This is a genomic window from Ochrobactrum quorumnocens, assembly GCF_002278035.1.
In the GTDB taxonomy this organism is placed as follows: domain Bacteria; phylum Pseudomonadota; class Alphaproteobacteria; order Rhizobiales; family Rhizobiaceae; genus Brucella; species Brucella quorumnocens.
The window spans coordinates 688799-746469 of sequence record NZ_CP022603.1 but is presented as its reverse complement, the minus strand read 5'-3'; the positions used below and the strand labels follow the sequence as shown (position 1 = coordinate 746469).

The window sequence follows — 57671 nt, the reverse complement described above, 5'->3', positions numbered from 1 at the left end:
CCTTATGCCTATGATCTTGAGAACTGGGCGCAGATCGTTAAAGACCGTGTCGCCTCTTATATCGCAGATTATAAAGACTATTTTGAGCGCAACAACGCGCGTGTCGGCGGCGGAAAAACCATGCTCGATCCGATGCCTCGCGTTTTCTACATTGACGGTATCGGCTTGTTTGCTGCCGGACCGACCCAAAAAGCGGCCCGTATCGGTGCAGACGTTGCAGAGGCAACTATCGACGTCATCCGGGGATCCGAAGGCATTGATCAGTTTGAAGCATTGTCAGAAGAAGATCTTTTCGACATCGAATACTGGTCGCTTGAACAGGTTAAACTCGCCAAACAAACAGAAAAGCCACTTACCCGTCAGGTCGCTGTCGTCACTGGTGGGGCTGGCGGCCTTGGTCTTGTGATTGCCGAGCGTCTCAAAGAGCAGGGCGCCGAAATTGCTTTGATCGACATCGATGCGGAGCGTGTGACAGCGGAAGCAAAACGTCTGGGTGGTAAGGCTGTTGCTTGCGATCTCACCAATCCTCAATCCGTTGAACAGGCGATCACAGATATCGTCGCGGCCTATGGCGGCGTGGATATTCTGGTTTCAAATGCTGGTGCAGCCTTTCAGGGCGCACTCGCATCAGTCGATGACGCGTTGTTCAAGTCGGCATTCGATCTCAACTTCTGGAGCCACCATTACATTGCCCGCGCTTCCGTGAATGTCATGAAGCGTCAGGGAACAGGCGGCTCCATTGTGTTCAATGTGAGCAAACAGGCAGTCAATCCTGGCCCGGATTTTGGCCCCTATGGTACTTCAAAGGCCGCACTCATGGCCTTGATGCGGCAATATTCATTGGAACATGCTGCTGATGGAATTACGGTGAATGCCGTCAATCCAGATCGTATCCGTACTGGTTTGATGACTGATGAAATGGTCGAAGAACGGGCGCAAGCGCGTGGCGTGACGCCGGAAGTCTATATGCGCGGTAATCTGCTCAAGCGAGAAGTTCTGGCAAATGATGTTGCGGATGCGTTTTTGCACCTCATTTCAGCTCGGACCTCAACGGGTGCAGTTGTCACCGTTGACGGCGGCAATGTTGCCGCGATGATGCGCTAAATATCTAGTCTCGTGCATAAAAGGCAGCGCTTATTTATGGAGCGCTGCCTTTTCATTTTTACTCAGCGATACATGTCGTAAATATCATCGGGAGCAGGATTGTTGCGGCTTCGTGCGTAACTGTGCCCGGCATAAGTTGCGGCGGCGATGATACCCGGAGACAGACAATCGCCGATACGCTCGACGCTTTCCAGACCGTGATCAGCCCAATGATCTTTCATGGCGATGAGATCAAGCCATAGTTGATTGGTCGGGAGCCTCGAGGTGACCGGAACCAGTGTCGCACAGTCGATTGTGCGATGCGCACCTGAATAGGAACAGGCAATTTCGAGTGTGTCTTTCGTGCGTCCTGCAAGGTGATGCAGCGGGATGATTTCAATGCCTTTTTCTATCAGACGACGTTGCACGCGGCCCTGTTCGAGTGTGTGTTCGGTCCATGGAGCTACAATTGGAGCAGGGGTTACGAATGCCACCTTACGTCCTGACGAGGCAATCAGTTCTGCCAGAACGCTTGCCATATAGTAGCGGTCATCATCGAACACGACTACGGCCCCATCATTGGTGAGTGCGTCGACGCCGTTTTCAAGAAACGCATTGACGCCGATGGTTGCGCCTTCTGTGAGATAGTTGAGTGGATCGCGATGCGCACGCCCCATGCCATCGTTACGCCAGCGGGCACCAGTGGCGATCGCCACGTGCGGGATGCCATAGGATAGAATATCTTCTGCGGTGAGACAGCTATCGAGATAGAGCTGGGCATTTGGTGCCTGCCGCAATTGACCAAGACGCCAGTCACGAACACGACCCCACGCTGCGAGGCCCGGAAGCCTGCATTCCTGTGCAACCCGACCGCCCCATTCCTGTGCGGCATCGGCCAGCATGACATCGGCTCCGCGCTGCGCCATGGCACGTGCTGCCTCAAGTCCCGAGGGGCCACCACCGATGATGAGCACCGATTGCTGTTGTTCAAGGGTAGGGATGATTTCCGGATGCCAGCCTTTGCGCCATTCTTCACCGATGGTGGGGTTTTGCGTGCAACGCATTGGAGCCACAGTGTTGTCGCTTGCAGTGCAGATATTGCAGCCTATGCATTCGCGGATATCATCAATGCGACCATCGCGGATTTTGGCTGGCAGGAAAGGATCGGCAATCGATGGCCGCGCCGCACCGATCATATCGAAAATGCCTTTTTTGATAGCGCGGACCATGGCGTCGGGGGAGGTATAACGTCCTACACCCACAACTGGTTTTGAGGTGAGGGGCTTCACGAATGAAACGAAATCTTCCTGAAAGCCTTCCTGCGAAAAGCGTGATGTCTGGCTGTCATTCGACCAGTTGGAAAGATTGACATCCCACAGATCGGGCTCATCCGCGAGGGCCGCAATCACATCGCGCCCTTCACCGTCATGCGTCAGTCCATCAGCGCCCAGAAATTCCTCGACGGCAAAGCGAACCGCTATGGCGCATTTGTCACCTACGGCGTCGCGTGTGTCTGCAATCACTTCACGGAAGAGGCGCAGGCGATTTTCAAAGCTACCGCCATATTCATCGGTTCGCTTATTGTAACGATTAAGCAGGAAATGCTGCAGCAACGTCATGTCATGACCGGCATATACATAGATGATATCGAAGCCAGCACGTTTCGCCCGCAATGCGGCATCGCGATGCCATTTGCGAAATTGAGCAATGTCGCTTTTATCCATCGCGCGCGCCTGCACCGGATCTTCCACATCGACCATGATGTCGGATGGACCAATGGGTGAGAGACGCGTCAGGCGGTTAGCGATATGGATGCCGTTGTGCACGAGCTGGATTGCAGCCAGACTTCCATGTTCATGGACAGCATCGGTCAGCTGGATAAGGCGTGGAATGTCCTTGTCGTCCCATAGTCGACCCTGATTGGATGGAGTAATATCGGAAGTCGGATGGATTTCCGTTTCCTGTGTCGCAATCACGCCCCAGCCGCCTTCCGCCTTCATGCGTCGCATATGACGGTCGGCATCGGGATAGCGATGACCCATGCCGCTGCAATGTGGTACCTGATAAAAACGGTTGGGTGCGGTGACAGGGCCGATTTTAATGGGTTCAAACAATATATCGTAACGTGGGTCGCGCATGGGCATAGTTCCATTGTTCCGGAAAGTGCGAGCCTTTGCACCGCCTTTGCCGGTTAAATTTGAATTGTTCTGTTTGTCAGAGCGTGTTGAGATTAGTTCTTATCTTACACCCCTTTAACCGGTATGCGGCGCTCGATCCGGCCCATGGCAAGCACAAGGACGCATGTCAGTGCGAGATAGATCGCAGCCAGCAGGAAGAGCGGTTCATAGGTTAGGAGAGTGTCTTGTCGAACCTTGGTTATGACGCCGTAAATGTCGATGACAGTGATTGTCGCAACGAGCGGTGTTGCCTTGAGATGCAGCACAGTTTCGCCAACGAGCGTTGGCAGTGCACGATAAAAGGCGCGTGGAAACCAGATGCGGTGGAAGATTTTAAAACGCCCCATACCAAAGGCGCGGCCCGCCTGTAGTTCTCCTGAAGGAACGCCCGCAAAAGCACCGCGCATGACCTCGCCTTCATAGGCGGCAAAAGACATGGTGAGGGCAAAGAGCCCATAGGGCCATGCTTCACGCAGATAGGGCCAGAAGAATGACGAGCGTATGCCGGGGATCATCGGGAAGATAGAGCCGAGACCATAGTAAAGCAGCCAGAGCTGCAAGAGCAGAGGTGTGCCGCGAAATATTGTGCAGAATATGGTTGCTGGAGCTTTAAGCCACCAGGGACCTGTGACTTGTACAATGCCGAGCGGTACGGCCAGCAGGAAGCCGATGATGACACTGCCAAATAACATGAAAAGAGTGACACCGACGCCCGATATGATGCGCGGCAAATAACGTGGAAGCCAATCCCATTCGCCGATATAAACGGCAAGGCCAATCGCTATGGCAAGCAATGCCAGCAGCACGATACGATGAGGCTGGAGCCAGTCGCGAAGTGACGGAAAACGTGGTGCTGTTGCACTTATATCCATCTCATCGATCCTCCGGAAAACCGCGTTTGAAATGGCGCTCAAGGGTACGCAGGAACGCGGTCGAAAGCAGCGTTATACCGAGATAGATTGCGCCTGCGGTGAGGAAGAACAGCATATAAGCTTTGGTCGCACCTGCCGCCTGACGTGTTATGAGGGTCAGTTCAGTGAAGCCAACGACTGCGAGAAGGGCTGTATCCTTGGTAGCGATCAGCCAGAGATTAGAAAGGCCGGGAATGGCAAAAGGCAGCATGGCTGGCAAAGTGATGCGATGCATGACTTTGACGGGTGACATGCCAAAGGCACGACCGGCTTCGATCTGTCCAGGAGCGATTGAAAGGATGGCTCCGCGAATGACTTCCGTGGCATAAGCGCCCTGCACCAGACCGATCACGATGATGCCAGCGACAAGACCGCTGACATCGAGCGAGCCATAGCCAAGCTTGGTCATTATCGAATTGAGAAACTGTGTACCTGCGTAATAAAGGATCAAAAGTAAGACTAATTCAGGGATGCCACGCACGACAGTAGTATAAACCGCGAGAAGGTCCTTTATGACAGGACTGCCATAAAGTTTTCCTGCTGCCCCGCAAGCGCCAAGAAGTAGCCCGAGCACATAGCCGCCAACAGCTATTTGCAAGGTATTCAGCAGGCCAAAGACCAGTGCACGCCCCCAACCTGGCGGATCATACGCAAGCAGGCCCCAGTCGACGATTGCGGGGAAAACAGAGTTCATGCGAGCAGCCTTGAAACTGACTTACTGACCAAAAACGTCAAAAGTGAAATACTTCTTCGCCACGCGATCATATTCGCCATTCTCGCGAATAGTCTTGATCGCAACGTTCAGCTTTTCACGTAGATCGTCTTCTCCCTTACGAACGGCAACACCAACGCCCTGGCCCAAAATGCTTACATCGTCCGCCGGTGTGCCTTTGCTTACGCAGCAGTCTTTGCCAACATCCGTGTTGAGAAAATCAATCAAGGCGCTGCTATCGGCCATGACAGCATCCAGACGTCCGGCGGCGAGGTCGTTATTGGCTTCGTCCTGCGTCTGGTATTCTTTCAGCGTCGCACCCTTTGGTACAAAATACTTATCGACATAGGCCTGATGTGTGGTCGAAACCTGAACGCCGATCGCTTTGTCGGCCATTCCTTCGGGCGTGATATCGAACTCAGCGTCCTTGGCAGTAATGATCATGGGCGGAATTTTGTAATATTTATCAGAGAAATCGACGCGCTTCTTGCGTTCGTCAGTGATCGACATCGACCCCATGATCATATCGACCTTGCCGCTGGTGAGTGCTGGAATGATGCCGTCCCATGCAATCGGAACCGTTTCGCATTTCAGTCCAGCTGCTTCGCAAACCACGTCGGCGAGTTCGATTTCAAAACCCTGCCATTTGCCTGACGCGTCCGGGTAATACATTGGTGGATAAGGTTCCGCTCCAAATGCAACCTTCATCGTCTGTGCTTGAGCGGCTGGAGCCATTACAGTTGCAGCTAAAAACGCGACTGCACACGCCTTGATTATTGCCTTCATAGTTTCCTCCGTTTTGATGTTCCCGGTGCTCTTATTCTTGTGTGGAGCACAGTCTTGATGCTGCGGCTCCATCATCAGCTATGTGTGGAGCTGATGAACTTGCGCAGACGCTCCGATTTCGGATCGCCAAATATTTGTTCGGGTGGGCCTTGTTCCTCAATCAGCCCACCATGCAGAAAGACGACCTTGGTCGCGACATTGCGTGCGAATTTCATTTCATGTGTGACGAGGAGCATGGTGCGATGTTCTTTCGCGAGATCATTGATGACCGAAAGCACTTCGCCCACCAGTTCGGGGTCGAGCGCGGAAGTCGGCTCGTCGAACAACATCGCCAGCGGCTGAATTGCGACTGCACGCGCGATCGCGGCGCGCTGCTGCTGACCGCCAGACATGAAAGCCGGATAGACATCGCGTTTTTCATAAAGCCCAACGCGGCGCAAAATGACTTCTGCTTCGGCAATAGCCTGATCTTTGGGCACGCCTAACACATGAACCGGGGCTTCGATGACGTTCTGCAGAACGGTCATGTGCTGCCAGAGATTGAAGCTCTGGAAGACCATGCCAAGACTGGCGCGGATGCGCTGCACCTGCCGCGCGTCGGCAGGTTCTATGCCATGGCTACGCGTGCGCATTTTGATTTGTTCGCCATGAATGGAGATCGAGCCGGAGCTTGGGATCTCAAGCAGGTTGATGCAGCGCAAAAGGGTCGACTTTCCCGATCCACTGCCGCCAATGATAGCAACCACGTCACCAGAGTTGGCTTCCAGCGAAACGCCCTTCAGGACGTCGAGCGGACCAAAACGTTTATATAGATCCGTGACCGCGATTGCATTGTTCGTGTCCGTCATTGGCCATTCATTTTCGAAATTCCCTCAGAGGTGCCGATGCATCTCCGCCCACTGTAAGACAGACACGCGCCGCCGATTGCGCGCGGGATAATCCGCGGGCTTTGACGCGTGGTTTGGCGTTTCGAAAATGCTCCTCATCTTGATTGCATTTCCCCTGCTGCCTTGTCGGATGATCTCCTTAGGCAGTCGTTTATATCGGTAACTATACAGATGCATAGTTACTATGCAAGTGCATAATTTGACGCATCTCCACTTTGCCTTTGCTGCCATACGTGCAACATAAGGTGCATTTCCAGCAAAAGGGCACGAGCTTTTTGCGTTGGACAATGTTTTAAAACAACGAGCTAGGGCGGTTGTGGTATTGGAACCGCTTTACGTCTCAAGGAGATTGTGTGTTTCATGTCGAGCCTGTTCAAGCGTGCCCCGGAAATTGAACGTCGCCGCGAGTTGATTGAAGCGACTCTGGAATGCATATCCGAGCTTGGCATTCAGGCGACGACTGTACGTGCGGTTGCGGCGCGAGCAGGTGTGACAAATGGGTTGATTCGCCATCACTTTGAAAATAAAGCGAATCTCATCATCGAAGCATACCGCCGCACCATGGAGCTCATTACGGCGTCCAGTATGGAAATATTGGAATCAGGCGTGGGAACGCCGCATCAACGTCTGTTGAAATTCATCAAGGCGACGTTGGAAGATCAGGCCTCGGACTATCGGATGCTATCGCTGTGGGCGACCTTCATCAGCCAGAACCGTGTTGATCCGATGATCACTGCCGTGCGTAACGAAAGCTATGCCAATCTTCGCCAGGCAACGGAGCCGCTGCTCGCTGAAGTTTTTGCCGCAGAGGGCAGGCTGTTTACGCCGCTTGAGATTGAGCGTGCCGCCATTTGTGTGCACGCTATCCTCGATGGGCTATGGATAGAAGCTTGTCTTGATCAGCCCCGCGAAAACACAGATACTTTTGTAAAACTCGCGACAGAAATGATCGAAAAGATTCTCGATATTAAGCTCGCATGAGTTTTCACTTATCGGCGACAAAAGCCGCCGATAAGTGACCAGTTTTTTATTCTTCGATATCGACTTTCTCAAAACGATGCGAACCGAGTGGCTCCATCACATAGTTTTTGATCTTCGTGGACATTGGCAGCACAACAGTTGAATGGGCCAACGGAACCCAAGGTGCCTGATCGCTGATGATCGCCTGTGCTTCTTGATAAAGCTTGGTCCGTTCATCTTTGTTCGAGCTCACACGTGCTTTTTGCAGAATGTCTTCAAGCGGCTGGTAGCACCAATTGGCATTGTTGCTTCCTCCAACTCCCGAACAGCTGAAAAAATAGCTGAGCAGGTTATCGGGATCGCCATTATCACTGGTTCCTCCCAGAACAATGGCGCCATCGCGCTGCTTGTCGCGCGCTTTCTTGAGATACTCGCCCCATTCATAGGATATGATCTCTACTCCGATACCGACTTTGGCGAGGTCAGCCTGCATTAATTCCGCGGCACGTCGGGCATTTGGCATATAGGGACGGCTGACAGGCATCGCCCAAATCTTCATTTTCAGGTCTTTGACGCCAGCTTCATCCAAAAGCTTTTTTGCAGCAGTCGGATCATAGCTATATCCCTTGATGTCGCCATTATAGCCCCACATAGTCGATGGCAGCACGCTTTGAGCGACCTGACCCATGCCTTGATAAACAGCCTCGACAATGGCCTTGCGATCAACGGCCATATTTATAGCGCGGCGCACTTCCAGCTTATCGAATGGCGCTTCCAGTGTGTTCATCGCGAGATACGCGACGTTCAGTCCCGGCTGTTCCATCACGATCAAGTTTGGATCGGTCTTCAATCCAGCAACGTCGGCTGGAGCAGGATACGCCGCAACATGGCATTCACCAGCCTGCAATTTCTGCATACGAGTGGCCGCGTCTGTGGCTATCACAAAGATCAGAGTGTCAATTTTGGGTGCGCCATCCCAATAATCGGCATTTGCAGCAAAGCGAATTGCGGCGTTGATCTGATAATCGACGAAGCGGAAAGGCCCTGTGCCGACCGGCTTATGGTCAAGATCTTCGCGCTGACCAGCTTTCTCCAGCTGCTCGGCATATTCAGCTGACATGATCGAACCGAAATTCAGCGCGAGCTTTGCCAGCAGGGAAGCATCTGGCTGGTTCAGTATGAATTTGACGGTATGGTCGTCAACCTTGACCACTTCCTTGATGATTGCAGGCATGTCCATTGCATTGAACATTTCCCAGCCAGCACCAACGAAATAATTGTTCCACGGATGCTGCTTATCGAGCTGGCGCTTATAGGTGAAAAGCACATCGTCTGTGTTGAAGTCGCGCGTTGGGGTGAAACTATCCGTGGTGTGGAATTTCACGCCCTGACGCAGTTTCAGCGTATATTCGAGATTATCATCGGATATGACCCAGCTCTCAGCCAGACCTGGAACCACATTTGTAGTGCCGCTTTCGAACTCGGTCAGGCGATCATAAATCGTCTCGGCAGAAGCATCCCATGTGCTGTTGGTGGTGTAGAGTGCGGCGTCAAAACCTTCCGGTGAGCCCTCCGAACAATAGACAAGTGTTTTGGCCATTGCCGGAGCCAGTGTTACTCCTGAAAGCGCTACCGCTGCCGCTAATGAGAGTAAAGTCTTTCGCATTCTTTTTGATTTTATTTTCATTTTGTTCCCTCTGAGTTGTTTTGCTGCCTTCGCCGATTATTCTGCTCGGCCGTCAGTTGTTCCGAGGCCTCGCGCTGGTGCCCAAACCGGATCGGGTTTGGTCCACAGAACTTCATTGCGGATCAGCTTCACGAGCTCGCGCGCATGAAGATCGAGAAATTTTTCGCCTTTTTCTGCTGTTGCGCTGCGTGGATCGCCCCAGGTTCCGGTGACGGGTGCGCGTTCAGCAAAGGAATAGAAGCGTGAAACATCTGCCGGCACATCAACAGGATGCCGCTGATTGCCAAAGGCCTGACCGAACATGTCGGTTTTTACGGCATCGCCAGCAATCGCCAGCATGACCGAAGCTTCGCCTTCGCATGCGTGGTGCGGGCCGCTATCGACCTCGAAGATCTTTCCTGCTTCCTCGCTTGCCAGCATCCAAGGTGTGGTGACGACGATTGGCATTGCAAATTCGACGGCCAGTTCGCGTGCTGCAACCGCAAGCGGATCGATATTGCCGCCATGGCCATTGACGATGAAAAGGCGCGAGAAACCGATTGCCTTCAATGACCGCACGATGCAGCGGATGACGCGGCTGAGTGTTTCGTAATCAAGGGTAATCGTTCCGCCAAAAGGCAGGTGGTGTTCACTCATGCCAAGCCACTGTCCGGGAAGGACGGCGATTGGAATTTCATCGGCGACGAGGCTTGCCGCTCGTATCGAAGCAGCCGAAGCACTGGCGGTGTCTGTAATGACCGGCAGGTGCGGACCGTGTTGTTCCAGCGATCCGATAGGCAATACGGCAAGGGCACCGGGTTTGCCAGCGATCTCACGCAGAGCAGGCGCAGTCATGCGCGCCCATTCAACTTCCTTTGTCATATCAGTCCTCTCTCAGTTATTCCAAGTGGAGTGTGTTGGGTGTGCCTTGGCTTAGGCGTCATGTTTGCCGGCCTCGGGCGTTGGTCCATAATGTGCATGGTCGTCCATCGGATTGACGCAATGTGATCCGATCAAACTGAGCGACAACCGCGCAGGAATGATTTGGGAAAATGCGAACACGACTTCCGATAGCAGGCGGCGTATCTGAACACCGAACGAAGCCATGTTCTTCTGAAAGACGCTCAACTTCCCATGTTTGTGGAGCTGCGGTGTTCACACCGACGGCAATGCCGAACCCACTGCCACGGGAACCGTGTGCGCCAAGGTCGGATGAAAGAGATTTTGAGCCCGCATCGACGATGAAGTGGTAGTCATTATGGGCAACAACGGTTGCGATTACTGAAAGCGACATATCATCCGCAGACGTGATGCCCAGTCGAAGCGCCGTGCGGTCGAGAAAAGCGTAGTTACCCGGGCGGATTTCGGTAATACCGGCAGGGATCGGCGCGCCGAGACAAGTTGGTGTTGCTCCCACAGAAATTCCCGCCACCTCGACGCCTGATTTTTTGAGCTGTTCTGCAAGTTCCAACAATGCCTGCGCTTCTGCATTGGCGATATTCGCAAGCTCTCCGGCAGACTTGCTGCCATAAGAGTGCCCAGCGTGGGACAAAAGCCCTTCGAATGTGAGATGCGGGTGCTTTGCAATGCGGTGAGCCAATCGCTCGGCCGCAGGATCTTGCGGTTTAACGCCTACGCGTCCCAAACCAACATCGACTTTCAAAAAGACGCCGAGTTTGACGCCATGCGCTTGCGCCGCAGCGCCAATTGCCTCGACGCCTATGTCATGTGCTGCAATGAACAAAAGTTCGGTCTGGCGAACCTTCGCGCTCCGCACGAGTCGATCAATAGATTCTGGTCGGACGATTGGATAGGCAAGGGTGACTGAAGGCACCCCACCTTCAACGAAAACCAGCGCTTCTTCCGGTTTGGAAGCCGTGACGCCGATTGCGCCGAGTTCAAGCTGCCGTTGCGCGATTGTAAGATTTTTGTGCGTCTTGATGTGAGGGCGCAAAACAACACCGGCCTGGTCGGCACGCCGTTGCATTCCCTTAAGGTTTTGCATCAAGCGCTCGTCATCGATCTCGACATAAGGTGTCGGAAGGTCGACCGGTATTGGGCGATTGAAAGCTTCGATTGCCGTAAGATCAGACAATGTTGTCTCCAACAATGGGACTGGCTGCATGCATCGCTTCAGCCCGCTAATTCAGCTGTACCCGAAGGTAGTCATTGCAGGTTCGCACAGCTCTGAAAGGCAATCAATTAATTTTCTTATAGGAAACATAATTTTCGCAAACTATTCTGCAAATAGCGGGGTCGGCAAAGATTAGTCGCTCATTCAGCTCGAAACTTGATGGTCTGCTGATCGACGAGAGTGGAAACCAACTCGGTTTCAGGCGTGGAGCAAACACACAGGATTTGCGCAGGTTCTTCGCTCACGCTGAGATAGGCGTGGCCAGTCATCGCGTCAAAATAAGCGGAGTCGCCCTTCTTGAGACGCAGCGGTGCATAGATCTCCGAATGCAGCTCTAACTCCCCTTCAACTACATAGAAGAACTCTTCGCCTTTGTGACGGATAAGAGGGCCAAATTCTTCAAGGGTGCGGGCATGTGCGACCGCTAGAATAGGGACCATCGCCTTCTTGTAGATTTCCGTGCAGAGATAGAGATAGTCGTAATTCTGCGTGATGATCGACTTGCCTTCGCCAGATTTCGTGTACGTGCGGCGGCCCATAACATTGGACGTGTCGTCGGCACTTGCGATCGTCCCAAAAAGTTCGGCTATGTCGATATTCAACCCCTGTGCAAGCTCGATAAGTCTGTCATAAGTGAGCTGCATTTGATTGTTTTCGACCTTGGAGAGGGTCGATACGGCCAGCCCCGTCATCGCGCTCACTTCGGCAAGCGTCCAATGATTGCGATTGCGAATGTCTCGCAGAATGTCGCCAAGGCTGGACTTCGCATCATTCATTCTTGACGTCTCCAATTCGCCATTGGCTAAATGGTGTTGAGCGTGCGGTAAGCCGGGAGCTTATACGACGGAATAACCAATTCACTAACACGTTCGCGTAATCAATGTGCTCTTGAAATGCAATTCAATCCGCGAGGCAATTTATGACTAGCCCAGCGGATCGGCAACTCTTGGCCAATAAGGCTTTTTCAGTTTGGTAAATGGCAGATTTTCGAAGCGAGGTTGCAGCGCACCTGGCGCGCTGACATAGAGGATTTCGCTTGCGATGGGTTCAAAACCGGCCCGGAAATGATTGCTGGATTTGACAACGATAATCTTCTTCTGTGACGGATCGAGACCCAATCCTGTCATGCATTCTGGGTGGAATGTTTGGGTGCGAACCGTGTTCAGAACGATGTCGATGCTTCCTGAGCTGACCCATACTGCATCGCCAATGCTGAGCGGCGTTGGCCCGAAACGCTGTGTAATATCAGTTGCGATACGTCTGATTTTGACTGTAAGGTCCAGTGGATCGCCAGACACTTTTCCAATCTTGCCTCCGATTCTTAGTTCCAACGTCGCGCCTTCGCCTGCTTCGCGACACATGCGTACAGCAATCGGATCCCAGTAGAGACAGGAAGCAACATCTTCGATGCCGCGCTCAAGAATGCGGCGCAGGATGAAGGTTGAATCCCCCGGCGCTCCTCCGCCTGCATTATCAGAAACATCAGCTAACACGACGGGACCATTCTCGACCGCAATGGCGCGATCCAGCGCTTCATCGATTGTCAGGTAATCGCCGCGCATCTCCTCGCGTGCCACATATATTTCATGGCCAAAGCTTTCGGCAATGCGTGCAGCTTTGCTTGGATCATTGTCGGTGACAACGAGTGTTTTGGCTCCCACATCTGCAACGTCACCCCACGGAAAGCCATGGCCGAAAGATATGGCCAGCACACCGTCCTGCCCTTCCAGTTCTTTCATGCGATCGACTATTCCACGCAGCGGCACTTTGTGCGGATGGAAAATGCTGACAAGACGGCAGTCATAGGCGGCCATGATCGGTCGGATTTCACCTGCAAGCGTGCGTTCCAGCATCGCAAAGAGCTGTGCCGCAATCGTCTCGATATCGGTGTGCGGGTATTCTTTATAGGTCATGATTATAGAAGCATTATCGATCATGAGGTCGGTGATATGACAGTGAAGATCGAGTTCAACTGCAATCGGAATTTCTGGTCCGACGAGTTTGCGGACGTGTGAAATCAGATCACCTTCAACATCGTCATAGCCGTCTGCAACACAGGCGCCATGAAGCGCCAGCATGACTGCGTCGACCGGCATGGCTGCTTCCAGGTCGCCGAGAATGGTCTTGCGGAAGTGTTCATAAACCAAGCGTGTCGTTCTCCCGCCTGGTTCTGCCACCGCGCAGAGGCTCTCAACGACATTCCAGCCCTTTTCCTGCGCGGCATTGCGCCAGACGAAAAGCTGTGACGAACAACAGTTCAGAGGCCTTTGGGTCGCGTCGCCATAGGCGATAAGGTTTTCTGAAAAGGCTTCAAGCCCGGTCTGCATCGGTGAAAATGTGTTGGTCTCGGTGTCCAGTCCGGCGATGAAAAGCTTCATTCTGATCTCTTGAATGGAAAAATTGAATTTTCTAATAATAAAAATATGTTTATTGTCAGAAAGTCAAATTGATTGCCTCGAATGTATAGTCGTACGCTCACGGCCAATAGGAGTCTCTGCCTGATTTCTCCAAATTCTCATGATGGAATTAAGCCATGACTGACACAATCGTTCTTGGAGCCGGTATGGTTGGTGTTTCAACCGCTCTTGCGTTGCAGGAGAGGGGGCATCATGTGGTTCTTGTGGATCGCAAGGCACCGGGGCAAGAGACCAGCTATGGCAATGCCGGCATTATCCAGACAGAAGCTGTGGAGCCTTATGCTTTCCCTCGTTCGCTACGGGAAATCTTGTCCATTGCTTTAAAACGCGGCAATGATGTCGATTGGCGAATGCGTGACATGCCACATCTGGTTGGCCCGCTGTGGCGTTATTTCGGTCAGTCGGCACCTAAACCTTATGCCAAAACTGTTGCGACCTATTCAAAGCTCATACTGCGAGCGAGCGAAGATCATGCACGGTTCATAGAGCCTGCAGGCGCAGATGAGCTGATCGTTCGGAAAGGTTGGCGTGCCGTTTATCGCACTGCGGAGAAGTTCGAACTCGCGGCAGAAGCCGCCGAACGATTGAAGCAAATATATGATGTGCCGCACACGGTGTTTGGGACGAGTGAAATGGCATCGCTTGAACCAACGCTGCGTCGTCCGCTCGCTGGCGCTGTTCATTGGACCTCTCCGTGGACGTGCCGCGATCCGGGAGAACTGGTAAGCCGCTACGCATCACTTTTCGTTGCGCGCGGTGGAATATTTGTCAGGGGAGATGCCGCGACATTGCAGCAACATATTGGGGGCTGGCGGGTATTGTCGCAAACGGGGGCAATTTCCGCTGAGAATGTGGTAATTGCTCTGGGTCCGTGGTCGCCTAAACTGCTTGAAGCTTTTGGCTGCCGCATCCCGATGGTCTTCAAACGTGGTTATCATCGCCATTTTGCCGTTGAGCAAGAACCTCAAATCGCGACGTTGGATATTGAGAATTCGACTTTCATCGCACCAATGAATAAAGGGCTGCGCATTCTGACCGGAGCGCATATGACCCCACCGGGAATTGTGTCATCGTCTCGCCAGATACTACGCGCTGAAGCGGCTGCGGGCGAGCTTTTTTCCTTACAGGAACCTGTTGAAGAAACTCCGTGGTCGGGAACCCGTCCCTGTATGCCGGACATGTTGCCGGTTGTAGGGCCGAGCCGACACAAGGGTCTTTGGTTCCACTTTGGACACGGTCATCAAGGTTTTACGTTGGGACCTACAACAGCTTCTCTTTTGGCCGAGCAGTTTGATGAAAACAATGTCGATCCGCTTATGACGCCTTTACTGCCATCAACACGAGATTGGAGCTGATTTTCGCTGGCTAAGACATAGCCAAGAACTTGGCGCAATATTTCTGATGCCTATCCGCAAAATGTGTTTTTGCGGATAGGCAATTGTTGAAATGTTTTAGCTATCAAAAACGGACGCGGAAACCGAGTGTGCCTTTGTAGCTATAGCTGTCGCCGAAATTCTTCAGGCTTGTATTGACTGAGCCTTCGCCATAGATCGAATATTTGTCGCTATTCCAGTTGTAGCTGCCGCCCAGACCGATGCCACCCCAGAGACGTTCGTTCTTGCTGGCGAAGCTCGTGCCGGAGACATCGACCTTTGTTCCATCCAGGAATTCGTAGTAAACGTTCGCGATCCCATAGAGATAGGTTCTGTCGATAAGTCCGTTAGCGTTGTACCAGGAGTTCTGCTGTTCAAGAGACAATCCGATCCGGCCTTGCAGGCTTCGACCACGATCAAGACTGATGCGAGAATCGAAAGCATCATTGAAGCTGTCAAAATCAATGCTCGAATAGGTCAACTGAGCTTGTGGCGTGAGTGACCAGCTCTGGTCGATTACAATACGTTTGCCACTTTCTGCGGAAAATGTATAACCGAAGCCGTTGTTGCTGTCTGTCAGCCCCATATTGGCAAGATCGGACATCAGATCGCTGTCATACCAGGTAACTTGCGCTTGACCGTCGAGATAGAAGCCGTTGTCGCCATACCAGGTCAGCGTACCGCCAAAGCCATAGCCGTCCGTTGAAATTTCGCCGTCGCCATATAGCGAACTCGTTTTGGCTTTGCCGTGGGCATAGTGGACAGTGATCCCGCCGATCAGCTTGCCATTCTCTGTTTCAGCCAGCACGCCGTCGAGGCCTGCCTGAAGCTTGAGTGTATTAAAGCTGTAATCTGTTTCTGACGTAGAGAAGCGTGGATCGGCGTTGGTATGAGCGCCCTCAATGCGACCCCACACACCATTGCCCTCGATCAAGTTACCAGCTTCTGCCGCAGGAGCGTAAGGCGAACCGATTGGGTCGGCTCCTTCTGCAAGCATGACGTTGCCAGCGTTGCTCCAATAGCGGTTGCCCACACGCTGTTGCAGTGTTGGCAAGCTGTTTAGGCCAAGTAGGAGTTGTGGATAAGCTTCGTAGCTGGGAACTCCCGGCTGGTAGAGGGGAATTTCTTCACCGTCGTCGCCACCGCCGTTTGTGCCGCCGCCGTCAGTCGGATCCTTGATGGTTGAGCGCAGATACCAGTCACCATCATTCGGGTTGGCTTTCCCGTTTTTATAGAGTTGATAGGCATAAGCACCACCCACAACTGCAGGCGCGCCTTGAAACTGATAATCCCCAAGCAGGGTGAATGTCGCATTGGACGCGCCGTTGATATCAACGATTTTGATGCCTTCGCTCGTCTGAGCGCCGCTACCGGCCATATTCTTGACCGCCAGAAGGCCCGTTCCATTTGCATCGCCGTTAACGACAAGCCTATCGGTGACTGAACTATCGTTGCCGAGTACCGTTCCGATCAACACTGTGCCATCATTTCCGGTATAGTTACCGGTCACCGTGAGCGTCGTCCCTGCGTTTGGACCAAGGTCGACAATTCCTGAATTGCTCAGTGACTTGAGTGACTGATTGAAATCATTCAACGCCAGAGTGCCCGTTTGAGCAACGGTGAAATTTGAGTTGGAACTGAAATAGTTCGTTCCGCCTGCCGCAAGCGTTCCAGCCTCGACAGAAGTCGCACCTGTATACGCGCTCTGCTTGTTGAGAACGGTTACGCCGGTCCCGATATGACGCACATCACCCGCACCTGAAATTACGCCGTCGAAAACGAGAGTACCAGTCCTGTTAAATGCCAAAGTGCCGTTGTTGGTGACATCACCGACAATCGACCCTGACGTTCCGCCATCGCCAAGCTGAAGCAGCCCCGATGCAATAGTGGTGCCGCCAGTATAGGTTCCCGCACCGGTGAGGACCAATGCACCGTCACCTGTTTTAGTGATTGCACCGGCTCCGGCGATATTTCCCTGTTGAGTGAGGGTCGTTCCCGCATCCGTTTGAATGGTCGCATTGCCAGCTCCGATGGTCGTCGTGCGATTCATCGAGATATTGCTGGTCGAATGCAGCGTGCCTGCATCGATGCTAAGCGGCCCGGAAGCCGCGCCCAGACTTGCATCAGACGCGATCTGAACGGTTCCACCGTTGATCGCGGATCCGCCAGCATATGTGTTGGTGCCATTCAGGACGAGCGTGCCTGAACCGATTTTTGTCAGTCCGCCATCGCCACTTACGACGCCATCAAATTCAAGCGTGGTCGCGCCGATTGTATCGATCGTGCCGCCTCCAGTTTGGAGAGCGGTAGCGCGGTCAATGGTGAAGTCGGCCGTTGTCCTCAAGGTGCCGCCATCAAAGGATATACTGCCTGCTGCATCGCCCAGATTCGCATTGTTGGCGACTTGAAGCACGCCGCCATTGATCGCAGTGCCACCAGTATAGGTGTTGGTTCCTCCAACAACGAGCGTGCCCAAATCGGTCTTGGTCAGTTGAGTGTTTCCAGTCAGCACAGAGTTAATTGTAGCAATATAACCGGCGCTTGCAGCGGTACCATCACCGACACGAATGATCGAAGACGGAGATCCAACCAATGTGATTGCATCGCCTGTAACAACATAACCGTTACTCGCAAACTGCATTCCTGATGCGCGCACGTCGCCGACGCTATTGTCGACTGTTACGGTTCCGGCAGTCGCCATGAAAATAGCAAAGGCATCGTCCTGATACGGAGCATTGATCGTTCCGGTAGGTTCTGTCCAATTGATGTTGGCGCCGCCTGAGCCAGAGCTCTGCCACGTGCCCGTCCCACCGTTTACTGCGCCGTTGCCGATGGCTCCGTTTGCCGCTGGCCAGACGTCCCAATAAGTCAGGTTTAGCCCGCTTGTGTTGACCAGATTGACCTGATTGGCGACTGCGGTCTGAACGTAGTAGCCGCTCGCTGGGATGGTTCCAATCTCCAGACCATTATCGGTCAGATTGCCGTTATAGCTGATGACGCGATAGACACCGGGATCAAATGATCCACCGGGAGTGGCAACAACATTGATTGTACCGTCGAGTGTCAGGTCCCCCTGAACGGTCGTCAAATCGTTGAGTGGGCCACCGACCACATTGGCCTGCCCAAAACTATATTCGAGACTGGATCCGCCGCTTAGTGCAAGATCACCATTGATTGTCAACGCCCCTGGCGCATCTCCAGCCCGACCAGGTGCGAGTGTGCCGCCATCCTGTATCGCGACGTTACCACCAATCGTGCCAACACCACCGATTTTTGCGCCGCTGTTCACGCTCGTTGCACCGGTTGCCGCAGTTTGATCTCCATTCACATAGAGCGCTCCGCCAGTTACCGTCGTTGCACCGCCATATGCATTAGCGCCTTCAAGGTTAAGCACACCGGCACCTGCTTTGGTGAGCGCTCCCGAACCAGAAATCGCCTGCGCGATGTTGGTCGTATTGCCATTGGTATCGAATGTGCCGCCTCCAGCGTTCAGGACGATGGCGCGACTATTGGCGAGATCAAACGATGTGTCGAAACGCAGTGCGCCACCATTGAAATTGAGGCCGCCATTCGCATTCCCGAATGCATTGTCCGCTGAGACGGCAACTGTACCTTCATTGATCGTTGTGCCACCTGAGTAGGTGTTTCCGGCAGTTGTTGCGGGTGCCAATGTCAAAACTCCGGCACCTGTTTTTTCTACCGCACCGGAGCCGACGATTTGGCCCGTGTAAGTGCCATTATCGGGTTGCGTGAAGCGAACAAGCCCATCATTTTGCACATTATTGACGTTGTTGACGGCGATGGTTTTAACGGGAAGGCTTTGAGCGCGTGCTTCAAGAACACCATCCGGGCGGACAATCACAGTGCCTGTGTAATTGACGTTGTCGCCTGTTAGAGCCAGCGTTCCGTCATTCACAGTCACGGTGGTAAAACCGGAAAGACTTCCGCTCACGGTCCATAGGCCATCACCATTCTTTGTCAGCGTGGTGAAGTTTCTGAGTGCTCCCGCCAGTGTATCGCTTGAACCTAAAATACCCTGCAAAATAAGATCGTTAATGCCACCGCCGCCATTAATGTTGCCTGTCACGACTGAATCGGGCTCAAAGGTGAGCGTATCATTACCGCCTGCAAAGCTCAGATCGCCGACAACTTGTCCACCAGTTCGATTGATGAAATTGATGCCTGCACCACCATTGGTGCCGATGACGCTGCCGCCGCCGAGCTTTTGTATCGTTCCGTAATTGTCGACGGTATTCTTTGCACCAGTTACCTGGTCTTCAAACCAGATAGCCGCACTGCTCTGGCCCTGAATAAGACCACGATTGATGATCGTGTTGCCGAAACCATGGACGTTGACAGCCTCGGCGCGCGTGTTCGTGCCGTTGGCGATCACCTGACCTCCTTGTTCGACAATGAGCTGACCGTTGCTGCCGAACTCTATTGTGTTCGGTCCGGTACCAAACAAACCCGAGCCTGAAGGGGTGGAGCTGTTTGTGACGCTTCCACCATTGCGCACTGTTATAGTTCCACCATCGCCAATACTGATCGCGTTGGCGTTGATTGTATTGATTTGCGCTCCCGACTGAACTTCGACAGTCCTATTGTTGTTTGTGCGCCCCGTACCAACTGTCGCAGTCCATACAGCAGGCGCTGCGGATGTACATACGGTCGCGCTACCCGTCGTCGTGCAAGCAGCCAGCGCTTGCGTGGGAACAAGCGTGATGGTTGCTGGAAGAAAAATAGTAAATGCGAAGGCGGAACAGGTTGAAAGAAGGGCGGATTTCCGAGGCAGCATGCCGTACTCCTGAATCAGCTTAATAAGTTTTAGCTAACACAACGGAATGCAATTTGGGGTAGCATATTTGCAACATTTGACTGGATTAAATTGATAAATGCGATTTTGGGTTGTGAGATCATGAGTTTAAGGGCTTTGCCTTGCACTCAAGGCTTGTGGAAAATGTAGCGTCTCGGGATGGTTGAGCGTACTTAAACCGAAAGTAATAGGTGTTTGGCGTGCACGCCAGTACTAAATGATTGACTTTGTCGAGAGTAAACAAGCGCCAAATTAAGAGGCCTAACGGCCCGTGCACTTAGTCTTTTTTGGTTCAATCTATAGATGTTAGATACAATCTAGGATTGCTTTAAGGGTTGTAATGAAATGCAAATATTATTATTAATTTCAATATGATAAACAGATATTCGTTCTTCCAAATTGATGCTCCCACCAGACCGGCGATGAAGAAGCGATAAAGTCGAAATACGATGAATGTCGTATTGCCACTCGGGACTTTCCTGCTGATTTATAAAGCTCAATATACGGCGGAAGATTTAAATAGAGGCGGTTCTGAAGTTTATTTCCATCTTTTGCTTGATCGGTTGTGTACTGTTATCAAAAGAAGGGTACAGCTGTCATATTGATTCTGAATGCAAAGCCGTTTTTTGTTGGGTGTTGTTATGTATGTAGTAAATTTCCATATATAGTCATGTATAATTTTCTATAATAATTGGTAACTGTCAAAGTGAAGTCAAAATTAGAAAAGAAGTGTCCATAAAAGATAATAAATGGTGAAAAGATGGTCCGTAATTATAAAATATAATGCTAATACTTGCTAACAATTTGTGATGTTGTTAGAGTGATAAGGCGAGTGATGAGCGGTGACACCATCTTGGGTTGAGGGTGGCTCGGCACTCCGGGGGAATTCCATAAAACTGATTGAGATCCATCGCGATTAGAAGCATCTTTGTGCGCTTGCCTAAGGTGCCGCGACGCGAGTGGATACCAAGGGACGGGGCGGCGTCATGTCAGACGAAAAGCGTGTACGTGCATTTGGGGCGTCGAAAAGTAAATCGGTGCGGCTTGCCGTTCTGGTGAGCATGCAGATCGCGATAAGTATCCCTGCAGCTTATGCGGAAGACCCGCCGCCACAACCTTCGAAGACATCATCGATTGGCCAAACTGTTACAAATCCCGTCACTGGTGACACGACAACAGTCAGCGCCTTAAGGGTAGATCCGGCCGGAACGGCGACCGCTGGCAACACCGCATTCGTTCAAACAGCGGATGGTTATACTTTCCTCGTTAAAACCGAAGGCGAGGTATTCTACAACAGCGATGCTCCGCCTGTGGCATTCGTCGTGGCATCGGTTGACGGCGATAAGGCTGTTGTTACCAGTATTCAGGCCACAGGCAGTGCCGAATTCGCCCTCGTTCAGTCCACGATAGATTTCAATGACAGTTTCAATAGTTCAGGTTCAGAAGGGATACTGACGCCTCCCGTCGATGTGGCTGGGCCAAACGGAGTGAAACAAGTCATCTATGGCAAGAACGGCAGTAACGGCCGCGCTGGCGCGTTGTTTGTTCCTCCCTCTTCAGGTGGTGATGGCGCCACAGGTCAAACCAATACACAGACGCTGAGTGGCGATGTCAATGCGACTTCCAATATTGGCTGGGAAATTGGTAGTGTTGGTGGCAACGGCGGCAAGGGAGGGGCTGCTTATGTCACGTTCTGGAATGCTCGCGATGGTGGTGACGGCGGAGCAGGTGGCAATGTTAATGCCACACAATCCTCGTCAAGCACGATCAAAACAACCGGCGATGCGAACCATGGTATTTTTGCCTATAGCCGAAGCGGTAAAGCTGGCGATGGCGGCGGCGCGATTGCGGCACCTGCCGGTGGCACCGGTGGACATTCTTCAAATGGCGGCAATGTCACGGTTAATCAGTACGGCACAATCTCAACTGACGGCCAGAATGCCCATGGTATCTATGCTCTGAGTGTGAGCAACAACGGTGGCAATGGCGGCGACCAATGGGGCCTTGTCGGTAAAGCTGGGAGCGGCGGTTATGGGGGCAATGGCGGTCAAGTGAACGTCAACACCTATGCGGGCGCCCAGATCCTGACGAAACAGGATTATTCTAACGGTATCTTCGCGCAGTCGATCGGCGGTTCGGGCGGTTCAGCCGGAACCAGCGGGAATTTGCTCGTTTCGCTGATTGGTCAAGCAGATAATGGCGGTAATGGCGGAGCAGTTACTGTCAGTAATGGCGGCGCAATCCAGACCACAGGTGTGGCATCACGCGGCATCATGGCACAATCGATTGGCGGCGGCGGTGGTGCGGGCGGCACAGCCGCAGGCCTCGTCGCACTTGCCATGGGTGGCGTCGGATCGAATGGCGGCTCGGGGGGCGCAGTGAGCGTGACGAGCACGGCAAGCGGAGTGATCCACACAATAGGCAATCTCGCCGACGGAATTATGGCGCAGTCAATTGGTGGTTCTGGAGGCCAGGGCGCTGATGCCTATGGTCTGGTCAGCATAGGCGGAAATGGGTCGAAAGGCGGTAGCAGTTCAACTGTCTCCGTTACAAACAATGGTCGTATCGACACTGAAGGCGATGGTGCTCGCGGCATTATTGCACAATCGATAGGCGGCGGCGGCGGTGACGGCGGCTCCAGCGGCGGGATGGTTGCGGTCGGCGGCAGCGGTAATGGCGGCGGAGCCGGATCAACGGTCAGTGTCACCAATGACGGTCTGATCACGACCAAGGGCGATGATGCCATGGGCATCCTTGCACAATCGATTGGTGGCGGTGGCGGCAATGGCGGTTCGTCGGGCTCTGTCGGTCTTTTCGCAGGTGTGGGAATTGGTGGCAAAGGCGGCGCAGGTGGCGCGGGCGGCAACGTCAATGTGACCCTGTCCGACACGGATGCCAGCCAGCCCTCATTGATAATGACGTCGGGTGATCGCTCAACCGGCGTGTTCATCCAGTCAATCGGCGGTGGCGGCGGCAATGGCGGTGGCGCGGTCAGCGTAGCCGTCGGTGCATTTGGCGCGGCTTCGGTTTCGGTTGGTGGCGCAGGTGGCAGCGGCGGTGCCGGCGGCACTGCAATCCTAACTGGAAGTGGTAACGCAGCTGTTCAAACCGCAGGTGCTGATGCAGCGGGCATTTTGTTGCAATCGATCGGCGGCGGTGGCGGTAACGGTGGTTACGCGATCTCGGCAGCTGCTTCTTCTGGGCCTGTTTCGGGTTCTTTAGCAGTTGGGGTTGGTGGCTCAGGCGGATCAGGCGGTGCTGGCGGCGAGGTGCGCGTCGGTAAAGTTGATGGTAGCGGCAACCTGATTTCTTCCGGATTTTCCGGCAGTGTTGTAACAACCGGCGAACGTTCGGCTGGAATGATTTTCCAGTCAGTAGGCGGTGGTGGCGGCAATGGCGGTTTAGCGGTGGCTGCAACTGGCAGTGGCTCGCTGATCTTCTCGGGCAGCGTATCTGTTGGTGTCGGCGGTTCAGGCGGCAATGGCGGCAATGGTGGCCTTGTCCGCGTTTACACTGATGCAGATATTACCACGCGTGGTAACAGCTCATCCGCGTTACTTGCACAATCAATCGGCGGTGGCGGCGGTAATGGCGGCGGCAGCATTGCTGCTGGCGTGGCTGCGAGCGGTGGTGGTGCGGGAACCATCAGCGCAGGTGTTGGCGGCAGCGGCTCTGGCGGTGGCACAGGTGGTACAGTTAATCTTATTGCCGGTGGCGATCTCATTCGGACCACTGGCCAGTTTTCGACCGCAATCGTTGCTCAATCTGTGGGTGGCGGTGGCGGCAATGGCGGCTACACGATTGCCGCAGGTGCTGCAGGTGCCGGTGCTGGCGCGGGTGCTGTTAATGTGGGTGTAGGCGGTTCCGCGGCTGGTGGTGGTGCCGGCGGCGCGGTCAATGCTCAGGTCGATGCTGTCGTTGTCACTGAGAACGACGATTCTGGAGCTATTCTTATCCAATCGATTGGCGGCGGTGGCGGTAATGGCGGCTTCTCGATTGCGGCCGGTGCAGCCGGTGCAGGTGCCGGTGCGGGCAGTGTTTCTGTTGGACTTGGCGGTTCAGCGGGTGCCGGTGGTGCTGGTGGCACAGTTGCGGCGCAGATCAACAAGAATGTTGGAACACAGGGTAATCGCGCAGCAGGTGTGGTTGCACAATCGATTGGCGGCGGCGGTGGCAATGGCGGCTTCTCCGTTTCAGGCTCGGTATCAGGGGCTGGTGCGGGCAGCGGCTCGGTTTCGGTCGGACTAGGTGGATCGGGAGGCAGCGGCGGTGACGGTTTCACGGTTACGGCGACGGTCGACGGTAACGTAACGACGGAAGGTGATGACTCTACAGCTATTCTTGCCCAGTCGATTGGCGGCGGCGGTGGTAATGGTGGCTTCAATATATCCGGTGCGATCAGCGGTTCGGGCATTGGTAGCGGCGCAGTTAGCGTCGGCCTTGGTGGCGAGGGTGGCGCAGGCGCGATTGGCGGTGCGGTAACACTTACCAGCAATGGTTATATTTGGACCCAAGGTGATCGTTCTTCAGGCTTCGTTGCTCAGTCGATTGGCGGCGGCGGCGGTAATGGTGGTTTCAACGTTTCCGGTTCGATTGCAGGTTCGGGCACCGGTGCTGGCACGGTCAGTGTCGGGCTTGGTGGTTCGGGTGCTGGCGGTGGCAACGGTGGTTCGGTCACTGCTACCTCAAACGGAACAATCCTGACGGAAGGCTTTGCTTCATCTGGCTTTGTCGCACAATCCATTGGCGGCGGCGGTGGTAATGGCGGTTTTAATGTCAGTGCCGGTGTTTCGGCAGCTGGCGTCGGTGCTGGCTCGGTCAGCGTCGGCCTTGGCGGTAGCGGTTCAGGTGGTGGCGATGGTTCCATTGTTATTGCAAAGACCAACGCCAATATCGAAACACGTGGCGCAGCATCTACTGGCGTTCTCGCTCAGTCGGTTGGTGGTGGTGGCGGTAACGGTGGTTTCAATATCACTCCGTCGCTGTCAGGCGCCGGGACCGGATCGGGTGCAATCTCGGTTGGCCTTGGTGGTAGCGGTGCTGGTGGTGGCAATGGCGGTAAAGTCGATTTGACCGTCAAAAATGATGTCCTTACACGAGGCGCGCAGTCGTCGGCCGTCGTGGCTCAGTCCATTGGCGGCGGCGGCGGTAATGGCGGCTTCAATGTGACAGCAGCAGGAAGCGGTGCAGGTACTGGTTCTGGAGCTGTGAGTGTCGGGCTTGGTGGAAGCAGTGGCGCGGGCGGCACAGGTGGCCAGGTCGACAGTCATGTGACCGGCAATTTGGCCACGCTTGGTGATCAGTCTACGGGCCTTCTCGTGCAGTCGCTTGGCGGCGGCGGTGGTAATGGTGGCATGAATATATCGGCGACCGTTGCGGTTGCTGGAACAGGCTCCGGTGGTGCTGCGGTGGGGCTTGGCGGCTCAGGCGGTTCAGGCGGCGCTTCGGGCGCAGCGACTTCTGTTCTAACCGGCGATGTAATCACTGAAGGTGACAGTTCTTCTGCTGTTGTCGTCCAATCCTTGGGCGGTGGCGGCGGCAACGGCGGCATGAATGTATCGGGCACGGTCACCGTTGCCGGAACAGGTTCAGGTGGCGTCTCGGTCGGTATTGGTGGCAGCGGTGGCGATGGTGGCAACGCAGGTGCCGCCGATAGCACCATTGATGGTAATGTCCAGACATCCGGCGATGATGCGAGCGGTGTTGTTGTTCAGTCTGCTGGCGGCGGTGGCGGCAATGGTGCCATCAATATTTCCGGCGTGGTTAGTGTATCTGGCAACGGCTCCGGTGCAGCCAGCGTCGGTATCGGTGGTACCGGCGGTTCAGGCGGAACAGGTGCTGCTGCTTCAAACAATATGACCGGCGACGTCTTTACCAAGGGTGATCGTTCCGGCGGTGTAATTGTGCAGTCGCTTGGCGGCGGTGGTGGCAATGGTGGTATCAATGTAACGGGTGCCGTGAGCCTTGCTGCACAAAATAGCGGGGCTGTCGGTCTGGGTATTGGCGGTTTTGGCGGCTCCGGTGGCAGTGCCTCTACTGCAAGTAACGATCTTACAGGCAATGTCACGACGCAGGGCGCAGATGCGACTGGTGTTCTTGTGCAGTCAGTCGGAGGTGGCGGAGGCAATGGTGGTATCAATGTCAGCGGCGCGCTCAGCATCTCTGGTAATGGGTCGGGTGTTGCGGCTGTCGGTGTCGGTGGTTTCGGCGGTGATGGTGGTTTTGCAGGTGATGTGACCGGCAAATATGACGGCATCGTTGTTACATCTGGCGACCGTTCTTCGGGTATTGTTGCTCAAAGCCTTGGCGGCGGCGGTGGTAATGGTGGCATCAACATTTCCGGCGGGCTTTCAGTGGCACCACAGTTCTCCGGTGCCCTCGGATTCGGCATCGGCGGCTTCGGTGGAAGCGGCGGCATTGCTGGATCTGTCGATCAGACCGTGATTGGCTATGTGGAAACCCGTGGCGTGGGTTCCATTGGTATTCTCAGCCAGAGCCTTGGTGGAGGCGGTGGCAATGGCGGTTTGAATGTCAGTGGGGCTGTTTCTCTGTCTCGGCAAACAAGTGCTGCCGTGGCCCTCGGTGTCGGTGGCTTCGGCGGTAGCGGTGCCGATGCAGGTGCATTGACAGCTTCAGACGTCACCGGTGGAGTGTTGACTTTTGGCGATAGAAGCTCGGCCATTGTTACACAAAGTTTGGGCGGAGGCGGTGGCAATGGCGGCATGACCGTGGCCGGAACGCTTAATCTAAGTCAGCAGAACGGCGGTGCTGCATCGCTTGGTCTCGGCGGATTCGGCGGCGGCGGCGGTAACGGCGGCAATGTGACGAGCAAAGTGCGTGTCACAAACACCTCTGACAACATAACGACCATTGGCGATGAAAGCATCGCTGTCATGGCGCAATCGGTTGGCGGTGGTGGTGGTACTGGTGGTACCAATGTCGCTGGTGCGGTTAGCTTGACTGGCCAATCGGGCGCTGCTGTAGCGCTTGGCGTTGGTGGTTTTGGTGGTGCAGGCGGCAATGCAGGTTCGGTTGGGCTTGATGTGATTGGAACCGTCAACACATTCGGTGACCGTTCCACTGGCCTTCTGGCGCAAAGCCTTGGCGGCGGCGGTGGTGTTGGCGGCACCAATATTTCCGGTTCATTGGCTTTAACCAAGCCATCAGGCTCGAGCACGATTTTTTCCATCTCGGCAGGCGTAGGCGGCTATGGCGGCGGTGGTGGCGATGCCGGTGCGGTTGATCTTTCCTATACTGGTTTGTTGACTACGCTTCCGCGCACCATCAACAGCGATGGTAGCGTTACGTTTAATGAAACGCAGGGTGCAGACGGCGTGGTCGCGCAATCCATTGGTGGCGGTGGCGGGCAGGGAGGACTGAATGTCAGTGGCGGGGTTGCGATCAGTGGCAAGCCGGGCGAAGGCCAGCCTGACGCGAGCAAGTCCTATGGCGTTCTAATCGGCGTCGGCGGTTTTGGCGGCACGGGCGGCAATGCCAGCACCGTGGATGTCAATATCGGTGCAGGCAGTACAATTTTGTCCCACGGCAGCGGTCGATCCGGCATTCTGGCGCAGTCGGTTGGCGGCGGCGGTGGTAATGGCGGCATGAATGTTAGTGGTGGCATTGTTTCAGACACTTCGCTGATCGTTGGTATCGGCGGCATGGGCGGCAAAGCCGGTTCCGCTGACGATGTAAAAGTGACTGCACGTGCTGATATCAGAGTTACGACAGATCCTGCCGATTTTGGTGAACCAAGCGATCAGAGTTTCGAGACCAAACTGCGTAGTGTGGTCGGTAACTCGATTGTCGATACGACGGAAGGTCTGGTTGGGTCGTTCGGCCTGAAATCTCTTTTCGTTGATCTTGGACTCTTCAAAAGCGATGAAACCTTACCTGATACCAAGGGGTCGGCCGGTCTTTTAGCACAGTCGATTGGCGGTGGTGGCGGCAATGGCGGTCTGAATGTGTCTGGAGGCGTTGCCATCAGCAAGGACGGCAAGATCCCGTCCATCACTTTCGGTGTCGGTGGCTCAGGCGGTGCGGGCAATGTGTCAGGCGATGTGACGGTCGATCACGCGGGAACGATAGAGGTCGAAGGCAATTGGAAACACGGTATTCTTGCTCAATCCATTGCAGGCGGCGGCGGTAATGGCGCGCTCAATGCCAGCGGTCAGTTGAATTGGGGCAGTTCCAATAGTTCAGGTGGCGCGACAGATCTCAGTATTGTTGCAGGCCTTGGCGGCGACGGAGGCACAGGGGCAAATGCTGGCAATGTCGACGTGACATCAGATGGCGATATCTCGACTAAGGGCTATCATTCACGCGGCATTTTCGCTCAATCGGTTGGCGGTGGCGGCGGCACGGGCGGTATCAATGTGACCGCCGTAGCAACCAAAGACAGCTCGCCGGTTGGTATCGGTATTGGCGGCACTGGCAGCAATGGCGGCCATGCAGGCAATGTCAGCGTTTCGCGCGGGACAGCGCTAGAGTCAGCTGGCCTCATCATCACTGATGGATCTGGCGCACACGGTATTGAAGCAAGCAGCATCGGCGGCGGCGGCGGCGATGCTGGCATCAATGCGGTTTTAGGCGTTAGCAAGACCACGGGATCTGGTAGCAATAGCGGTTCTGAAGGAGATCGGAAGGAAACCGTCAACGACGGCGTGGAATCGTCTGCCCTCTCAGGCATCACCGACAAGATCGATACTGCGGATGCCACGACAGGAAGCGGCGGTAGCGGTAGCAAAAAGACGGTCAACTCAGCAGTTATTGCCGTCGGTGGGTCGGCAGGCAATGCCGGTAACGGCGGGGAAGTTAACGTCGAACATTTTGGTGATATTGTAACACTTCAAAAAGACAGCCACGGCGTCTTCGCGCAATCGATTGGCGGCGGCGGTGGCAATGCTGCTTTCAACGCTGGCATGGTGTTTGAAACTGGTGACGCTTCGAAAAACAAGGGCTTTGGTATCGCTATCGGTGGTGGCACTGGTGCCGGTGGTACAGGTGGCGATGTCGCCGTGAACAATTCTGGCATCATTTATACACAAGGCGACGGTTCGCACGGCGTCTTCGCACAGTCAGTTGGCGGTGGTGGCGGTAATGCTGGTTACAATATGCTTACAGCTGGCGGTGAGGATGGCAATATCGGCATCACAATCGGACGCACAGGTGGAACGGGGGGGTCATCAGGCGATGTAAAGATCACCAGCGATAGCATAGTGCTTACACAGGGCGACCGCTCGCATGGGCTATTCGCACAGTCTATCGGCAACGGTGGTGGCAATTCGTCGTCGACCTCTGTTTCCGTTACGACGCCTAAAGATGGTGATAAGACTGGTAACAGCTTCTCAGCGAGTATTGGCTTGGAAGGCGGACAGGGTGGAACATCCGGCAATGTTGCAGTTAATGCTGAGGGTCTTATCTACACACTTGGTGAAGAGTCTCATGGTATTTTTGCCCAGTCCGTCGGCGGCGGTGGTGGTACTGGCGGTGGTGCGACGGGTTCGGCTGGCAAGGCAACTTCGTACTCGATCAATGTCGGTGGTAATGGTGGGACAGGTGGCACATCTGGCAATGTAGATGTTACCAGTAAGGCGCGGATTGTTACAGAGGGTGCCAGTTCCATTGGTATTCTCGCTCAGTCAATCGGTGGTGCGGGCGGTACTGCAGGTTACGCCAAGGCCGGCACCTCCATACTCAGCATTCTGAAGAACACTGTAAAAGGCACTGAAATCGGTACGACAACGTCGATCAATATCGGTGGGACGGGCGGCGATGGCATGGCGTCTGATGACGTGACTGTTGCCAATGGCGGTGTTTTGACGACACTGGGTGATGGCGCTCATGGCATCATGGCTCAATCGGTTGGCGGTGGTGGCGGCAAAGGTGGATTGGTTGAAAACACAATTGTCAACCTTCGCTCGACCATTGCCAGCACATCCACGCTTTCTATCGGTGGAAACGGTGGAACAGGCGCTGTTTCAGGCAATGTCAGTGTTATCAACACCAGCGATATCGGCACTGAGGGCCAAAAGGCTGCTGGCATATTTGCGCAGGCTGTTGGCGGTGGTGGCGGCGATGCACAACATGTGCGCAATATCGTAGCCGGAAGTGATGCCGATAACAGCACACGTAACGCTTTGCTCATTGGTGGTTCAGGCGGCAGCGGTGGAGCTGCCGGCAAAGTTGATGTCAAGAATGCGACCGGTGCAAGGATCATCACTGATGGTGACGAAAGCCACGGAATTTTCGCGCAATCCATTGGCGGCGGCGGTGGTAATGGCGGCGAAGTTCTTTCAGTTACGGTGACCAAGCCTTCAAGCACAGCCAATAGCGAACAGGGCTTGCAATTGGGGATTGGTGGTTCCGGTTCAGATGGTGGCACGGGTGGTGCAGTCGATGTCGTCAATGACGGTTTGATCGTGACACGCGGCGATAAAGCTCATGGCATTCTTGCCCAATCCATCGGCGGTGGTGGCGGTAATGGTGGTTATTCCATTACCGGTAGTCTCGCTTTGCAAAAAGGTGCCGAAACCAATCCGTCAATGGCGTTGAATATTGGCGGATCAGGTGGCAGCGGAAATGCAGCGGGAATTGTTATCGTCACCAACACAGGCGAAATCAACGTGTCGGGATCACAATCCTATGGCGTTTTTGCTCAGTCAGTCGGTGGTGGCGGCGGCAATGGCGGCATGGCAGTGGCATTGTCGCTTAACGATCTGGTCAATCAGGCCAGAGGTCAATCCTACTCCAAGATCGCAATTGGTGGAGCTGGTGGTGATGGGGCTGATGGCGGAGATGTTACCGTCAATCATAGCGGGACTATCCGAGTCAGTGGTGAAAACAGCTATGGTATTTTCGCACAGTCGGTCGGCGGCGGCGGCGGCAATGCAGCGCTCTCCATTTCCACGCCTGCTGTCATGGCAGCGGACTATATCATCTCGACAGCACTTGGTGCTCGTGCAGGCACCAAAGGATCGGCAGGGGAGGTTACTGTAAACAGCAGCGGTGATATCATCGTCACCGGTGCAGGCAGCCAGGCGATCTTTAGTCAGTCTGTTAATGGCGGCGGCGGCAACGTTGATACGTTTCTTGATTTTGCCTCGGCGTCCGAAGGAGCGGCGGCCGGTGCTGCTGCGGCTTCTCTGACGAGCAGCCTGTCACTTGGTGGTAATGATGTGGATGGCAACATTGGTGCCACAATCAGCCAATCCCACCAGGGCGATATTGTAACGACATCGGATCGCTCTGCAGGCATACTCATGCAGAGTATCGGCGGCGGCGGCGGTCTTTCGACAACTACGATGGCGTCCAGCATCGCCGGTGACTTCACATTGAATGCCATGCTTGGTGCGATTAACACCGATGATTCTTCCGGTGGTGATGTGATCGCAAGCCGCAAAGGCAATGTGTCCACCTTCGGCAACCTGTCTGGCGGCGGACTGGCTCAGTCTATCGGCGGCGGTGGTGGGCGGATGGTTGTTTCTGGCGCTGATCGCAGCGAAGGTTCGGGTCAACGCAATGCAGTCGTCACGCTGGGCGCCGATCCATCAATGCGCAACAATGGTGGCACAATTGCACTGACCCTTAACGGCACCGTTTCTACGCGGGGAGACAATGCAAGCGGGCAGATTTTTCAGTCCATTGGTGCGGGTGGTGGCGAAGCCTATCTCACAGGCATCGATCACGCACGACTGACACTTGGGGCAAGGGATGGGTCGACGGGTGATGGCGGTGACATTCTGGTCGACAACATTGGCGATCTCAGCACGACAGGTGCGCGTTCCCATGGCTTTGTCCTGCAAAGTATCGGTGGAGGTGGTGGTCTGATTGGTACAAACTTGGCCAAGACAAGCATCGAGCTTCTACTTTCTGGTGACAATGCCGGTAGTGGCGGCGCAATCGATTTCACCAATCAGGGCAACCTTGTTGTCACGGGTGCGGACTCGATCGGCATCCTCGCACAAAGTCTCGGCGGCGGCGGCGGTAGTGTGGATGGTCTGTTCCACGGCAGTGCTGGCGGTAGCGGTCAGGGCGGCAGCATAACACTTGATCTGACTGGCAACATCTTGTCCCTCGGTGAACGCGGCATTGCAGTTCTTGCCCAGTCTGAAGGCAAAGATGGTGCCGATACGATTGATGTGGCGCTCGACGGCGTGATCATCGGTGGCAGCAACGGCCAACCAAGCAATGAAGCAATGGCGGAAACTGCGGCTGTCATGATCGACGGAGGAACGGCCAATACGTTGGCTTTGTCTTCAGACAGCTTCCTGATGGCGCTCAGTAACCGTATCATCAGCGGTAGCGACGGTTCTGATCAGATTACGCTGAACGGACGCGCCGTTGGCAATATCGATCTTGGCGGCGGCGTCAATTCGATGACAGTGACGCAAGGCGCTTCTTTCTATGCGCAAAATGAGGTTAATCTCGGTGCCTCCGGGCAACTGCGTATCGACGGAAATCTTTATCTCGGTGGCGTGGCTTATTACACACCCAATACGGCCCTAACTGCGCGTATGGCTGGTTCAGAATTTGCGGTCACGCAGAACGTCAGCCAGACGACAGCTTTGACCGGATCGCTGAGCTTTACCAATACAGCAACCTATACTGCGGATGTCTATTTCCGTCAGGATACGGCCTCGGGCGGTAATAGCGATTTGATCAATGTCACGGGCAATGCCACAATTGCGGGCACGGTCATTCCTGTGCTGCACCAGCTTGATCGCTTGCAGCCCTTGGTACTGGTGAATGCCGGCGGTGTCACTGCAGATAACGGCACGACCGTCGTGGGCACGGCCGTAATGAGCTATGAAATCGGATTGAATGGCCCGACAGGTGACGGATCATCAATTGATCTCATTCCGCATGCCGATTTCCGTATGATCGGTATGAACCGCAATCAGACCCTGACAGCCGAACATGCAGCGCGCGTGCTTTCCGGGCAGGGATCGGTCGCGATGGGGCCCATGTTCGCATTGATTGCCAACATGCAAACGAGTGGCGAAGTCCTCAATGCTATCGATAATCTCAGTTCGCAGGATTATGCAACGACTCAGGTTGATGCCCTGCAATCGGGATATCGTTTTGCACGGACCATGGCCGACTGTGGCTATGACAATTTCGCGGCGCGTATGGGTGATAGCAAAAACTGTTACTGGATGAGTGCAAGCACTGGCCGACTGGATCGTGATCCTTCCTTCCAGAATCGCAGCTTTGAAACACAAAGCTCCGGCGTTTATGCGGGTGTGCGAATGCCTGTGACAGAAGACCTTTATCTGGGTATCGGAACGGGCCTCGAAGATTTCAGCCTGAGCAGTGGTGATCGGTTCTCATCTGAAGGTCAAAGGGCTTTGCTCGGTGTGTCGCTTGCGAAATATAAGGGACCATGGGAACTCTATGGCATTCTCAATGGCGGAACAGCCCGATATGACAGTACGCGACTGATCGATATCTACGGCACATTGCCGGGCGGTGATCCCGTCATCGGCGGTACCGCGACTGTCAAACAGCGGATCAGTCAGGCCAATTTTCGGATAGGAACGGCCTATCGTTATCAGCCAACAGATGGTGCGGTCTATCTTCGTCCAGCAGTGGATTTCGATGCAAGCTATCTCTATTCTGGAAGCGCAACGGAGAGTAACAGTGCCTACGGACTGCAACTCGATAGCACGGATCAGTGGGTTCTTTCCGCAACCCCATCACTTGAAGTAGGTGTCGAAACTGCAATCACCAGCTCGCTTATGATGCAAGCCTATCTGCGTGGCGAAGTCAGCTTTGCTAACAAGGACGATGTCTACATCAATGCAACTTTCGCTGGCGCGAGTGTCTCAGATGGTACCTTCCGTAACTATAGCCAGTTCGGTGATGTGACGGGGCGTTTGGATACTGGTCTGACCTTCTATGACACAGCCAAAACAACCCGTTTGACTGTTGGTTATCAGGGGCAGTGGAGTGAAAAGACCGTTGGCCATACGGCAACGGTCAGTCTGGGATTACGTTTTTAAAATAGGAATGAGAGAAGAAACGCTATGATCCGACAGATCACAACTATCATTACGTTGGTCGCATCACTTGCGAGCGGCTCCGTCGCTTTCGCGCAAGATCAGGCGGCTAGTGCCGATGGTACCCAACAGACAGAACAGAACGGTGCACCTGCAGCACCACTGTGGCTGACCACTTGCTCCAATCAGCTGCAGACAGAACAGTTGCTATGCGAGGTCTCGCAAAGCATCGTTCTGCGGCAGGGCAATCAAAGCCAGCGCGTGGCAACCGCTTCGATCAATCGCGTTGCCGGTAAATCCGAAACGACTGCCGCCTTCACACTGCCATATGGGGTGAGCTTGCCAGAGCTTGTAAAGGTGCTGATTGATGACAAACAGGTAGGCACTCTGATATGGCAAAGCTGCGATGCAGGTGGATGCTATGCTGACGCCAAGGTGGATGCCGCTTGGCTCAAGGCATTGCGCGGTGGCAAGGTGATGACCGCCGCCTTTAAGGCACGCGATGGGCGCGATCTCTCTTTCGCCTTCCAACTTGCGGGTATATCTAAAGCAGAGGCCATGTTGCCTGCAGCACGCTGAAACTGAGTTTCTTTTAAAAGCCACGAAAGTTTTTCTTTCGCGGCTTTCTATTTTTACAAAAAGAAGTCAAAAAACAAAATTTCTAGTCTAAATCTCACCGCACAAAATCCATAACTGGCTTATAAGGATCGGAGAGTTGGCTCACAAAGCCCTTCATTTGACTGGAGATTCTTATGATAAAGCTTATCACGCTCACCTCGTTAGCCGTTACCTTGCTCTCTTCAACGGTTCTGGCTTCAAGCTCAGGCACCATCGACGCAATTACGTTGTCTTCTGGTGGCGTGGCAGAAATATCCAGAAAGCCTACAGTTTCCAACGATGGAATTGTCGAGATCGAAGTTCCTCTCAATCAGGTCGATGATGTACTCAAAAGCCTTGTCCTCAAAGGTGGGAAGGGTGCGATAAAGAGCATTTCTCTCGCTGGCCCAAATCCGCTTGAGGAGACTTTCCGACAGCTTCCATTTTCACCATCAAGCCTGTCCTCAATGTCTGCTTTCTTGTCTTCGATACCGGGAACGTCGGTTACAGTTTCGAGTGCTGGAAAAACCGTGAAGGGTAAAGTCCTGGGCGTTGAAGCTGTGGTCAAATCCGACGATGCAAAGTTTCATGTGCTGACCGTGCTTGATCAGGATGGGCAGATCCAGACCATCAAACTTGGCGAAGACTCGTCTCTAAGTGTCGATGACGCCGAGATGAAACTAAAGCTTACAAATGCCACAACAGCCTTGGGGCGTGGGAGCAATGATAGTGCTCGTGTCATTCGCATAACAGTCGGCGATCTTGCAGCGACGGATTCCCGGTTGGCTTATGTCGTTGCAGCTCCCATCTGGAAGACGGCTTATCGGATTTTAACGGAGCCAAATGGCAAAGCCCGACTTCAGGCCTGGGCTGTTGTTGAAAATGCAAGCGGCGAAGATTGGAAAGACGTCAAGCTGACGCTTACGTCTGCTGATCCTGTTACCCTGAAGCAGCGCCTGCACCAGATCTATTGGAAGGATAGGGCCGAGGTAATCGTAGACACGGCGACTAATAATGTTGTCGAGGCGGATACCGGAAATCTGGCGAATAGAGTGAGAGCCCGCCCCGCCGCGAGTGAGAAGGCCGCAGTCTTCGAGAGTGATGAACAAATGGCAGATGTGATGCGTGCCCCTGCGCCGGCCATTAGTAGCTACGGAGGTGGTTCAGCGACTGCAAATCCGAGTGGCGCCGTTGCTGCCGCCTCTGAGAATGACACCAGCGCAAGTTTTGAGCTTCCGGGCACATTTAGTCTGATCAATGGTGATAGCTTGTCTGTGCCGATCGCTGATGCGCAGATTGAAGCGGAAATGATCTCAATCTATCGAAACGGTAGCAGCAACGTTCATCCGGTTGCCGCGATTATGCTGAAAAATTCGACAGGCAACAGCATGCCGGGCGGTATCCTGACCGTTTACGACAGTGGTGCCGGTTATGTAGGAGATGCCCAGCTATTGAACATTCCAAAGGATGATACGAGAATTGCCGCTTTCGCGACAGATCGTAAGATGACGATTACTCAGGAGCAGGAACCAACGAGACAGATCACCGATATCAAAGTCGTGGATGGCATCGTTCGCATTTCGGAAAAAATGCGTGAAACTACGACGTATCGTATATCGGGTGCTCTTGATGCTGACAGGACGGTTATTATTGAACACCCTGTTCGGGTGGGTTGGTCATTTTCCGCTCAGGCCGACGACGGCAAGACAGTTTCCCACCACCGGTTGAAAGCCTCTGTCAAAGCTGGGGAAGAACAATCGGTTATCGCTGTGGATGAACAGCTTCGCAGCGAAAGTTTCGGGCTCATCGATGTCGATCCGACTGCGCTTTTAAGTTGGTCGTCCTCCGCCTCTGATAAGGGTGTTGCGGAAAAATTCAGCCAGCTTGCAAAAGTACGGCAACAGCAAATCGACAAGCAGCTCGAACTTCAAAGGTCTGAGGAGAAACTGCAGGATCTCCAAGGTGAGCAGGGACGTATTCGCGAAAACATCGCGGCCGTGCCTGAGAATAGCGACCTGAAAGCCAAATATCTCACGATGCTTGAGGAGAGTGAGAGCTCTATCTCAGAAGTGTCGAAAACAAGAGAAACAAGTAAAGTCGATATTGATCGCTTTGCCAAAGAAATCCGAGAGCAAATACGGAACTTCTAAAACGAGATGAGCGACACTTCCATCTCAGTGGGCGGACTGTTTCATGGACACCAATTTATTTGGTTGTCCGTGAAATGAAGGCGGTGAGTTACGTCTGAAAAAGATGCGGATTTAGAATGGCCCGTTAGAGCAAGCCCAGTTAAATTTGTTCGTTGGTTTCGACATAAATATTTGTTTTTAAGCATTATGTACCGCAAAAAGCTTCGTATTTTTGCTGAAATTTCTTTAATGTATATTCTGGCCATAGATTAGAAACGACACTACTGTGGTCAAAGTGCCAATAGCTGCGAGTAGATAAGCACGTCGCGAAAGCTGGCGTTTTTTATTCGTCAAGCCGATGACTGTCGTGGTCAGAGTCCACAAAACCAAAAACGCCAGAAGCAACAATGTGTAGACTGGCTTGGACAGATCGTATCCGCCTCCACCGATTGAGGAAGTTGCAGGTGGGGGTGGATTTAGCAGTAAGTTAAATCCACCTAAGACTAAAGCGAAGACAGCTACCCAAAAGAAAAATATACGATCCCTCAATTTTAGCTCCTGGCTGATGCTTAGGTTCGAAATAATCTGCCACTGAACTCTCATCCGGCAACGATAAGACTTTGTTGGCTTTTGATACGCCTACCGGTGTGTGGATAGCAATCGTTGATAATTTTGAGTTCAAAACGAAACTAATTCTGTTAGCGTGCGCTTGTATTAGTTTTGAAAATATTCTGCATCATACAGCGTTGGCATTCTTATGAATTGGTTTGGGTGGCCAGATGGTAGCATTGGTTTGGAACGGAAAGGATCCGACACCTCGGCTGTTTTGGACTTGTCCCGTTTTATTTCCGCCTCTTTAACTTTTTTCGGCGGTTATTTGTTCGAATTGAGCGGGCGATATTCCTCCGAGTGTCGAATGCCTTCTGCGTATGTTGTAAAATCCGTTGATGTATTTGAAAAGCGCATCTGTCAGCTGTTGACGTGTTTGCCAGGCATGTCGCCAAATCAGCTCCGCCTTCAGTGTTTTGAAGAATGTTTCTGACACAGCATTATCCCAGCAGTTTCCCTTTCCACTCATTGAGGCTTGGAATTTGAGCTGCCTCAGCCGCTTTTGATAGTCATGAGCACAGTATTGACTGCCTCGGTCTGTATGATGAATGCAGCCAGGCTTTGGATTGCGCAAAGCAATGGCTCTATTCAATGCCTGTAATGCAAGATCTTGTTTCAAACGATCGCTGACAGCCCAACCCACAACGCGCCGTGAATGAAGATCGATTATGGCAGCCAGATATAGCCATCCTTCGCGTATCCATAAGTAACTGATATCACCCGCCCATTTCTGATTAGGTTTGTCAGCTGAGAAATCCTGATCCAGCAAGTTCGGTGCTATATTAAAAGTATGGTTGCTGTCAGTTGTCACCTTATGCTTGCGGGTTCTAACCGCATAAATGTTGTTTTGGCGCATCAAACGCCCAACGCGGCGGTGCCCGACAGATAATCCAATATCCTGTAGTTCTTGCGTCATGCGGGGACGACCATAAGATTTAAGGCTAAGATGATATTGCTCTCGAATATGCGCGAGAAGCACCATATCCTGTCTTTGCCGCTTGCTTAATGGCCGTCTGCGCCAGGCACGATAACCGCGTGATGTAACGTCCATAATTTGGCACAGCCGGTGGACTGAAAACTGAGTATGGTGTTCTTCCACGAAAGCAAACCTCACTTGCTTTGGTTCGCAAAGAACACGGTTGCCTTTTTTAATACCTCCCTCTCCTCCAAAAGTAGGCGGTTCTCTTTACGCAAGCGTTCATTTTCTTTCGCCAAATCGATATCGTTAGCTGGAGGCATATCCGCGGGGCGAGAGCGCTGTATCCATTTGGATAGAGTAGAAAGACCAACGCCTAAATCGGTTGCTACCTGGCGGCGAGTAAGCCCGCTTGTGAGGGCAATGCGAACTGCTTCACGTCTGAAATCGTCAGTATGTAAGGCTGCCATAAATCTTCTCCTTAATGACCAATAGTCTATTTAAGGAGGCGGAATCAAACAGCGACAAGTCCAATTGTGAATGGCCACCAGCAGAGCCGTATCGCTGAGCTTTTACCTTGGAATCACTCGATTATAGAGCACACCAAGAGACAACAGTAGCGGGCCAGATGGCTGCGCACGAATGTACGCAGCCACGTTGTTCAGTGCAGTGAGACGCTTGCCGCAAGCCGCTCATCCTTGTCGTGCAGCGCGAAGCGGTCAATCATGTCAGCACTCGCCTCGTTGAAGCCGAGGACCTCGACCTCGTCGCCTGCCTGACGGAACTTCAATACGATCTTGTCCAACGCGCCAATTGCGGTGATGTCCCAGAGATGGGCCTTCGTGAGATCGATGATGATCCGCTTCCCCTTATCCGTGAAGTCGAACGCATGGATGAAGGCTTCCGCCGACGCAAAAAAGACCTGACCCTCGACGATATAGGTGACACTGTTTTGTTCGGCGTCCTCCAGGCGCGTGACCATGAACAGTCGCGCTACCTTGCCAGCAAAAAAGATGCCGGACAGCAGGACGCCAACGATCACGCCCTTTGCCAAATCATGCGTTGCGACGACGGTGATGACCGTCGCCAGCATAACCACGGAGGAAGGAAGCGGATGGCGTCTCAGGTCGAGGATCGACCGCCAGGAGAAAGTGCCAATGGAGACCATGATCATGACTGAGACCAGCGCCGCCATAGGGATGATGCGCACGAGATCGTTGAGGACGACGATGAGGAAGAGCAGGAATGCTCCGGCGACGAAGGTGGACAGCCGTCCACGGCCGCCCGAGGATACGTTGATCATCGATTGGCCGATCATCGCGCAGCCGCCCATACCGCCGATCAGCGCCGAGGCGATGTTGCCCGCGCCCTGACCAACGCATTCCTGACTCTTGTTGCTGGGCGTGTCAGTCATATCATCGACGATCTGCGCTGTCAGCAGCGATTCCAGCAGGCCGACGGCAGCGAGCGTCACTGAGTATGGGAAGATGATCTGCAGCGTCTCCCAGGTCAAAGGAACCTGCGGAAGCATCAGGAATGGGATCGAAGACGGAAGTTCGCCGAGGTCGCCGACGGTGCGTAGGTCCATGCCAAACCACCATGCCATGGCCGTGAGGACCGCGATGGCCACGAGCGGCGATGGGATCGCCTTGGTCACGTATGGAAAGAGGTAGATGATGGCGAGACCGCCCGCGATCATCACGTAGGTGAGCGTCGGGACGCCAATAAGTTCAGGCAACTGGGCCATGAAGATCAGGATCGCAAGTGCGTTGACGAAGCCTGTGATGACCGACCGTGAGACGAAGCGCATCACGCGGCCGAGCCTCAACCATCCCGCGACGATCTGGATGACGCCCATCAAGATGGTGGCGGCGAACAGATACTGAAGACCGTGCTCCTTGACCAACGAGATCATGACAACGGCGGTCGCGGCCGTGGCGGCGGAGATCATGCCCGGTCGGCCGCCGACGAAGGCTGCGACGCAGGCGATGGCGAAGGACGCGTAAAGGCCGACCTTGGGATCGACGCCCGCGATGACGGAGAACCCGATGGCTTCGGGGATGAGGGCGAGCGCCACGACGATGCCCGAGAGCACGTCGCCACGGATGTTGGAGAACCACTCCTGACGGTATTTTGAAAGAGTTCGCATTGATGATTTTTCACAGTTGATGCAACGAGCCGAGCGAAACTCGGTCCTCGAAATCGGAATAGGTTGCGTTGCTGTGTTGTCTGGCGGATCGGCGGCCAGAAGAGCCACCCGGAGTTTCACCGGGTCCTTGTGGGTGAGCTTAACTAGCTCACGCGGACCGCTTTTGCAATCATATCTCGCTCTGAACTCCCCAACATCACATAAGACGCTGTGGTCAAGGTGCGGACGGGACACCGCTTACTGTTGATCGCCAATGGTGGCAATAGTGGTTTTGAACGTGGCGCATTGAAATTCGGTCCACGTAAGGCGTGGAAGTCAGCCGCTATAGGTAAATTCAGTTATGACGATGTCGATGTAACTGCGTTTTATCTGCAGCCGAATGAATTACCGAGTAGCAGCAGCAATACGCAGCTTGTCGGCTCGGAGCTGCGTTACAATTGGTAACAAGGCAGTTTTGCTGGCATCACATACGGACATGTTCTGCACTCAAACTCCCTATACACCAAAGCTGCTCCCAATGGAATTGGGGCGCCAGAAATTCTGCCCGATGGCCGTGATGGGCTAAACTTTATCAATGCTTACGCGATTGGCAAGCCGTTGCCCAACACATTTGATAACCTGATTTGCCGGTGGCGAGTTTGCATACGAATGGAACGACCAGATCAATCTGTCCGCTTGGGCGGGTCGCGTTTATGTCGGTTATAATTTCACTGATCTGCCATGGTCGCCCGCTTTGGCATTCGCATATCAGACTTTTTTCGGCGATAATCCTGATACAGAAAAACTGGAGCGGTTTGATCCATTGTTCTATGAGGGTAATCCCAGCTCATGGTCGATCGGGTCAAAATCGTCGATGGTTTTTATCAACTCCAATGTGAATGCGTTTTTGGTCAGCTTGCGGGTGACGCCGACCAAACAGGATGCTTTTACCCTGCGCTATTCTCATATAACGCGCCAACCAGCTGCATAGTCCGATCCAGTTCGGACAAGGTACGCGCGTTGAAACAAATGACGGTGTGCCGAACTCTATCGCCGGTAAGTAGCTATCATCTGTCAGATGATGTGTTTCTGGAATATAATCGTACCATTAATGCCAACACTTATCTTACGGTTGGGGTTCGTGCGTCATTTCCCGGCGCAGGCATTGATTCAATGATCGATGCTAAAGCACCAATTTGGACTGGAGGATTTGCAAATGTTGTCGTCAACTACTAGTTCGCGGTGCCTTTCAAATAATATGGGCCGATCGGTGGTCAAACGTGCCTCACAAGTCCTACTTTTGGCTGCGGGAATGCTGGCCGGTTTTTCTCAGATGGCCTGGTCACAGGAGACAGATGCTATGTCAGCTAAAACTTCTGATCCCCGTGTACTTGGCTGGATGGAAGGATCGCCTCCTTCAGAGGATAAAATTATCCGCTTTTCCGATCCTGATTACTTCAGTTTCCCGAAATTGCGTTGGACCGTCTGCCACTTTCGTCAGTTAATGCCGACAGTAAATGTGAGCCGTGGCATCAGCTCGCCTGCTCGATTGGCGCAACAACCTGATCCAGCGATTGATGCGGTGACTTTCAGCCCTTTGGGCAGTGATAAAACAATGACATGGGCGCAGTCATTTGATGCGAATTACACCGATGGGATCGTTGTTCTACATAAAAGAGTAGTAGTGTATGAGCGTTATTCGGGATGTCTGGATGTTGCGGGCCAGCATGGAGCCATGTCCGTAACCAAATCGATTACTGGTTTGCTGAGTGAGATGTTGGTCGCAGATGGGACGCTCGACGAAACAGCCGAAGTTAGCAGCCTTGTGCCAGAGCTTGCAAAAAGTGCATTCGGAGATGCGACTGTCCGGCAAGTCCTGGATATGACCACGGGTCTGGATTACAGCGAAGATTATAGCGATCCGAACGCCGATGTCTGGATATATTCTGCAGCTGGCAATCCTTTGCCGAAGCCTGATAATTACACCGGACCGCGTACCTATTTCGACTATTTGAAGACTGTCCGTAAGCAGGGCGAGCACGGAGAGACGTTTGGCTATCGGACGATTAATTCTGACGCGCTTGGCTGGATTATCGCGCGTGTTACCGGGAAATCTGTAGCAACCCTATTGTCAGAACGCATATGGAGCAAATTGGCCACTGAGCAGGATGCATATTATACGGTCGATTCAATCGGCACTCCTTTTGCTGGCGGTGGTTTCAACGTCGGGTTACGCGATATGGCTCGTTTGGGACAGCTCTTGCTCAATGATGGTGTGATCAACGGCGAGCGTCTTATACCTGCTGCTGCTATTGCAAGCATCAAGGGCGGCGGCGATAAGAAGGCATTTGAAAAAGCTGGATACAAGCTGCTGTCAGGTTGGAGCTATCGCGGCATGTGGTGGGTTTCCCATAATGCGGATGGGGCTTTTATGGCGCGCGGAGTGCATGGGCAGGCACTCTATATTGATCCCCAAGCCGAAATGGTGATTGCTCGTTTTGCCTCGCATCCACAGGCGGGCAACGCGTATAATGATCCAACATCGCTACCAGCCTATCAGGCGATAGCAGATTATCTGATGCAAAAGCCCGCACCTTGAGACAGAACCGGCTGATGCGCCACGCTCAGCCGGATCAAGTGAGTAAGTATGGTCGCACGAGACCCTGTCACAATGATCAGCTATATTGTTCGGCTTCGCGATGGATAACGGAGTTCATTCCATTGGAAAGAATGTCAGTCAGCATAGCGTGGAGTGCAGAGCCGAAAGCACCATCGGTCAAAGCGGCTGGAAGGATGCCAGGGCAAACACCGGCCACCGCATGAATTATATCGCCCGGTGTTTCGGCGTCTTTTAGTGCAGCCTGAAGCTCTGTGGTTTTTGGGTCGTTCAGCGGTAGAGGCCGGTCGTCGTGATCCTTTTGAACGAGAAAAGCAAGCCAAGCCGCCAACGCAAACGCAAAGGGACGTACCGATCCACCAGCAGCAATGGTCTCTAAAGCTGATGCTGTTATGCGTTGAGGAAGCTTTTGGGTGCCATCCATTGCGATCTGCGCTGTAGCATGCTCAATCGCTGGATTCGAAAATCGTTCGGCCAAGGCAGATGCATAGCCATCGAGATCAATAGCTAAGCCCTTCACAGTTGCCGCAGCTGCAGCAAGATGACGCCGAACGAGGGCAGCATGATCAGGGTCCGCCATGACATCGCGTACAAATGTTTTGCCTGACAACTGCCCACTATAAGCCAGCATGGAATGTCCTCCATTCAGCATCCGAAGTTTCATGCGTTCATACGGAGTAACGTCATTGACAAACAAGGCGCCTGCGCATTCCCATTCTGGTCGTCCGGCGCAGAATTGATCCTCCATGACCCATTGAGTGAACGGTTCGGTTTCGACCGCTGCTTGATCTTCTCGTCCTGTCAGTGCTGCTGCAAGTCTGGTAGTAGCGGCATTTGATGCTGGAGTGATGCGATCCACCATGGATGATGGAAATCTGACAGTGCTTTCTATCCAACTGGAAAGCTGCTCTCCATGAGCTTCCCGCGCAAAAGTCAGCGTTGCGTTGTGCAGTTTCTGGCCATTATGAGATAGGTTATCGCAACTTAGCACTGTAAACGGCGAGTGTCCCAACGCTATTCTGCGGGCGAGTGCAGCGACAATCAGGCCGATCACTCCAGTAGGCCTTTCAGGATGTATAAGATCAGCGACGACTGCGGGATGACTGCGATCGAGTTGGCGCTGAAAACCCACTCCCTGCCGGCAACAATAACGTGCCGGAGCCTGCGAACGACAAATGCGTCTATCGGTTAGTCGAAGCTGCTGGACGACGAAATTCCGTTTTGAGTGCTTGGATCAAGCTGCTCAGTTTCTTGCAGGTGAGAGTCCTGCCACAGTAGGAGGTTAGTTGACTGTGTAGCTATGGCGTACGTGTGGATGGTGACTGAAACGCGGGAACGACGCCGGACAAAGGTAGCCCCCGACCCAGACCGTGGGTGCCCGCAAGCATACAGCCCGTAACGAAAGTGAACCTTCATAAGCCTCGTCAATTTCAGCCGTACAGCAATACTGGGAGAGTGCGGTGTAGGGTGGTTCCGTCGAGCCTTTAGAATGGGGGCGAAGACCAGTGAATGCCGGTGGATGAACTGACCAAGTGAAACCGGCATTGGAACTCGGGGTATAGAGGATGGGATGTATGCACAGAACTGAGCGGAACCAAGGAGACCTTCCCCTGTCGCAGCTTAACCTGCTGCGTAACTGAAAGTATAAGGCAAGCACCGAAATCTGGACGGATGCAGGGACAAGGAGTCGGAGGAGGTCATAGTACTGATGATGGACAGGGCAACAAAACCTGACCGGAGGGAAGGACCTCTACTTCTGCCACGGAAGCCGATGTAGGAGGCACTGTGTGATTGCGAAAGCTCAAAACACACCGTTAGAAAAAGTGCGAGAACTGCAACGGCCACTATACCGAGCAGCCAAGGCGAATCCGACGCGGAAATTCGGAGTGCTCTATGACAAGGTGCGCCGGGAAGATGTCCTTGCGCTCGCCTACAGACAGGTCAAGGCTAATGGCGGTGCCCCTGGCATCGACAAACAGACCTTCGATATGATCGAAGGAAAGATCGGCCTTTAGCGGTTCCTCGGTGGGATACAGGGAAAACTTCAGGCGAAGCGCTATCGGCCCCAGCCGGTTCGACGGGTTTATATCCCGAAGGCCGATGGATCGAAGCGTCCGCTTGGCATTCCAGTCATAGAAGATCGTGTCATACAGGCAGCAGTGAAGATCGTCATCGAACCGTTGTTCGAGGCGGACTTCAAGGATTTTTCGTATGGGTTTCGGCCTCGTAAGAGCGCCCTTCATGCCCTGCGGGAGATCTACAAATGGATCAACTTTGGTTGCGTCCATGTCGTCGATGCGGATTTGAAATCATACTTTGATACGATTCCGCACGACAAACTGCTGATCTCTGTGCGGTCGCGGGTCATCGATCGGTCAGTTATGAAACTGATCTCGATGTGGCTCGACGCCGGTGTGATGGAAGATATGCAGGTGCGCAAGGAAACGACCGGAACGCCGCAAGGCGGGGTCATTTCTCCGTTGCTTGCCAACCTCTATCTGCACTGGCTGGACCGATATTGGGAGAAAATGGCTTTCGGTAGCAGGGCGCATGATGCTCACATCGTGCGATATGCTGACGATTTTGTCATTCTGTGCGGAAAAGCGCCAGAAACCTACCTGTCCGAGGCCAAGAAGGTTCTCGACCGGCTGGGCCTGACGCTCAACGAGCAGAAAACACGGATAGTCAATGTCCGCGAAGAACCGTTCGACTTCCTCGGCCACCGCTTTGCGGTGCAGCCGTCTAAGCGCTCAGGTGAAGCAAAGACATATTATTATCCCGCTCCCAAGGCGATGGCATCAGTCAAGAAGAAGATCAGGGAAATTGTCCGCACAGGGCAACACCGCGATCTGCCCTTACTTATCAAAGACCAGATCAATCCTGTTCTGCGAGGATGGGGAAACTACTTCAAGACTGGTAATTCTCGAATGCATTTCAAGAGCATCGCTAATTACACGATGTGGACACTTTGCATCATGCTGAGGAAGAAGCACAAGAAACGGACAAAGGGATGGAGGGACCATCCGCCGTCATGGTTCTACGACTACCATGGACTATTCAAGCTTAACGGCTTGGTGGTCAAGGGAGAAGAGAACAACCGGTATGCCCGAACTGTGCCGTCATAAAGCTGCCGGAAGAAGGCAGTCGGAAAGCCGTGTGCGGGAAAACTGCACGCACGGTTTGACGAGAGGTTGCTGTGGAGATGACTTCAAATCAGTGACCTACTCTACGATGAACGCCGAGAATATCGGCCTAAAAATTAACAAAGCCCGCTGCACTGGGAGGAGGAATGTGCAGCGGGCTGATCTGTAAAGCGCGACTGGGAGGAGGAGTGCCGCGCTCGGGTTCAGCCTCTGGGAGGAGGAGTGAGACTGAACAATCTGAAAATAGGTAATGGTTGGATGATTACAATGTGCAATGTTGCACATTTGACATGCAGTGAGTGCATAGGCCTTGAAATGGAAAGTCGCCCGGCGGCTCAAAAGCGCGCGCAGGCGATCTTATCCTCCCAGACGGATTTCATCTAGAAGTATTTAATTAGTAAATCAAGAGGTACATAACAGCATTAATTTGGTAAGATTATGAATATTCTTGGAAGTTCAAATGTTTGCGTCCACTATCCTTGGAAAAAGTCCCGTATCGCGTTTTGGGGCGGGGGGCTCGGGTGCGCGATACGGGGAGCATATTTCCAAAGGAGGTCAATGCAATGTCGAAGTTACAAAATAAATCCTAGAAAAAAATAGAACAAATGTAACGGTTGCCAACATAGGTTGATACAACCGAATATTTGTAAGCGTTTGCTGGAGAGCAGCTGTTGCGGAACATCATTGAGAATGAGGTAGGATGGGCTATTGCTGAAAATGCTGGGCGTTCGAAACCATGATCAATGGGGCCCTGTGATGATGCAGATACATCTTCAAGCGCGATCATCTGCGCCGTACCCCAAGCGAAGGGCTTTCCACTGGATGACCTGACTTTCGTGGTTCACCTGCTCGGCAACCGGTCGCAGTGATAGCATCCTCACGAAAGTATCGAATAGAGAGTTAATGACGAACGCTCGTTCGACATCTAAATATCGAGGGCGTCTCGAAGCAATTAACGAGGATCGCTTGCCCGCCTTCGCGACTGGCACACCAAGCCTGCGGGCCCCAACGATGCCGGTCCTAAGCGCACAACAAAGGACAAGCGCTGCCGGTCCTATGCTTGTTGAGTTGTGACGCGTTTCGAGAACGACGGTAGTTTCCATTCTTATGTCGAGAACGTGTCTCAAAATACCAGTTCACGAACCGTCAAAGCATATGGCAAATCGGACCCGATGCGGTCAGCGCGGATAGTAAACAGGCTTCCAGGCGTGGGTTAGTACGATAGAAACTCAGGCGCCCCGAAGGGTGCCTGAAATGCAAACCCCGACGGGCGGGTCCCCGGCGAGGTCGTTCAGTTGCGTTTAGAAACCCAACAAGTGGCTAAACGTTAAAGACCAGCAGGAACGGTGCCGCCGTTATCTTTTAGTTTTTGGATCACTTCTTTATGGAGCCAAACATTCATCGTGGCCGAATCTGAAACGTCGCCTGTGTAACCGAGTTCTTTCGCAAGCTCTTTGCGGTGTTCAAGACTGCTGTCTAGGCCCAGCGCCTTCATCAAATCAACGATCGATGTTTTCCAGTTTAGTTTCTGGCCATTCGTGGCGACTGCTGCATCTAGCACCGCGCCAACGTCAACGGCAGCTGAACTGTCCGCGGCAGTGACGGGTGTAGCTTGTGTAGAAGAAGCCGTCGGCGTATCAGCAGACGGTGAGCCTGTTTCTATTGTGGCAGGTTCCGGTGTCGCGGCTTGAGCTTCACCCCAAATTGCGCTTTTGATTTTGTCGAAAATACCCATCGATAACTCCTTCTATAGAGATGCAATAGCTTCCCTAAGTAATAACAGACCAAAGCCGATTTAATTCTTACTCAAGATTAAAGATAGTGTCATTATGTTCGAACTACCGTCAAGTGGCCGCTTCGTGCCATCCTATCCGTTGCCTAATAATCCGATCAGTCAGACGAAATTCGGCGGCCCGGTTATATCGACGGTCGAGTTCGTTGATCCGTATCGAACCGTTGATGTGGAAGCACTGCCGATGAAGGCCAGCGAGGCTGTTCAGCTCGAAGCAGGACGTGTACATGTCGGTAACCGTAACGCACATGGGTCTCACAAATCTCTTTGATCCATTTTTCAACAGCGGCCTGCACAGTTTATTGCATCAGGCGGCGGGACTTGTAATTGATGGTTGATCTGTCGAGGCTGAGCGCCAAGCAAGTACGCCGGATCGATATTCCCCAGTCAACAAGCATTCCCGCCACCAGATCACGTTTCCGAGCAGGCCTTAAAGTTTTCGGCGTATGACGTCCTGCAACATCTCGCGGTCAAGCGTTAGATCTGCAACAATCTTCTTCAGACGGCTGTTCTCGTCTTCCAAAACACGCAGCCGCCGCATCTCATCAGGCAGAAGACCTGCGTATTTCTTCTTCCAATTGAAATACGTCGCTTGGCTGATCCCGCTCTTGCGACAGATCTCTCTTACCGGCACCCCATCATCCCCCTGCTTGAGAATAAACACCTTCTGGGCATCCGAAAACTTCGATGCTTTCATGCTTTCCACTCCTTCTCCAGTCAGGAAAATAGCGGGGAAAACTCTAATCATACACGGACCAGTTTGAAGAGGTCAGAGCAATTTTTATGTGATAGTTTCGTTCTGATGTGAAATATAAGTTAGCGCTATAAGCCGATTTCCTTTCGCATGGCCTCTAACCGTTCCATGGCAATAACGCCGTCTATAATGTTTGGTGCTGGTGTTTTATCCCCCATGAGTGCCGGAACGACATCGGCCAGTAGCGAATGATAGCCCTTCGGATCTTCATTTGCAGCTGCGGTGAAGTTAGGCTTCCAAGTCAGCGTATCGCACTCGCCTGATAGCATTGCTTTCGGGTCGTCGATCTTGAACGCAGGATTTCGGTGCCAGCGCACATCTATGACATCATCGATTTCGATGCGCTGGTGATCTCCCATCAGCTCAATACGCTCGACGGGTGTGCCGCGCGATTGCATCGTTCCCATAGCAATGGTGCCGATAGCCCCACATTCAAAGTCAAATGCTGCATGGATCAGCAGCTTTCCCGGTTCTTTTTCGACTTTCTTCGCTGTCAGTTTTCGAACAGGCGAAACCAAGTGGGAAACGAGGTCCATATAGTGGACGCAGTGGTGTAGGAAGAAGCCGGTGTAATCGACGTTCCCCGCAAAATAGCCGGGAGCCGTCATATAATAGCCAGTTAGGCCCAAAACATCACCGAATTGGCCTGATTTTATGATATTTGCAGCGATTTTGTTGCCGACAGAATAGCGCTTCATGAAGCCCAGCAGAAGCGGTTTCTTGGATTTTTCAGAAGCTTTGAGAAGTTCACGCGCGCCTTCGGCTGATCCAGAAGGTGGCTTTTCCATGAATACAGGCAGGCCGCGTTCCAGTGCGGCTTTACCAAAGGCAAGGTGCTGATCAGGGCCGACAGCCATGCCAATGGCGTCAAGACCGGATGTATTGAGCAGGGTTTCGACATCACTGGTAAGTGCACGTACGCCGAATTGTCTTCCGGCATTAGCCAGCCGTGCCGGGTCGACATCGCAAAGTGCGGCAATCTCCACGTCATAGCGAACGAGCTGTGGAAGCAACATCTGGGTCGCGTGTATACCGCAACCAATCCAACCAATTTTGAGTGTCATCGACGATATTCCGTGAGAAGGAGGTGGCTTTTCATGAAGGTGGTGCTGGCCGACAGACGATCACTTTCATCCTCGTGTGGCGCTCTCCATTGGGCAAAAGGAACGCCAAAACGATCATCCTGACGGCGGAATGGTTCAAGCGAAATTGGACCTGTGTAACCGATCTCGTGTAGTGCACGACAAACCCCTACCCAGTCTGTTGCGCCCGTGCCGGGAAAGCCACGGTGGTTTTCGTTGGCTTGAAAATGCACAACCAGATCGCCGGCAAGCCTGATGGCTTCTGGAATTGAGCTTTCCTCCATGTGCATATGGAAGGTGTCGAGCATCAGTTTTATCGCTGGTTGATCAACCGCGTCCAGCAATTCGATTGCCTGCTGCGTAGTGCAAAGGACATCGCTTTCAAACCGGTTGAGCGGTTCGACTGCGAGTACAACATCGCTTCCCTGAGCATACTCTCCAGCAATTTTCAGGGCTTTTACGCAGTTATCTTTGCGGCGCAAGCGTTCAACTTCTGAAACGGGCTGAGGAGGGCGGCCAGCAAAGACGAGGGGATTCCCGGTCAGAGGCCCGCCGACAACCTGCGCGCCAAGTGCATCAGCGCAATCAACCGTGTATTTGAGGTAGTCTACGCCACCGTGATAGGCATTTTGGTCAGCAGACGAGATGTTACGTTCAAGATTGACGCGCGCTGCAAGCACGACGCCAAGTCCTGCGTCATCTAGTGCTTTGCGTGTTTCTTTCAGGTCGAGTTCGCCGGGTTCAGGCACCAGCAACTCAACAAACTCAAATCCGTGTTCACGCATTTTAGGGAAAAGCGGAAAATGTTCGGCCGCAAAAGGACGCGCATATTGCATTGAAATCAACCCGATGGGGTTCATGTTTTTTCCTCGATTGCTTGAAGAATAATTGGGGAATGGAGCGGTGTCAGCCTTTGACTGCCCCTTGTGTGAGGCCGCCGATAAGGCGCTTTTGAACGAGAAGGAAAAGAATGGCTGCGGGCATTGCGCCAACAACGGCACCCGCTGCGAGCAGCCCCCATTCGATCTGGTATTCACCAATCAGAGTCTGGATTGCGACCGTAACGGGGCGCACATTTCTGCCGCCAAGTGTGAGCGCATAGAGATATTCGTTCCATGCAGTGATGAAGATGTAGATGCCGGTTGAAATAATCCCTGGCATCATCAGCGGTATGATCACGCGCCGCAACGCAGCAAGGCGTGAACAGCCGTCCATCATGGCGGCTTCATCAAGGCTTTTGGGAATAGCTGCGACGTAACTTGTTAGCATCCAGACCGAAAACGGAATTGCGACCGTAGAGTTCGCAAGAATAAGCCCGAGATAGGTGTCCAGAATGCCATATTTCCGCATGAGAATAAAAAGCGGCAGGATCAGCAGCACGATCGGGAACATGTTGATGAGCAGAAACTGCATCATGAACAATTTGCGCCCGATAAAGCGAAAACGTGATAGCGCATAGGCTGCCGTTATCGAAACCGCGAGGCCAAGCACAACTGTGCCTACAGCGATGACGAGGCTATCAAGCATATTTTTGTAGAATTGCGCTTTGTTAAACAGGCGCTCGTAATTATCGAGGCTCCAGCCCGAAGGCGACAGTGAAACACCGCTGGCTGATAGCTGCTCAGTTGGCGTGAGTGATGTCAAAACCATCCACGCGAAAGGAGCCAAGGCGAAGAGCACGATGCAGGCGACCGGAAGGTCGGTGGTCAGTATGCGTTTAAGCGTGCTTTGACGTTTCATTTTTCGACCTCACGCATTGTACGTGCAAGATAAAGAACGACCAGAACACCGAGCAGGAGCGTGAAGGTGACAGCGATAGCTGTGCCATAACCGAAATCAAGGTTTTGCCGCGCTTTCACGAATGCATAGAGAGGCAGCGTGTAAGTTGAGTAGCCGGGACCGCCTCCTGTCATGACGAAGATCACATCCATCGAGTTAGCGACCCAGATCACCCGGAGCAGGCCTGCTGTTGCTAAAACGGGCGCGATGCCGGGCAATGTTACGTTCAAGAACTGACGCCATGGCGATGCACCATCAATTGACGCCGCCTCATACTGGCTTTTGGGAATGCCCTGTAAGCCTGCGAGGATCATAATCGCAAAGAACGGGAACCCCTGCCAAGTCAGCGTTGCGATGATTGCATAAAGGGCGATGTTTGGATCGGCCAGCCATGGAACCGCCTGGCTCACAACCGAGAGGTTGAGCAGAATGTCATTGAGGACGCCCGTATTGGGATCGTAAATCCACCGCCACATCAGTGCAATGACCACACTCGGGAGTGCCCAAGGAATGATGACCAGCGCACGGGCCAAGCCTCGCCACGGGAATTGCCTATTGAGCAGGAGGGCAGTTATCAGTCCTAGCCCCATCTGGAGTGGGACAGTGAGCCCGATCCAGATGCATGTGTTCCAGAACGCGGCCCAAAAGACCGGGTCTTCTAACAGTTTGATATAGTTACCAATGCCGACAAACGCTGTTGCTTTGGGCTTGAAAAGCAACAGATCGTAGAAACTTGTCCAGACTGCCTGCACCATTGGCAGGAAGACAATGACCAGCGTGACAACAACGGCAGGGCTAAGCAACCAGTAAGGCAGCAGCTTTTTGCTCCGGTGTCGGAGATGCGTTGGTGATTGGGAGACAGAAGGTAACGCGGACATAGGCTATCTATCCAAGCTGGGGAATGGATTGGCGTTCGACGATTTTTTAACGGGAGAGGTATGGCGGCGCATGAGAATGCTGCCACGAATGACCCGCACGTCGGTTGCTTAGTTCTGGAATAGTTTTTCCAGTTCCTGCATCATCTGTTCAGATGTGATCTGCCCTGCAAGCGCGCGTTGCATAGCAGTTTGCCACGCTGTGTTCACGAATTCTGAAGTGCCTTCGTTTTGTGGCAGTACATGTGCGAAGGGCAGGGACTTGACCGTTGCATCAACAAACCGACGGTCGTGCAGTTTCCAATCTTTTGAGCCGCTTTTTGTGACGGTCATCTGACCAGTTGCGCTATTGAAGGAAACATTGTTTTCGCCTTCTGCAAGGAAAGAAATCCATTTCCATGCAGCGTCTTTCACATTCGAGGACGAGAAAATCGCCAGAGATTCATCGCCATATGACGTCCAGCGATTGCCGCCGCACTCAGGTACAGGAACTGCTGATACCTTATCTCCGAGTGCAGAAACGAGATCCTTGGACGAGCCGACATGGTGGATCGTCATAGCGGTTTTACCGGTTTTGAAAGCTGAAATAATTTCCTGAAACCCGTCATTTGGCGCTGATGGAGGAATGACTTTGTCTTTCTGGAAAAGATCGATCACCCATTGATTGGCCGCCACGGCGGATGGTGTTGTCAAACCGCCGGGCATTACTTCGCCACCTTGTGAAAGAACGAAGGCGCCCCATTGATCCCATCCACCTTTGCCACCACGAAGTCCGAAGCCGTAACGATTAGGAGCGTCTGTCAGCTTAATGGCAGCATTGCGGAAGTCCTCACAGGTTTTAGGAGGCTCCAAACCCGCTTCCTTGAAGAGATCAGCACGATAATAAAGATAAAGAACAACATACTGAATAGGCAGATAATATTGGTTGCCGTCTGATGCTTTGTTTAGTTCGAGCAGATTATCGAGCAGGTCGTCTTTCCCGGCCCAGCCATCGATCCGCTCGCCTAACGGTTCCAGAGCTTCCATTTCGTTCAAACGCGGCTGCGCGAACAGCTTCACCATTGCAGCATCAGGTGCGCTGCCGCCAATGATGGATGTGTAGAGATTATCGTAATAACTGTTCCATGGAATATTTTCCGCTTCGATTTTAATGTTCGGATTGGCTTTTTCAAATTTCGCAACAAGTTCCGACATCGGGTTTTCCGGATTGTCGAAATGATACCAGAAGCGAACGGTTTCAGCGGATTGCGCCGAAATTGTAAGTGCAGCAGCAAATGCCGCGCTGAGCATAAGAGATTTCAACATTTCAACTCCTCCCAGTTGTCTAAAAAGCCTCTTTCATTCAGGCCATTCGGCTTAATGCCTTTGCTGCGTCCTCCAACGCTGCTCTAGCTGCCGTTAGTTCATTTGTGTATTGCAGAAAGCCATGAACGACGCCATCTGTGGCGGCTAATTCGTCCTTGCGTCCAATCTTCAAAAGCCGCTCGTGAAGCAAAATCGTATCGGAAAAGAGGGGGTCGATGCCTGCAGCTGTAAGATAGAGCGGTGGCATTTTTTCTAGGGCTGCATCTTTGGCATGAAGCGGGCAGGCTAGCGGATTTGAAGCAATGTCTTGCCCACTCGCATACCAGTTCCAGTAACGCTTCATTCTGTCAGTGGTCAGCCCTGGACCATTGATGAATGCTTTATAAGATGGGGTTTCAAAATCCATGGCATAGTTGCCATAAAAGAGCAGCGCGCCTTTAGGCAGCGCATGGTTGTTTTCCGCCTCATGCAGCATGGCTGAAAGTGCTAAATTTGCACCAGCAGAATCGCCTGCGATATAAACGGGGCTATCGAGCCCTGTTAGTTCCCCATCAATCAATGCCCGCATCGCGCCAATGACATCATGAAGGCCTGCCGGGAAGGGGTGCTCCGGGGCCAGTCTGTAATCAGGCAAAACCACAGTTAAGCGGGACTTTTCTGCAAGCATGCGCGCGCAGCGCTCATGCGTTTTGGGACTACAAAACGCAAAGCCGCCACCGTGCACGAAAAGAATGCTTCCGGGTTTTTTGTTGTGAGGCTCCAGAACAAGCAATGGAGTTTCCTGTGAGCCGACAGATGGGTTCGCAGCTAGATGTATTGAACACACGTCCTTTATCTCAGGCAGATTGATATTCCAGCGCTGGTTGTTCTTTTCCGCCAGCGCACGCCCCTCTGCTGATGGAAGCGTCGTTGGATCAGGAGTGCCTGCGAACTCGATTGCGATTTCTTCGAGAATAGCCTGCATTTCCGGCAATAATTCTTGTTTGATGGTAGTTGTCATGAAGAGCGACCTTCTTCCGGGAACACCGCTGGCCCGAAATCAACAATCGTCGCAATATGGTGACGCATAGCAACCATTGCAGCTTCGGTGTCGGCGGCTTCAATTGCATCAATAATCGAGCAATGACGAAGCGCAGTTCCACGCAGATCGCGTGCATTGCCGCTTTGTGAAATTTTGAAGCGATGGTTGTGAACAAGGCAACGATGTAAAATGGGGTTCAGAGCAGGCAAGTCTGCTTCGTCGAAAATGCGTCTGTGAAAGTCACGGTCAATCGCAGCCAGACGATATTCATCTTCTTCGTCGGCTGCCTGTAGCATCCCCTCCAGCATTCCTTTGAGGTCATCCGTCAACTTCTTGGAGCGGCGCATCATGACGCGCGGGATCCCATTGCATTCAATGGAGTTGCGTAGACGAAACATTTCAACAGCTTCGTCCGGTGTGCATAGAGAAACCTGTGTTCCCCTATGGCCCTGTCGCAGAACAAGGCCTTCTTCCTGCAACTGGAGCAGCGCTTCACGCACTGGGCCCTGGCTGCATTGAAAATGTGCGGCGACTTCCAGCTCCGTTAGGTTGGCCCCGGCAGGCAATGTGCCAAGCATAATATCCCGCTTCAGCGCTTCAAATACGACTGCCGCTTTTGGGGGTCTGCTCTGAACGAGTTTCGGTGAAAAATATGCCACGTCGATGCCTGAGCCTTCTTGCTTAAAGCTTCAATTATCATTATTGATAATAATATCGATAAAAGACGTCAAGTGAAAACTCTGGGAGGAGAAGGCATGATCGCCATCACGTTGGAGCGTATCCAGAAGACTTATGGCACGCATAAAGTCATTCACGATCTCGACTTTCATATAGAGAGTGGCGAATTCGTTGTTCTGGTTGGTCCCTCCGGTTGTGGCAAATCCACTTTGCTCAGAATGATTGCTGGTCTGGAGGATATATCGGGCGGAGAGCTAAGGTTTGGCGATGCTATCGTCAATGAGCTTTCGCCTTCAGAGCGCAATATCGCGATGGTGTTTCAGGACTACGCGCTCTATCCGCACATGAGTGTGCAGGAAAACATGGCTTTTGGCCTCAAGATGCGCGGCTCCAATGACAACGACGTATCTTCGCGCATTAGAACGGTGGCGGAGACGTTAAAACTTGGTGAATTTCTTACCCGACGTCCTGCGCAACTTTCGGGTGGTCAACGTCAGCGTGTCGCTATGGGGCGCGCTATTGTGCGAGAGCCCAATGCCTTTTTGTTCGATGAGCCACTCTCTAATCTCGATGCGGCTTTGCGGGTCGAGATGCGGTTGGAAATAGCGAAATTGCACCGGAAGATTAAAGCGACCACTGTTTATGTGACGCATGATCAGATCGAGGCGATGACACTTGCAGACCGAATTGTGGTTATGAACAAGGGGAATGTCGAACAGATTGGTAAACCGCTCGATATCTATCGCAAGCCTGCAACTCTCTTCGTCGCACAATTCATCGGAAGCCCCACCATGAACGCTCTTCCTGCGGCAGTCCGACAAAATAGCGAAGAGAATCTTGTACTATCTTGCATCGGTAGAGATGTTTCACTTGGCTTTCAAAACCTGCAGCTCGGTATTCAGGACCAGGTTACGCTTGGCGTTCGGCCTGAGGATATGACTGCTTGTTTTGCGCAGGAGGCGTGGTTTAGTGGTGAGCTTGCGGTGGTCGAACGATTGGGCAGTCAAATGTTCGGCTATATCGAAATTGGCCACGCTAAAATGCTGACTGTCGAGTTCCCGCGTGATAGCGAATTGGAGCTAGGGCAACAGGTGCACGTTAAAGGAGACGAAAGCCGCGTCCATCTCTTCGACAGTAAAACAGGTAGAAGGATTTAGGCCGTGGCGCGTTGCATCACCTGCTAAAAGCGAAGTGATGGCCACATATGGTTAAATGTGATTTTGCCATATGCGGCACCCTAAACTTAAGTTCTTCAACCAAGAAGACATCTATTGGTGGCTTTCATGTATCGCTGTTGGGGCAACAGCCGTCGGAGGTCCGAGCATTTGCTAACTATTCTCAGGTGTGAATGAGCAAGCTTTTCGTGTCGCAGAATGGACGTACGTCACATCATAACCAGTACAGCTCGGAAATCATTCACATTGGTGCCGGTCGGTCCTGGTACGAACAGATCACCAATAATATCGAATGCCGTCCAAGCATCATTGGCATTGAGATGCGTGGCACCATCTACGCCTGCTTTTTGCAGCCTCGAAACCGTTGAACCATCAGCAAAAGCGCCTGCATTGTCTTCCGAACCATCGATGCCGTCCGTATCTGCTGCAAGCGAGTGAATATTCGTGTAGCCCTCGATATCGAGTGCAAAGGACAGCAGAAACTCGCTGTTGCGCCCGCCTTTGCCGCTTTTTTCGCGAATCGTGACCGTGGTTTCGCCACCTGACAGGATCACCACTGGCTTTTTAAACGGTCGATCCCGATCTGCCACTTCACGTGCAATAGCGGCATGAACATGCGCGACTTCTCGAGCCTCACCTTCCATTGCATCTGACAGAATGAATGCCTCTACCCCCTGCTGTGAAGCTTCCTCTGCGGCCGCCTCAAGCGAAACTGCAGCTGATGCAATCACCCGCACTTCATTATTGGCAAAGATTTTATCATTAGGCTTTGGAGCATGAGCCTTCTCGCTTTTAAGATGCGCGAGCACTGTATCGGGCAATTTAAGCTTGTAGTGTTCGATGATTTTGAGTGCATCGTCGCGAGAAGTCGCATCAGGGACGGTCGGGCCAGAGGCGACAAAGGCCGGGTTGTCACCCGGAATATCAGACAGGACCAGCGAGAAAACTTTTGCAGGATGGGCGCAAGCTGCAAGCCGTCCGCCCTTGATTGTGGAAAGATGTTTTCGTACTGCATTCATGGCCGAGATCGGTGCGCCTGATGCGAGCAGGGCCTTGTTGACTGAAATTTCATCTTCAAGCGTCATGCCTTGAGGCGGAGACGGCAGAAGTGCTGAACCACCACCGGAAATAAGTGCCACGACCAAATCATTT

The 57671-nt window shown here is 53.1% G+C and carries 36 protein-coding genes, 1 pseudogene and 1 other annotated feature (2 of these 38 running past the window's edge); of the genes and pseudogenes, 13 read left to right on the top strand and 24 right to left on the bottom strand.

What is annotated here, in order from left to right:
• Window positions 1-1104: the 3' portion of a bifunctional aldolase/short-chain dehydrogenase gene (locus CES85_RS03600; RefSeq protein WP_095444678.1), read on the top strand. 954 nt of this gene lie to the left of the window's left edge; only the last 1104 of its 2058 coding nucleotides appear in the window; its start codon lies beyond the left edge, outside the window; the stop codon is at window positions 1102-1104.
• Between the two features lie 62 nt (window positions 1105-1166).
• Here CES85_RS03600 and CES85_RS03595 read toward each other — a convergent pair whose 3' ends face one another.
• From CES85_RS03595 to CES85_RS03575, 5 genes are all read right to left on the bottom strand, one after another.
• On the bottom strand, window positions 1167-3227 hold the full coding sequence (locus CES85_RS03595; RefSeq protein WP_095444677.1) for an oxidoreductase: 2061 nt from the start codon (window positions 3225-3227) through the stop codon (window positions 1167-1169).
• A gap of 98 nt (window positions 3228-3325) precedes the next feature.
• A complete protein-coding gene (locus CES85_RS03590; protein WP_095444676.1) occupies window positions 3326-4132 on the bottom strand; it encodes an ABC transporter permease in 807 nt (268 codons plus the stop codon).
• 1 nt (window position 4133) lies between these two features.
• Window positions 4134-4865, bottom strand: coding sequence for an ABC transporter permease (locus CES85_RS03585; protein WP_095444675.1), 732 nt, complete (start codon window positions 4863-4865; stop codon window positions 4134-4136).
• 21 nt (window positions 4866-4886) lie between these two features.
• Window positions 4887-5669, bottom strand: coding sequence for a transporter substrate-binding domain-containing protein (locus tag CES85_RS03580; protein ID WP_095444674.1), 783 nt, complete (start codon window positions 5667-5669; stop codon window positions 4887-4889).
• A 74-nt stretch (window positions 5670-5743) separates the two neighbouring features.
• Entirely contained in the window at window positions 5744-6517 is a 774-nt protein-coding gene (locus CES85_RS03575) for an ABC transporter ATP-binding protein (protein ID WP_095444673.1), read from the bottom strand.
• Window positions 6518-6916: 399 nt separating this feature from the next.
• Between CES85_RS03575 and CES85_RS03570 the strand changes: the two genes are divergently transcribed.
• Complete coding sequence (locus CES85_RS03570; protein ID WP_095444672.1) at window positions 6917-7537, top strand: TetR/AcrR family transcriptional regulator; 621 nt, start codon at window positions 6917-6919, stop codon at window positions 7535-7537.
• Window positions 7538-7583: 46 nt separating this feature from the next.
• Here the strand turns inward: CES85_RS03570 and CES85_RS03565 are convergent, their stop codons facing one another.
• The 5 genes from CES85_RS03565 to CES85_RS03545 form a co-directional block, all read right to left on the bottom strand.
• Window positions 7584-9182 carry an ABC transporter substrate-binding protein gene (locus tag CES85_RS03565; protein WP_095444671.1) on the bottom strand — a complete coding sequence of 533 codons (1599 nt, stop codon included), beginning with the start codon at window positions 9180-9182 and terminating at the stop codon, window positions 7584-7586.
• Between the two features lie 57 nt (window positions 9183-9239).
• On the bottom strand, window positions 9240-10064 hold the full coding sequence (locus tag CES85_RS03560) for a creatininase family protein (RefSeq protein WP_095444670.1): 825 nt from the start codon (window positions 10062-10064) through the stop codon (window positions 9240-9242).
• 58 nt (window positions 10065-10122) lie between these two features.
• Complete coding sequence (locus tag CES85_RS03555) at window positions 10123-11277, bottom strand: alanine racemase (RefSeq protein WP_244923215.1); 1155 nt, start codon at window positions 11275-11277, stop codon at window positions 10123-10125.
• 179 nt (window positions 11278-11456) lie between these two features.
• Window positions 11457-12092 carry a helix-turn-helix domain-containing protein gene (locus CES85_RS03550; RefSeq protein WP_095444668.1) on the bottom strand — a complete coding sequence of 212 codons (636 nt, stop codon included), beginning with the start codon at window positions 12090-12092 and terminating at the stop codon, window positions 11457-11459.
• Window positions 12093-12239: 147 nt separating this feature from the next.
• A complete protein-coding gene (locus CES85_RS03545) occupies window positions 12240-13694 on the bottom strand; it encodes a M81 family metallopeptidase (RefSeq protein ID WP_095444667.1) in 1455 nt (484 codons plus the stop codon).
• Window positions 13695-13849: 155 nt separating this feature from the next.
• Between CES85_RS03545 and CES85_RS03540 the strand changes: the two genes are divergently transcribed.
• Window positions 13850-15088, top strand: a complete 1239-nt coding sequence (locus CES85_RS03540) for an NAD(P)/FAD-dependent oxidoreductase (protein WP_095444666.1) — start codon at window positions 13850-13852, stop codon at window positions 15086-15088.
• 103 nt (window positions 15089-15191) lie between these two features.
• On the opposite strand, the gene CES85_RS03535 is transcribed toward CES85_RS03540, so the two are convergent.
• Window positions 15192-19901 carry an autotransporter outer membrane beta-barrel domain-containing protein gene (locus CES85_RS03535; protein WP_244923214.1) on the bottom strand — a complete coding sequence of 1570 codons (4710 nt, stop codon included), beginning with the start codon at window positions 19899-19901 and terminating at the stop codon, window positions 15192-15194.
• Between the two features lie 1004 nt (window positions 19902-20905).
• Here CES85_RS03535 and CES85_RS03530 point away from each other — a divergent pair.
• The 3 genes from CES85_RS03530 (at window position 20906) to CES85_RS03520 (ending at window position 36666) form a co-directional block, all read left to right on the top strand.
• On the top strand, window positions 20906-33922 hold the full coding sequence (locus CES85_RS03530; RefSeq protein WP_095444665.1) for an autotransporter outer membrane beta-barrel domain-containing protein: 13017 nt from the start codon (window positions 20906-20908) through the stop codon (window positions 33920-33922).
• Window positions 33923-33946: 24 nt separating this feature from the next.
• Complete coding sequence (locus CES85_RS03525; RefSeq protein ID WP_095444664.1) at window positions 33947-34498, top strand: invasion associated locus B family protein; 552 nt, start codon at window positions 33947-33949, stop codon at window positions 34496-34498.
• 173 nt (window positions 34499-34671) lie between these two features.
• On the top strand, window positions 34672-36666 hold the full coding sequence (locus CES85_RS03520) for a DUF4139 domain-containing protein (RefSeq protein WP_095444663.1): 1995 nt from the start codon (window positions 34672-34674) through the stop codon (window positions 36664-36666).
• Window positions 36667-37501: 835 nt separating this feature from the next.
• Here the strand turns inward: CES85_RS03520 and CES85_RS03510 are convergent.
• Both CES85_RS03510 and CES85_RS03505 read right to left on the bottom strand, forming a co-directional pair.
• Window positions 37502-38640, bottom strand: a protein-coding gene (locus tag CES85_RS03510; RefSeq protein ID WP_095444661.1) for an IS3 family transposase whose coding sequence is annotated in 2 segments (ribosomal slippage) — window positions 37502-38397 and window positions 38397-38640 — 1140 coding nt in all. Because the reading frame shifts where the segments join, the coding sequence is not laid out codon by codon here.
• A gap of 191 nt (window positions 38641-38831) precedes the next feature.
• Window positions 38832-40319 (bottom strand): SulP family inorganic anion transporter, encoded by a 1488-nt coding sequence (locus CES85_RS03505; RefSeq protein ID WP_095444660.1) that lies wholly within the window; start codon window positions 40317-40319, stop codon window positions 38832-38834.
• A gap of 74 nt (window positions 40320-40393) precedes the next feature.
• Window positions 40394-40449, bottom strand: a sequence feature (sul1 is cis-regulatory element that is thought to sense ions involved in sulfur or methionine metabolism; They are found in Alphaproteobacteria).
• A gap of 113 nt (window positions 40450-40562) precedes the next feature.
• Between CES85_RS03505 and CES85_RS03500 the strand changes: the two genes are divergently transcribed.
• The 3 genes from CES85_RS03500 (at window position 40563) to CES85_RS03485 (ending at window position 42897) form a co-directional block, all read left to right on the top strand.
• On the top strand, window positions 40563-40763 hold the full coding sequence (locus CES85_RS03500; RefSeq protein WP_095444659.1) for a hypothetical protein: 201 nt from the start codon (window positions 40563-40565) through the stop codon (window positions 40761-40763).
• 217 nt (window positions 40764-40980) lie between these two features.
• Window positions 40981-41289, top strand: a complete 309-nt coding sequence (locus CES85_RS28220; protein WP_157743447.1) for an alginate export family protein — start codon at window positions 40981-40983, stop codon at window positions 41287-41289.
• A gap of 369 nt (window positions 41290-41658) precedes the next feature.
• Window positions 41659-42897 (top strand): serine hydrolase domain-containing protein, encoded by a 1239-nt coding sequence (locus CES85_RS03485; RefSeq protein ID WP_095445679.1) that lies wholly within the window; start codon window positions 41659-41661, stop codon window positions 42895-42897.
• Between the two features lie 76 nt (window positions 42898-42973).
• Here the strand turns inward: CES85_RS03485 and CES85_RS03480 are convergent, their stop codons facing one another.
• Window positions 42974-44047 carry a mannitol dehydrogenase family protein gene (locus CES85_RS03480; RefSeq protein ID WP_244923212.1) on the bottom strand — a complete coding sequence of 358 codons (1074 nt, stop codon included), beginning with the start codon at window positions 44045-44047 and terminating at the stop codon, window positions 42974-42976.
• A 754-nt stretch (window positions 44048-44801) separates the two neighbouring features.
• Here CES85_RS03480 and CES85_RS28065 point away from each other — a divergent pair.
• Both CES85_RS28065 and ltrA read left to right on the top strand, forming a co-directional pair.
• Complete coding sequence (locus CES85_RS28065) at window positions 44802-44930, top strand: hypothetical protein (protein ID WP_280523381.1); 129 nt, start codon at window positions 44802-44804, stop codon at window positions 44928-44930.
• A 15-nt stretch (window positions 44931-44945) separates the two neighbouring features.
• Entirely contained in the window at window positions 44946-46040 is a 1095-nt protein-coding gene (gene ltrA / locus CES85_RS03475; RefSeq protein ID WP_208636286.1) for a group II intron reverse transcriptase/maturase, read from the top strand.
• Window positions 46041-47385: 1345 nt separating this feature from the next.
• Here the strand turns inward: ltrA and CES85_RS03460 are convergent.
• The gene (locus tag CES85_RS03460) at window positions 47386-47793 is read right to left on the bottom strand and encodes a DUF3597 domain-containing protein (protein WP_095444653.1); all 408 of its coding nucleotides are present in this window, start codon (window positions 47791-47793) and stop codon (window positions 47386-47388) included.
• Between the two features lie 94 nt (window positions 47794-47887).
• Between CES85_RS03460 and CES85_RS27380 the strand changes: the two genes are divergently transcribed.
• A complete protein-coding gene (locus CES85_RS27380) occupies window positions 47888-48121 on the top strand; it encodes a hypothetical protein (RefSeq protein ID WP_167388235.1) in 234 nt (77 codons plus the stop codon).
• Here the strand turns inward: CES85_RS27380 and CES85_RS03455 are convergent.
• The 8 genes and pseudogenes from CES85_RS03455 to CES85_RS03420 all read right to left on the bottom strand — a co-directional run.
• A pseudogene (locus tag CES85_RS03455) lies at window positions 48054-48547 on the bottom strand (transposase); the annotation flags it as partial. The gene CES85_RS27380 and the pseudogene CES85_RS03455 sit on opposite strands and share 68 nt — an antisense overlap.
• Before the next feature lie 125 nt (window positions 48548-48672).
• Window positions 48673-49668 (bottom strand): Gfo/Idh/MocA family protein, encoded by a 996-nt coding sequence (locus tag CES85_RS03450; protein WP_095444652.1) that lies wholly within the window; start codon window positions 49666-49668, stop codon window positions 48673-48675.
• Window positions 49665-50546: a sugar phosphate isomerase/epimerase family protein gene (locus tag CES85_RS03445; RefSeq protein ID WP_095444651.1), complete on the bottom strand. Its 882-nt coding sequence runs from the start codon at window positions 50544-50546 to the stop codon at window positions 49665-49667. The genes CES85_RS03450 and CES85_RS03445 overlap by 4 nt, the downstream gene beginning before the upstream one ends.
• A 46-nt stretch (window positions 50547-50592) precedes the next feature.
• Window positions 50593-51426 (bottom strand): carbohydrate ABC transporter permease, encoded by an 834-nt coding sequence (locus tag CES85_RS03440; protein ID WP_095444650.1) that lies wholly within the window; start codon window positions 51424-51426, stop codon window positions 50593-50595.
• The gene (locus CES85_RS03435) at window positions 51423-52343 is read right to left on the bottom strand and encodes a carbohydrate ABC transporter permease (RefSeq protein WP_095444649.1); all 921 of its coding nucleotides are present in this window, start codon (window positions 52341-52343) and stop codon (window positions 51423-51425) included. Before CES85_RS03435 ends, CES85_RS03440 begins: the two co-directional genes overlap by 4 nt.
• Window positions 52344-52451: 108 nt before the next feature.
• Window positions 52452-53645, bottom strand: a complete 1194-nt coding sequence (locus CES85_RS03430) for an ABC transporter substrate-binding protein (protein WP_208636281.1) — start codon at window positions 53643-53645, stop codon at window positions 52452-52454.
• 37 nt (window positions 53646-53682) lie between these two features.
• The gene (locus CES85_RS03425) at window positions 53683-54645 is read right to left on the bottom strand and encodes an alpha/beta hydrolase (protein ID WP_095444648.1); all 963 of its coding nucleotides are present in this window, start codon (window positions 54643-54645) and stop codon (window positions 53683-53685) included.
• On the bottom strand, window positions 54642-55325 hold the full coding sequence (locus CES85_RS03420) for a GntR family transcriptional regulator (protein WP_095444647.1): 684 nt from the start codon (window positions 55323-55325) through the stop codon (window positions 54642-54644). The genes CES85_RS03425 and CES85_RS03420 overlap by 4 nt, the downstream gene beginning before the upstream one ends.
• A gap of 96 nt (window positions 55326-55421) precedes the next feature.
• Between CES85_RS03420 and CES85_RS03415 the strand changes: the two genes are divergently transcribed.
• Complete coding sequence (locus CES85_RS03415; RefSeq protein ID WP_095444646.1) at window positions 55422-56501, top strand: ABC transporter ATP-binding protein; 1080 nt, start codon at window positions 55422-55424, stop codon at window positions 56499-56501.
• A 227-nt stretch (window positions 56502-56728) separates the two neighbouring features.
• On the opposite strand, the gene CES85_RS03410 is transcribed toward CES85_RS03415, so the two are convergent.
• Window positions 56729-57671, bottom strand: partial view of a glycerate kinase type-2 family protein gene (locus tag CES85_RS03410; RefSeq protein ID WP_095444645.1) — the 3' portion only. It continues 332 nt past the right edge of the window; 943 of the gene's 1275 nt are visible here — the last part of the coding sequence; the start codon falls outside the window, past its right edge — the gene reads right to left on this strand; its stop codon occupies window positions 56729-56731.

Bases quoted from the DNA above. Each gene is read 5' to 3' on its own strand.
- CES85_RS03595 (WP_095444677.1), bottom strand. From the start codon at position 3,227: ATGCCCATGCGCGACCCACGTTACGATATATTGTTTGAACCCATTAAA.
- CES85_RS03590 (WP_095444676.1), bottom strand. From the start codon at position 4,132: ATGGATATAAGTGCAACAGCACCACGTTTTCCGTCACTTCGCGACTGG.
- CES85_RS03585 (WP_095444675.1), bottom strand. From the start codon at position 4,865: ATGAACTCTGTTTTCCCCGCAATCGTCGACTGGGGCCTGCTTGCGTAT.
- CES85_RS03580 (WP_095444674.1), bottom strand. From the start codon at position 5,669: ATGAAGGCAATAATCAAGGCGTGTGCAGTCGCGTTTTTAGCTGCAACT.
- CES85_RS03575 (WP_095444673.1), bottom strand. From the start codon at position 6,517: ATGACGGACACGAACAATGCAATCGCGGTCACGGATCTATATAAACGT.
- CES85_RS03570 (WP_095444672.1), top strand. From the start codon at position 6,917: ATGTCGAGCCTGTTCAAGCGTGCCCCGGAAATTGAACGTCGCCGCGAG.
- CES85_RS03565 (WP_095444671.1), bottom strand. From the start codon at position 9,182: ATGCGAAAGACTTTACTCTCATTAGCGGCAGCGGTAGCGCTTTCAGGA.
- CES85_RS03560 (WP_095444670.1), bottom strand. From the start codon at position 10,064: ATGACAAAGGAAGTTGAATGGGCGCGCATGACTGCGCCTGCTCTGCGT.
- CES85_RS03550 (WP_095444668.1), bottom strand. From the start codon at position 12,092: ATGAATGATGCGAAGTCCAGCCTTGGCGACATTCTGCGAGACATTCGC.
- CES85_RS03545 (WP_095444667.1), bottom strand. From the start codon at position 13,694: ATGAAGCTTTTCATCGCCGGACTGGACACCGAGACCAACACATTTTCA.
- CES85_RS03540 (WP_095444666.1), top strand. From the start codon at position 13,850: ATGACTGACACAATCGTTCTTGGAGCCGGTATGGTTGGTGTTTCAACC.
- CES85_RS03535 (WP_244923214.1), bottom strand. From the start codon at position 19,901: ATGCTGCCTCGGAAATCCGCCCTTCTTTCAACCTGTTCCGCCTTCGCA.
- CES85_RS03530 (WP_095444665.1), top strand. From the start codon at position 20,906: ATGTCAGACGAAAAGCGTGTACGTGCATTTGGGGCGTCGAAAAGTAAA.
- CES85_RS03525 (WP_095444664.1), top strand. From the start codon at position 33,947: ATGATCCGACAGATCACAACTATCATTACGTTGGTCGCATCACTTGCG.
- CES85_RS03520 (WP_095444663.1), top strand. From the start codon at position 34,672: ATGATAAAGCTTATCACGCTCACCTCGTTAGCCGTTACCTTGCTCTCT.
- CES85_RS03505 (WP_095444660.1), bottom strand. From the start codon at position 40,319: ATGCGAACTCTTTCAAAATACCGTCAGGAGTGGTTCTCCAACATCCGT.
- CES85_RS03485 (WP_095445679.1), top strand. From the start codon at position 41,659: ATGTCAGCTAAAACTTCTGATCCCCGTGTACTTGGCTGGATGGAAGGA.
- CES85_RS03460 (WP_095444653.1), bottom strand. From the start codon at position 47,793: ATGGGTATTTTCGACAAAATCAAAAGCGCAATTTGGGGTGAAGCTCAA.
- CES85_RS27380 (WP_167388235.1), top strand. From the start codon at position 47,888: ATGTTCGAACTACCGTCAAGTGGCCGCTTCGTGCCATCCTATCCGTTG.
- CES85_RS03450 (WP_095444652.1), bottom strand. From the start codon at position 49,668: ATGACACTCAAAATTGGTTGGATTGGTTGCGGTATACACGCGACCCAG.
- CES85_RS03445 (WP_095444651.1), bottom strand. From the start codon at position 50,546: ATGAACCCCATCGGGTTGATTTCAATGCAATATGCGCGTCCTTTTGCG.
- CES85_RS03440 (WP_095444650.1), bottom strand. From the start codon at position 51,426: ATGAAACGTCAAAGCACGCTTAAACGCATACTGACCACCGACCTTCCG.
- CES85_RS03435 (WP_095444649.1), bottom strand. From the start codon at position 52,343: ATGTCCGCGTTACCTTCTGTCTCCCAATCACCAACGCATCTCCGACAC.
- CES85_RS03430 (WP_208636281.1), bottom strand. From the start codon at position 53,645: ATGTTGAAATCTCTTATGCTCAGCGCGGCATTTGCTGCTGCACTTACA.
- CES85_RS03425 (WP_095444648.1), bottom strand. From the start codon at position 54,645: ATGACAACTACCATCAAACAAGAATTATTGCCGGAAATGCAGGCTATT.
- CES85_RS03415 (WP_095444646.1), top strand. From the start codon at position 55,422: ATGATCGCCATCACGTTGGAGCGTATCCAGAAGACTTATGGCACGCAT.